The organism is Nocardioides sp. OK12 (assembly GCF_024341885.1).
Lineage (GTDB): Bacteria > Actinomycetota > Actinomycetes > Propionibacteriales > Nocardioidaceae > Nocardioides > Nocardioides marinisabuli.
The window spans coordinates 456,228-513,357 of sequence record NZ_BNET01000004.1 but is presented as its reverse complement, the minus strand read 5'-3'; the positions used below and the strand labels follow the sequence as shown (position 1 = coordinate 513,357).

Below are 57,130 nucleotides of genomic sequence, written 5' to 3'. Positions count from 1 at the left end.
CGCGTGGTCGACCGGCCCGCCGTGCTCCTGGGTCAGCACCTGCACCACCCGCGGTGCGGGGCGGGTCCCCGCCACCCTCAGTCCTCCGGGTCCGGCTCGTCGGGCTCGTCGACCAGGAGCACCGCACCGAGTGCGACCAGCAGCCACAGCGGCAGGAAGAACTGCTCGCTGAGGAAGCACGCCGCGGTCGTCGTCGCGACCAGCGCAGCGAGCACCGCCGAGGCCAGCGCCGAGCCGTCGCGGCGCCAGGCGCGCCAGGCGCCCCGCACCCCGGCCGCCAGCATCGCCACGAAGGCGGCCAGGCCGACGAGGCCGACCTCGGCGGCGACCTCGAGGTAGGTCTGGTGGGCCACGTCGAGGTCGCTGGTCGCGCTCACGGGCAGCTCCTCGAGCCAGCGCTGGTGCTCGACCCCGAAGGCTCCCGGCCCCTGCCCCAGCACCGGGGCGTCGAGCACCATCTCCCCCGCCGCCTCCCACAGCTGCAGCCGCTCGGCGACGTTCTGGTCGGCCACCGCGTCCTTGGCGGTGAGGCTCTCGGTGACCAGGTCGGGGAACAGCGCGACCACGAGGGCGGCCAGCACCAGCAGGGCGCCCAGCGCACCGGTCAGCTGCTGCAGGCTGACCTGGCGGAGCAGGACCGCCACCAGCAGCATCACCACCAGGCCGATCAGCGCGCCGCGGGAGAAGGTGCCGAGCAGGGCGAGCGCGATCAGCACCGTGGCGACGTCCCAGACGCCCGGACGCCAGCCGGGGCGGCGCACGGCCAGGGAGAGCGGCAGCGCGGCGAGCAGGAAGAACGCGAAGTCGTTGGGGTCGCCGATCGGGCCACCCACCCGCCGGTCGAGGCCCAGCGTGTAGGAGACGATGCCGGCCGCCGCGGCGAGCGCCGAGGCGCCGACGTAGACCCGGGCCAGGCTCGCCGGGGCCAGGCGACCGGCCCGCATGGTGTCGACCAGCACCAGAAGCAGGGCCAGGAAGCCGCCCCAGCGCAGCAGGGCGGTCCCGCCGTCGGGGGCGCCGTTGACGAGGGTGGAGGCGAGCAGCGCCACCGCGAGGACCGCCGCCGCCCCCAGGGCCTTGGTCCGTGGCCCGCGGTGCAGGCGCCCGCGCGCACGGCGTACGAGCCACGAGCCGATGGCCAGCGCCCCCAGCACCTTGAGGGCCCGGGGGTCGAGGGCGGCGAGGTAGTCCTCGAAGACGGAGGCCGCCACCACCAGGCCCAGCGCGACCTCGAGCCGGGTCAGCATCACCACCAGCGCGAGCAGACCGACCAGGACCGGGCCGGCGAGCGCCGGGGCCATGCCCACGGCCACGCCGCCCAGCACCGCCAGCAGGGCCGGCCCGACGACCAGCCACGGCTGGCGGGCGGCGCCGCGCTCGGGCGCCGAGGCGGGGGCGGCGGGCGAGCCCGGCCCGGCCGGGTCGTGGCCCGTGGTCGGCGGGACGGTGCCGCTCATGCCAGCACCTCCGGACGGCTCAGCAGGGCGCGTGCCGAGCGCCACGTCTGCGGGCCCACCGTGCGCAGCACGACCAAGAAGACGCCGACGGCGGCGACGGCGAGGAGGGCGACGGCCCAGACCCCGGCGGCGGCGTCGAGCCCGAGCGACCGCAGCGCCACCACCGCCAGCGCCATCGCGGCGGTGGCGACCAGGGCCGGGCGCACGTCGGCGAGGAGGCGGGCCGCGGAGGTGCCCGGCACCGAGCGCCGCGCCAGCCACAGCGCGGGCACGCCCACGGCGGCGACGGCCACGACCTGGCCCAGGGCGACGGCGGCGATGCCGGCCTCGACCACGGCCAGCAGCACCAGCGCGAGCACGAGCAGGTGCAGCAGCCGCACCCCCAGGGCGTGCCCGGGGCGTCCGGCCGCGTTGAGGACGGTGAGGCCGACCTGCAGCACCGCCAGCAGCAGCGCGTAGCCGGCCAGCAGGACCAGCACGGGCGCGGCCGGTGCCCACTCAGGGCCCAGCAGCACCAGGTCGTCGGCCACCAGGGCCAGCAGCACGCAGGCGGGCAGCATCAGCGACACGGTCACGGCGAGCGCGACCTCGACGCCCCGGGCGCGCAGCGGGCCCTGGGCGCGGCACAGGTAGGGGAAGGCGGCCCCGGTCACCACGACCGCCACCATCAGGTAGGGCATGTTGGCGACCCGGTAGGACAGCGAGTAGTGCCCCAGCGCGAGCGCCCCGAGGACCCGCGCCACGAGCAGGTAGTCGAGGTTGAGCTGCACGACCTCGAGCAGGTGGGCCCCGGAGAACGGCAGCCCGAACGAGACCAGGGCCCGGGCGTCGGCGCGGTCCCAGCCGGGGAGCACGGGCGGGTGCACGGCCCAGGCCAGCACCATCATCAGCAGGGCCTGCACGACCTGGCCGGCGACCAGCGCCATCACCCCGACGCCCTGGGCGACGAGCAGCACCGCGACGACCGCGCCGACCACCGCCGAGACGGTGTCGGGCACGATGCGGCGCGCGAAGGCCAGCCGCCGGCGCAGCAGCTCGGTGGTCACCGCGGCGACGGCCAGGCAGGGCAGCACCACGGTCAGGCCGCGGATCACCGCGGCTCCCCCGGCCTCGGCGCGCAGGGCGGAGGCGAGGCTCGGCGCCGCCACCCACAGTCCCGCCGCGAGGAGGGTGCTGGTGACCAGGCCCAGGGTGAGCGCGGTGCGTGCGGCCCGCTGGGCGTCGGCGTCGCTGCCCGGCAGGTGCACCAGCGCGCTGGCCGTGCCGAGGCCGCCGAGGATCGCCGCCACGGTGGCCACCAGGGTGCCCAGGGCCACCAGGCCCAGGGCCGAGGGTGTCAGGGCGGCCGCGAGGGCGAGGAGCACGACCGTGTGGGCGCCCTTGACCACGATGCCGTTGGTGGCCAGCCACAGCGCGCCGCGAGCGGTGCTACGAGCGGCGTCGGGGTGCGCACGCACCACTGTCACCTGACACCCCCCGGTCGTCGTCGTGCAGCAGGATCACCCCGCGGCATCCTGCTTACGTTACCCACAGAGTTTCGGACTACACATGTACGGTCATACTCTCGCCAGGCGGCGCCGTGACCTGGACGGCGCGTCTCGTCCGGGACAGGGGGATCGTGTGCGCCAGCTCGTCGTGGGAGCCGTTGCTCTCGTGCTGACCGGTCTGCTGACCTCGGGGTGCAGCACCATCCGGGCCCAGGTCGACGGGTCCACCCGGGCCGGCGAGGCCCCCGTCGAGGTGCCGCCCGTGCTCGAGACCGCCGAGTGGGCGGTCAACGACGGGCTCGTCTCGGTGGTGGTGCGCAACGACGACGTGCGCGTGCTGCGCACCGCGTCCGTCGCCCTGCGGGGCGTCGACGAGGACGGCGTGCTCGTCGGGGTGTGGGACACCGACTCGATGGCCGGGGAGAGCGTCTGCTGCACCGTGCTCGACCTCGAGCCCGACGAGGAGTTCGGGCTCTACTTCGCCATCGGCGAGGACGCCGAGCGGATCGACGAGGTCGACCTCTCCTTCAGCCAGATCTCGTGGGCCCAGGCCGGCGACCCCGCCGCCGAGCCGGTCGCCTCGGCGCTCCCGCAGGACACGGTGCTGGGTCCCGACCGCACGGTGGTCACCGCCCGCGTCGAGACCGGCGAGCAGGACGTGCCCCGGGCCCTGGTCCAGGCCGTGCTGCGCGGACGCTCGGGCCGGCTGATCGCGGTGGTCACCGGTCGCTGGAGCTGCTTCGAGGCCGGCGAGGTCCGGCGCATCCGCATGGAGCTCTTCCAGCGGGTGCCGGTCGGCACCGCCGTCGACACCGTCACCGTCGACCGGCTCGACAGCGGTCCCCAGCCCGACTGCTCCTGACGACCAGCCGCTCAGTGGCCGCTCAGTGGCCGCGGAAGAGCCAGCCCAGCGGCCGCGGGTCGCTCGGCGCCTCCTCGAGGTCGTCGGGGGTCGTGCTCCGCTCCCCCTCGACGCTCGGCTCCGGCTCGCGGTCGCGCTCCACCGAGCCGTGCAGCGCCGTGACGGCGTAGAGCGAGTCGCGCTGCTCGACGACCGGCTCGCGGTCCTCCGCGGGCTCCGACGCGACCGGCTCGGGCTCCGGCTCGGGCTCCGGCTCGACCTCGGGCTCCGGCGCGGGCTCCCGCTCGGGCTCGACGGCCACCGGGACAGTGGGCGCGGTGGCCTCGTCGAGCTCGGACCCGGCCAGCGTCAGGCCCTCGGCGGTGCGCTGGACCTGCTCGACCGTGGACCGGGCCCCCGACAGCAGCGAACCCAGGTCGCCCAGGCTCCCACCGATGTCGCCGAGCAGCCGCTCGACCCGCTCCCGCAGCTCGGCGGTCTCCGCACGCACCTCCGCGGCCACCTCCTCGCGGCCGCGTCGACGCTCCTCGTCGAGGCCGCTGCGCAGCTGCTCGGCCTCGGCGCGGGCCGCCGCGAGCGTCGCCTCGGCGCTCCGGCGCGCGTCCTCGACGAGCGAGGCGGCCAGCGCCTCGGCCTCGGCGACCATCGACTCGGCCTCGGCCGCCGCCTGCTCGCTCATCCGGTTCGCCTCGGCGACGATCTCGGAGGCCTCACGTCGGGCCGACAGCTCGGCGCGCAGCCGTGAGGTCTGCTCACCGGCCTGCGAGTCGCCGTGCTGCGCACCTGCGGGCGCGTCCTGGTTCGTGTCCGTCACTGGCCCCCCTAGCTGAGAGTCCGCCCGGTGGCGGACTCGACGGTCGACACGAGCGTACCCGCCGCGGGCGCAGTCACACCTGTTCACCGACCTCTTGTCCGGCCGGGGTCCTGCCCGGCGTCACTCCTGCACCGCCTTGGCCACGCTGAGCATCCGGGTGACCACCGCCCGGTCGGCCGCGTCGAGCGCCGAGCCGCGCTCGACGGCGTCCTGCACCACCCACAGCACCGCGAGCACCTGGCGCACGACGGTCCAGGCGACCGCCCGGTCCTCGTCGAGGCCGGCGGCGTCGACGACGGCGTGGAAGCGGCGGCGGATCCCGCCCCGCACGTCGCCCGCCAGCTCCTCCCACCGGTTCCACAGCAGCGGGGCCGGCTCCCAAGGCGGGTCGCCGCTCAGCGGCTCGGGGTCGATGGCCACCCAGTCGGTGGGGTGGTCCGGGCCCGCGGCCAGCACGTTGGCGTAGTGCAGGTCGCCGTGCACCAGCACCCCGTCACTGCGCTCGTCCCCGGCCAGGTCGCCGATCAGGGAGAGGCACTGCTCGACCATCCGGCGCGGCAGCGGCGCGGCGGGCGGCAGCGCCCGCAACGGCTCGACGTAGCGGCCGACGTGGTCGGTGAGCCGGCGCAGCCGGGGCGGGGCCGGCACGTGCAGCCGCCCGTAGAGCGCACCCACCTCCTCGCAGGCCTGCACGTCCCACAGGTCGGCGAGGTCGGTGCGCTCGAGGCGCTCGAGCAGCAGCGCCCGGCGCCGCGGGTCGGCGCGCTGGAGCCGCACCGCCCCGTGACCACCCCAGCGCTGCAGGGCCAGCGCCTCGTGCTCGGTCTCGTCGTCGGGGAAGGCGACCTTGAGCACCGCCGGCGACCCGTCGGCGTCGCGCACCGGGAGCACCACCGCGGTGTGGCCCCACCAGGTCTCGCCGGCCGCCTCGAGCGACCACTCCCCCAGCAGGTCGCCCAGCAGCCCCGGCAGCGCGTCGACGTACGCCGCCCAGGCGGGGCCGCGGTCGGCGAACGCGAGCACCGGCTCGGGGAGGGCGGGCACGCCCACGGGCTACTTCTTGGGCTTCTCGGGGGCCGGGGCGTTGGAGAGCGCGGCGACGAACGCCTCCTGGGGGACCTCGACGCGGCCGACCATCTTCATCCGCTTCTTGCCCTCCTTCTGCTTCTCCAGCAGCTTGCGCTTGCGGCTGATGTCGCCGCCGTAGCACTTGGCCAGGACGTCCTTGCGGATGGCGCGGATGTTCTCGCGGGCGATCACCCGGGCGCCGATCGCGGCCTGGATCGGCACCTCGAACTGCTGGCGCGGGATCAGGTCCTTGAGCTTGCCGGCCATCATCACGCCATAGGAGTAGGCGCTGTCGCGGTGCACGATCGCCGAGAAGGCGTCGACCGGCTCGCCCTGCAGCAGGATGTCGACCTTGACCAGGTCGGCGGCCTGCTCGCCCGAGCGCTCGTAGTCGAGCGAGGCGTAGCCCTTGGTCTTCGACTTCAGCTGGTCGAAGAAGTCGAAGACGATCTCGCCCATCGGCAGCGTGTAGCGCATCTCGACGCGGTCCTCGGAGAGGTAGTCCATCCCCTGCAGGGTGCCGCGCTTGGTCTGGCACAGCTCCATGATCGCGCCGATGTGGTCGCTGGGGCTGAGGATCGTGGCCTTGACGACCGGCTCGCGGACCTCGGCGATCTTGCCCTCGGGGAACTCGCTGGGGTTGGTCACCTCCGACTCCGAGCCGTCCTCCATCACCACGTCGTACACGACGTTGGGGGCCGTGGAGATCAGGTCGAGGTCGAACTCGCGCTCGAGGCGGTCGCGGGTGATCTCCATGTGCAGCAGGCCCAGGAAGCCGATGCGGAACCCGAAGCCCAGCGCGCCGGAGGTCTCCGGCTCGAAGGTCAGCGCCGCGTCGTTGAGCTGCAGCTTCTCCAGCGCCTCGCGCAGGTCGCCGAACTGGTCGCCGTCGATCGGGTACAGCCCGGCGTAGACCATCGGGTTGGGGTGCTTGTAGCCGCCCAGCGCCTCGGTGGCGCCGTGGTGCAGCGTGGTGACGGTGTCACCCACCCGCGACTGGCGCACGTCCTTCACACCGGTGATCAGGTAGCCGACCTCGCCCACGCCGAGCTCGCCGGCCTTGACCTGCTCGGGGCTGATCACGCCCACCTCGAGCATCTCGTGGGTCGCGCCGGTCGACATCATCTTGATCCGGTCGCGGTGGTTGAGCTTGCCGTCGACGACGCGGACGTAGGTGATGACGCCGCGGTAGGTGTCGTAGACCGAGTCGAAGATCAGCGCACGGGCCGGCTTGTCGGCGGCGCCGACCGGCGGCGGGGTCTGCTTGACGATCTCGTTGAGCAGCGCCTCGACGCCCAGGCCCGTCTTGGCGCTGACCCGCAGCACGTCCTCGGGCTCGCAGCCGACGAGGCCGGCCAGCTCGGCGGCGTACTTGTCGGGGTTGGCGCTGGGCAGGTCGATCTTGTTGAGCACCGGGATGATGTGCAGGTCGGCGCCCATCGCCAGGTAGAGGTTCGCCAGCGTCTGGGCCTCGATGCCCTGCGCGGCGTCGACCAGCAGCACGGCGGTCTCGCAGGCCTCCAGCGAGCGCGAGACCTCGTAGGTGAAGTCGACGTGCCCGGGGGTGTCGATCATGTTGAGCACGTAGGTGCCGGCCTCGGCGCCCTCGTCGTTGCCCTCCTCGACGCCCCACGGCATCCGCACGGCCTGGCTCTTGATCGTGATGCCGCGCTCGCGCTCGATGTCCATCCGGTCGAGGTACTGCGCCCGCGCCGCCCGCGCGTCGACCACGCCGGTCAGCTGCAGCATCCGGTCGGCCAGCGTCGACTTGCCGTGGTCGATGTGGGCGATGATGCAGAAGTTGCGCAGCATCGCCGGGTCGGTCTGCCCGGGGACGGGCCAGGACTTGGCAGGAACAGCAGGCACGGGGTCTCGGAGATCTCTCGGACGACGGGGCACGGGCGGCCCCATCCTTCCACGGGTGCGGTCGATCACCCGCCTCCTGGGGCCTCACTCCGGGCTGACGGCCATCTCCTTGACCTTGGCGATCGCGAAGCCCCAGCCCTGCTCCAGCGTGGGCTTGGAGGGCACCGCGATCTCGTCGGGGTTGGTGACCACGTCGAGCAGCACCGGGCCCGGGTGCGCGAGCGCACGACGTACGGCGTCGTCGAGGTCGTGGGGGTCCTCGACCCGGATGCCGTGCACCCCGACCGCCTCGGCGACCGCCGCCAGGTCGGGGTTGTGCAGGACGGTGCCGAACTCGGCCATCCCGACTTGCTCCATCTCGAGCTTGACCATGCCCAGGCGCCCGTTGTCGAAGACCACGAGCTTGACCGGCAGCTCGTGGGTCGCCGCGGTGATCAGGTCGCCCAGGAGCATCGTCAGCCCGCCGTCGCCGCAGAACGCCACGACCTGGCGCTCGGGGTCGAGGGCCTGGGCGCCCAGCGCCTGGGGCATCGCGTTGGCCATCGAGCCCAGGTTGAAGGAGCCCAGCAGGCGCCGGTCGCGGTCGATGCGCACGAAGCGCGATAGCCACGTCGTGGCCATGCCGGTGTCGGCGGTGAAGACGGCGTCGGGCGCGGCGTGCCGGTCGACCAGCCCGGCGAGCAGCTCGGGGCGGATGCGGCGGTCGGGGTTGTCGACCTTGCGCCGCAGGAAGCCGGCCGGCTTCTTCTCGTAGTCGGGGTCGACGAAGTGCTGCTGCAGGCCCTGCCAGGTCTCGTACGCCGACCGGGCGCGGTCGAGGTGGCCGCGGTCCTCGCGCCGCGCCACGTGAGGCAGCAGGGCGCCCACGGCGAGCCGGGCGTCGCCGACCACCGCGTGGTCGACCGGGTGCCGGCGCCCGATGTGGGTGCCGTCGCTGTCGACCTGCACCACGGTGACGCCGGAGGGGTAGAACTCCTTGTAGGGGAAGTCGGTGCCGATCATCAGCAGCAGGTCGCAGGTCTCGAGCGCCAGCGTGGTCGCGGGGTTGCCCAGCAGCCCCGACTGGCCGATCTCGTAGGGGTTGTCGTGGTCGAAGCCCTCCTTGCCCTTGAGCGCCACCACCATCGGCGCCCCGAGCCGGTCGGCCAGCTCGAGCACCTCGTCGCGGGCGCCCCGGGCGCCCTGGCCGACGAGCAGGGTCACGTGGTCGGCGGCCTCGATGGCCCCGGCCGCGGCCCGCACCGCCTCCGGGACCGGTGCCGCGGCGGGGAGGTCGGCGACGAAGCGGGGTGCGCTCGTGCCCTTGGCCACCTCGAGCTCCCCGACGTCGCCGGGGATGGTCAGCACCGCCACGCCACGCTGCTGCAGCGCCGCGTTGCCGGCCTGCTCGAGCAGGGTCGGCAGCTGGGCGGGGTCGGTGACGGTCGCGGTGAAGACGGCCACGTCGGCGAAGAGCACGTCGTTGTCGACCTCCTGGAAGAAGTCGCTGCCGATCTCGGGGCGGGGCACCTGGCCGCAGATCGCCAGCACCGGCGAGTGCGACTTCTTGGCGTCGTACAGGCCGTTGAGCAGGTGGATGGCGCCGGGCCCGACGGTGCCCATGCACACCCCGAGGCGTCCGGTGAGCTGGGCCTGGGCCCCGGCCGCGAAGGCCGCCACCTCCTCGTGGCGCACCCCCATCCAGCGCAGCCGGTCCTCACGCCTGATCGCGTCGGTGACCGGGTTGAGCGCGTCGCCGACGACGCCCCAGACCTCGGTGGTGCCGTGCTCGGCGACGGACTCGATGATCAGCTCAGCGACGGTGGTCATGGCTCCCACGCTCGCCGACCCGCTCCCGCGGCGTCAGGTCCGCCCGGGTGAGACACGCGGCCCTGGTGCGGGGTGTCTGCCGCGACCGGCGGCGGGCCTGGCGCAGGATGACCGGGTGGACGAGCCGCTCGACGACCTGCCCCACGGCCTCACCGCGCGCCGCCTCGAGTGGGTGCACCTGCCACCGCACGTGCGCCGGCTCGTCGAGCAGCGCTGCGGCACCGCCGTCGTCGACGCCCGCTCGTGCACCGGCGGCTTCACCCCGGGCTTCGCCTCGGTGCTGCGCGGCGCCGACGGCTCGCGCCACTACGTCAAGGCCGCCTCGGTGACCGCCCAGCGGGCCTCCGCGCTGACCTACGCGGCCGAGGCCGCCTCGCTGGCCGCGCTCGACGCAGCGTCGCTGCCCGCGCCCCGGCTGCTGTGGAGCCACGGCACCGAGCCCGGGCGGCGCCACCGCGCCGACGACTGGGTGGTCGTCGGCATCGAGCACGTCGCCGCCCGGGCCCCGCACCGGCCGTGGCGCGCGACCGACCTCGCTGCGGTGCTGGGCACGCTCGACCGGCTGGCCGTCTCCTCCGCCGCCACCGGCGTCGACCTCACCACCGTCGCCGAGGACCTCGCCGACTGGCCGGCCCGCTGGGCCGACGTCGCCGCCGCCCGCCCCGACCTCGACCGCGCCCACGTCCGCGAGGCCACCGGGCTCGCCGCAGCGCTGCCGACCGCGGTCGCCGGGCACTCGCTCGTGCACGGCGACGTCACCGACGACAACGTGCTGATGACCGAGGACGGACGGGTGCTGCTGTGCGGCTGGGCCTGGCCCGCGTTCGGCGCGCCCTGGCTCGACAGCCTGTGGGCGCTGGTGGGCCCGCGCTCCGACGGGGTCGACGTCGAGGCCGTGCTGCGCAGCACGCCCCTGCTGGCCGCGGCCCCGGCGGAGCACGTCGACACGGTCCTGGCCGCGACGGCGGCGTACTTCCTGTCCTCGGCGCAGGGGCGCTCGCCCGCGTGGTCGCCGTACCTGCGGTTGGCCCAGCGCCGCCAGGGTGAGGCATGCTGGGCCTGGCTCGGCGAACGGCGCGGGTGGTGGTCAGGCACGACCCCCCGCAGCGGCGCCGGCTCCAGGTCGGAGGATTTGGGCGGGCTCGTGCGCCGCTGATAATCTCCGATGTCGCGTGTGTGGCGCCCGTGTGCCCACCCGCGCCCCGACTCAGCACCAGACCATTCGTTCTCAACACCAGCAAAGGCATGGCCCGTGGCGAACATCAAGTCCCAGATCAAGCGCAACAAGCAGAACGAGAAGGCGCACGAGCGCAACAAGGCCGTCAAGACCGGCCTGAAGTCCGCCGTCCGCAAGTTCCGCGCTGCCGCGGAGGCCGGTGACAAGGAGACCGCTCTGGTCGCCGGTCGCGAGGCCGCCAAGAAGCTCGACAAGGCCGCCTCCAAGGGCGTCATCCACAAGAATCAGGCCGCGAACCGCAAGTCCGCGATCGCCAAGCAGGCCGCTGCTCTCTGATTCCGCGTCTCCGCCCAGCGCGGAGACCGTCTGGTCCTGAGCCGACCCGCCCGACCTCGTCGGGCGGGTCATCGGCATTTCACGACCCGTGCGGGTCTGCGCCGGGTCGGCGCGAGATCTGCGCCGGGTCAGCGCGAGATATGCGCCGGGTCAGCGCGAGATGTGCGCCGGGTCAGCGCTCGCGGAGCTCGGTGATCGTCAGGACCAGCCGCTCCATCGTGTACGACGCGTCGCTCGCGGCGCCCTTGATGTCGGCGTCGGCGCGGGCCACGGCCCGCACGGCCTCCCCCAGCGCGGCATTGGACCAGCCGCGGGCCTGCTCGCGCACCGAGCGCACCTTCCACGGCGGGACGCCGATCTCGCGGGCCAGGTCGCCCTCGCTGCGTGAGCGCGCCCCCTTGAAGCGGGCCAGGCCGCGCACGCCCCCGGCGAACGCCGAGGTGATGAGCACCGCGGGTGTGCCGCCGTCGAGGGCCCAGCGCAGCTCCTCGAGCGCCTCGAGGCGCCGCCCGGAGAAGGCCGCGTCGGCGACGGCGAAGGACTTGGCCTCGGCGCGGCCGCCGAAGTAGCGCTTGACCCGCTCCTCGGTGAGCGTCTCGCCGGGGAAGTCGTTGGTCAGCTGGTGGGCCGCGGCCGAGAGCGAGCGCAGGTCCTGGCCCACGGCCTGGACCAGGGTGGTCGCGGCCTGCTGGTCCATCCGCGCCCCCATGCTGCGCGCCTCGTTGATGACGAACGAGGGGTACTCCGACGCCTTCAGCTCGGCGGACTTCACCTCGGTGACCGGGGCGAGCTTGCGCAGCTTGGTGAGCACCCCGCTGCCCTTCTGCCCGCCGCTGTGCACGAGCACCAGCGCGACGTCCTCGGCCGGCGCCGTGCAGTAGCCGAGCAGGCCGGCCACCGACTCCTCGGGCAGGTCCTCGAGCTTGCGCACCACGACGCAGCGGGTGCTGGAGAACAGCGAGGGCGCCGAGAGCTCGCCCAGGGTCGCCAGGCTCAGCTCGGCCGCCGCGGCCTCCGAGACCTCGGCCTCGGCGTCGTGGGCGCGCACCGCCCCGCGCACCGCGGCCACGGTGCGCTCGCCGAAGAACTCCTCCTTGCCCGTCACGAGCGTGACGCGGCCCAGCACGTCGGTGGCGGAGGGGGCGCGGGGGGCGGCGGAGCGGGGCGCTGGCATGGTGCGCGCAAGCCTGCCACAGCCGACCGACACCCCCGACGGCCGCGTCAGCGCCGACTCACGCCTGTCGGCGCCCCGTCGCGCACCACCACCGCCAGGGCCCCGTCGGTGTCGGTGCGCAGCACCTGCGCGCCAGCCACCTCGAGGGCCGCGAGCAGCCCCGGGTCGGGATGCCCGTAGTCGTTGTCGGCGCCGACCGGCACCAGCGCCAGGTCGGCACCCAGCGAGGTGAGCAGGTCGAGGTCCTGGTGGCGGCTGCCGTGGTGGGGCACCTTGAGCACGTCGACGTCGAGGGCGGGCAGCGCCCGGCCCAGCGCCGCCTGGCCCGGTGGCTCGAGGTCGCCGGGCAGCAGCACCCGCACCCCGCCGACCTCCGCGAGCAGCACCACGCTCTGGTCGTTGGCGGTGCTGCCGTCGCCGGGTCCACGGCGCGGGGTGCCCGTGGTGGGCCACAGGGTCTGCAGGGTCACCTGCCCCACGCGCTCGGTCGCGGCGTACGACGCCACGCCGGCCTCGGCGCCGGCCGCCGCGGCCAGCCCCGCCACGGTCTCGACGGCCTCGGGAGGGTCCAGCAGCGGGCTGGTGACGACGCGGTCGACCCGTCGCCCCGCCAGCACCCCCTCGAGCCCGTCGACGTGGTCGGCGTGGAAGTGGGTGAGCACCACCAGCGGCACGTGCTCGACGCCCAGGTCGTCGAGGCACGTGTCGACGGCGACCGGGTCGGGCCCGACGTCGACGACCACGGCGCTGCCCTCCCCCGCCCTGAGCACCACCGCGTCGCCCTGGCCGACGTCGCAGACGACCACCACCCAGCCGGCCGGCGCGAAGGCCGCCGAGGGCGGGCGCACCACCACGACGAGCCCCGTCACCAGGCACAGCAGCAGCGTCGGCACCGGCCGCGACAGCAGCCGCGGCGCCAGCACGGCCACGAGCAGGCTGAGCGCGCTCAGCAGCGCGAGCGCGACCACGCCGGTGCCCCAGTCGACCGCCGCGGCCGGCAGCGCGGCGCCCCGCTCGGCGACCGCCACGATCCAGCCCACGCACCAGGTCGCCACCGTGCCGAGCACCCGGCCCAGGGCCGGCACGACGAGTCCCATGAGGCCACCGGCCAGCCCGACGACGGTGGCCGGGCCGACCACAGGGGCGGCCAGCAGGTTGGCGGCCACGGCGACCAGGCTCACCTGGCCGGAGAGGCCGGCCACGACCGGGGTGCAGGCCAGCTGGGCGGCGGCGGGCACGGCGACCGCCTCGGCGAGCCAGCGCGGCAGCCACCGGGCCAGCGCGTCGCGCCACCCGGGCGCGAGCAGCATGATGCCCGCGGTGGCCAGCACCGACAGGGCGAACCCGGCCGAGACCGCCAGCCCGGGCTGCACCAGCAGCAGCCCGGTCACCGCCACCCCGAGGGTGCGGGGGCCGCGCCGGGCCCCGTCGGTGCCCAGCGCCACCAGCGCCACCGCGCCCATCACCGCGGCCCGCAGGACGCTGGGCTCGGTGCGTGCCAGGAGCACGAAGCCGACGATGCCCGCGGCCCCGACCAGCAGCAGCCAGCGCCCCCGCACCCCGGCCCCGCGCGCCAGCCACAGCAAGCTGCCCACCACCAGGGTCAGGTTGGTCCCGCTCACCGCCAGCAGGTGGGTCAGCCCGGTGGCGCGGAAGTCGTCGGCGACGGCCAGGTCGAGCCCGACGTCGTCGCCGTCGACCAGCGCCGGCACCAGCACCCGCTCGGGCGCGGGCCGGTGGGCCACCGAGTCGCGCAGCGACTGCCGCACCGCGCCGGCCCCGCGCCACCAGAGGTCGGGCGGGTCGCGGACCTGCGGTGCGCCGGTCGCGTGCAGCAGGGCGGCCAGGTCGTCGCCGTCGGCGACGCCCAGGCGCCCGTCGGCGACGACGGTGGCGCCCAGCGGCACCTCGCCCCACTCGGGTGGGGCGAGCACCAGCACCGGCGCGCGGAGCGTGTGGGCGCTGCCCCGGCCCTCGACCTCCCGCACGCTCGCCCGCAGCCACACGCCGTCGGCGTACGGCCCGGTGAGCGGGCGGGGGTCGCCGGTGATCGTGGCGACGACCCGCACCACCGCGCGCTCGGCGGCCAGGTCGGCGAGGGGGCCGTGGCCCACCTGCTCGTCGCGCAGGCTCGCACCCAGCCCGACCGCGAGCAGCACCACCAGCAGCAGCGCGCCGGTCAGCGACGCCCCGCGCCGCGCCCGCCGGTGCAGCAGCCCGACGCCGGCCCCGCCGACGAGCGCGGTCAGCGCGAGCACCGTGGCGGGGGCCAGCGAGCCCAGCAGCCCTCCGGCCCAGGCGGCGGCGCCCACCAGCGTCATCCGCAGGTCGGCGCCCGGCGCCGTGGGTTCCTCCGCGTTGGCGGACGGCCGCCCGAGGATCACACCGTCACGAGCGGGGCGAGCTGGGCGAGGGTGGCCTCGCCGATGCCGTCGACCTCGAGCAGCTCCTCGACGGCCGAGAAGGCGCCGTGCTCGGTGCGCCAGGCGAGGATCGCGCCGGCGGTCACCGGCCCGACCTGCGGCAGCGTCTCGAGCAGCGCCTGGTCGGCGGTGTTGAGGTCGACCAGGGGCGCCCCCGGGGTCCCCGGAGCGGGCGCGGCGACCCCGGGTGCGACCGGCGCCGCGGCACCGCCGGGGACCCCGACCAGCACCTGCTCGCCGTCCACCAGCACCCGCGCCAGGTTGAGCCCGGCCAGGTCCACCCCCGGTCGGGCTCCCCCGGCGGCCTCCAGCGCGTCGACCACCCGTGAGCCGGCCGGCAGCACCGCGATGCCGGGTCGCCGCACCTTGCCGGCCACGTCGACGGTGACCTGCCCCTCGGGGCTGCCGGCCTCGACGTCGGGCTCCTCCTTGGGCGGCACCAGGTCGACCAGCGGCTCCGCGACCTCGGCGACCTCGGCGACGGTGGTGAGGCGGGTGCCGCTCGGCTCGGGGTCGGAGCGCACCACCCACCACGAGGTGACCGCCAGCCCGGCCGCGACCAGCAGCGCCACCACGCCCAGGTGCGCCGACGACAGCAGCGCGCGACCACGCACCGTCGGGGGCACCAGGTCGTGCGCCGCCCCCAGGACCGCCGGGCGCGGTCGCACCCGCCGCGCCGCGTGCCGCCCCGGCACGGGCACCGGCTGCGACACCGGCGCCTGCGGGAGCGGCTCCGGTGCCGGCGCACCGCCGGGCGGGGCCACGACCGGGCGGATCCGCGTGTGCGGCGCCCACCAGTCGTCGTCGGCGTCCAGCTCGTCGTCCGCGGCGGGGGCCGGCGCCGGTCGTACGGCGTCGAGCTCGGCGCCGAGCTGGGCCAGGCGGCGAGCCACCGCCTCCTGGTGCTCCGGGTTGGGTCGTCGGCTGCGCATGCGGGCAACCTAGGCAGCGCGGACCGACCCCCTCGGCGACCGGCACCGCGCTGTGCACGAGCCCCCGCGAGGCCGTCCCTGTGCACGCCTCGTGGCCCGCCGCACGCCGACCCGGCCCGTTCGAACCGGCCGGCTCGCGGTCAGGGGTGGAGCGGGGCGACGCAGACGGCGATCATGCCGGGCCCGACGTGCGCGCCCAGGACCGCGCCGAGCTCGCCGCACCACAGCTCGCGCCCGCCGAGGTTGTCGGCGAGGCGCTCGCGCAGGTGGTCGGCGAGCGCACCGGCCCGCTCGGGGTTGGCCAGGTGGGCGACGTAGACGTCGACCTGCTCCTCCCCCGCGGCCTCCACGGCCAGCTCCTCCAGGCGCGCCAGGGCCCGGGCCGAGGTGCGCACCCGCTCCAGCGAGGCGACCCGGCCGTCCTCGATGCGCAGCAGCGGCTTGACCGCCAGGGCCCCGCCGAGCAGCGCCGCGGCCGCTCCGATCCGCCCACCCCGGCGCAGGTACTCCAGGGTGTCGACGTAGAACAGCGAGGCGGTCGCGGCGGCGCGGTCACGAGCCGCCTGGGCCGCCTCCTCGGCCGTGCCCCCGGCGGCCGCGACCCGAGCGGCGGCGAGGGCGGCGTAGCCGGTGCCGATGCCGACCTGGCGGGTGTCGACGCAGGTCACCGGCAGCGGCGCCTCGCGGGCCGCGAGCTGCGCGGACTCGAAGGTGCCGCTCATCTCGCCCGACAGGTGCACCGAGACGACCGCCGACGCGCCCTCGGCGTGGGCGCGCTCGTAGGCCTCCAGCATCACCGCGGGCGAGGGCCGCGACGTCGAGACCGGCGTGTACTCGCGCAGCGCCTGCGCGACCCGGTCGGGGGTGGCGCCCTCGGCCCCCTCGTCGAGGACCTGCGCACCGATGACCACCTGCAGGGGCACCACGACGACACCGTGCTCCACCACCGCCTGCTCGGGCAGGCTGGCGGTGGAGTCGGTGACGACGACGACCGGGCCCGTGCCGGCGCTGGTCCCGGGGGTGGAGGTGCTCACGGGCACAGGGTCTCAGACGACGATGTTGACCAGCTTGGGCGCGCGCACGATGACCTTGCGCACGACCGCCCCGTCGAGGGCGCGCTGCACGTCGGCGTCGCCCATCGCCAGCTGCTCGAGGTCGGCCTCGGAGATCTCCGGGGAGACCTCGAGGCGCGCCTTGACCTTGCCCTTGACCTGCACGACCGCGGTGACGGTCTCCTGCACCAGCAGCGACTCGTCGACGACCGGCCAACCGGCGCGGGCGACCGTGGGCTCGTGGCCCAGGCGCTCCCACATCTCCTCGGCGACGTACGGCGCCACCAGCGACAGCAGCACCGCGACGGCCTCGACGGCCTCGCGCACCGCGGGGTCGGCGCCGCCGGGGCCCGAGTCGATGGCCTTGCGGGTGGTGTTGACCAGCTCCATGGTGCGCGCGACCAGCACGTTGAAGCGCTGGGTCTCGACCAGCTCGGTGGCCTCGGCGACGGTGCGGTGGACGGCCTGGCGCAGCGCGGTGTCGCCGCCCTCCGGCGCGGTGCCGGGCTCGCTGGTGACGTCGCCGGAGAGCCGCCAGGCGCGCTGCAGGAACTTCAGCGAGCCGCCGGGCGACATGTCGGCCCAGTCGATGTCGGCCTCGGGCGGGCCGGCGAAGACCATGGTCAGGCGGATCGCGTCGACGCCGAAGGCGTCGATCATCTCGCCCAGGTCGACGCCGTTGCCCAGCGACTTCGACATGCCGCGGCCCTCGTTGATGACCTCGCCCTGGTTGAGCAGGGCGCTGAAGGGCTCGGTGAAGTCGATCATGCCCATGTCGTGCAGCACCTTGGTGAAGAAGCGGCTGTAGAGCAGGTGCAGGATCGCGTGCTCGACGCCGCCGACGTACTGCGCGGCCGGCATCCAGTCGCGCACCGCCTGCGGGTCGAAGGGCCCGTCGGTGAACTGCGGGGAGCAGTAGCGGAAGAAGTACCACGACGAGTCGACGAAGGTGTCCATCGTGTCGCTGTCGCGCTTGGCGTCGCCGCCGCAGGTCGGGCAGGCGACGTTGACCCAGTCCTCGGCCGCGGCCAGCGGCGAGACGCCCTTGGGCTTGAGGTCGGAGCCCTTGAGGTCGGGCAGCTCGACGGGCAGCTGGTCCTCGGGGACGGGCACCTCGCCGCACTGCTCGCAGTGGATGATCGGGATCGGGGCGCCCCAGTAGCGCTGGCGGCTCAGCAGCCAGTCGCGCAGGCGGAAGTTGACGGTGCCGGTGCCGGTGCCGCGCTCCTCCAGCTGCTCGATGATCCGCGCGATCCCGGCGGTCTTGTCGCCCAGCCCGTCGAGCGGGCCGCTGTTGACGTAGGTGCCGTCGCCGGTGGTGGCCTCGTAGGTCTCCTCCGGGTTCGGCTCGCCGGTGTCGACGACGCGGCGCACCGGCAGCCCGAACTCCTTCGCGAAGTCGAGGTCGCGCTGGTCGTGCGCCGGCACCGCCATGATCGCGCCGGTGCCGTAGTCGGCCAGCACGTAGTCGGCCGCCCACACCGCGATCTGCTCGCCGGTGACCGGGTTGGTGGCGGTGACGCCCAGGTCGACGCCGGTCTTGGGCCGGTCGGTGGCCAGGCGGTCGATGTCGGAGGAGCGCCGCACCTCGTCGACGTACGCCGTCAGCGCCTCGGCGCGCTCGGGCGCGACGATCTCGGCGGCCAGCTTGGCGTCGGCGGCCACGACCATGAAGGTCGCGCCGTGCAGGGTGTCGGGGCGGGTGGTGAAGACCGTGACGGTGCGGGTCTCCCCCGAGGCCAGCGTGATGTCGAAGTCGACGTGCGCGCCCTCGGAGCGACCGATCCAGTTGCGCTGCATGGCCAGCACCTTGGAGGGCCAGGTGGCCTCCAGCGGCTCCATGTCGTCGAGCAGGCGCTGGGCGTAGTCGGTGATCTTGAAGTACCACTGCGACAGCTCGCGCTTGGTGACCACGGCGCCGCAGCGCTCGCAGGCACCGTTGACGACCTGCTCGTTGGCCAGCACGGTCTGGTCGTTGGGGCACCAGTTGACCGGCGAGAACTTGCGGTAGGCCAGCCCCCGCTCGCGGAACTTCAGGAACAGCCACTGGGTCCAGCGGTAGTACTCGGGGTCAGAGGTGTTGAGCCGGCGCGACCAGTCGAAGCTGATCGCGTAGCGCTTGAACGACTCGGCCTGGGTCTCGATGTTGGCGTAGGTGAAGACGGCCGGGTTCTCGTCGCGCTTGATCGCGGCGTTCTCGGCGGGCAGGCCGAAGGAGTCCCAGCCGATCGGGTTCAGCACGTCGTGGCCCTGCTGCCACCAGTAGCGCGCCACGACGTCGTGCAGCGCCATCACCTCGGCGTGACCCATGTGCAGGTCGCCGGAGGGGTAGGGGAACATCGTCAGCGCGTAGCGCTTCTCGGCGCCGGGCGCCGCGGAGCCGGCGCGGAACGGGTCGAGCTCGTCCCAGACCTTGCGCCACTTGTCCTGCACCGCGACGACGTCGTACGTCGCCGCCTCGGGGGCGCCGTCGTCGTTCCGGTCGGTGGGTCGCTCGCTCATCTGGGTCTCTCTTCACGTCTGGTGGCCGGCGTGTGGGCCGCCGCTGGTCCGGGCACAAAAAAACCCCTCGGGGCGAGGGGCAGCCGCGTCGAGGTCGTCGACGCGGCTAGGCAAGGAGCAGGGCGTGCTGCATGGGCCCACTCTAGCGCCCGTCGCCCGGCAGGCGGAACCAGCCGGGCGACGGGCGTCGTGCAGGTGCTGCGGGCTCAGCGGTCCCGGAAGGCGACGACGACCGAGGGCCGCGGGAAGTCGTCGCTGTGCGGCCAGGTGGAGGCCTGCTTCTCGAAGGTGGCCCCGTCGACCTCGCCCGGGTGCTGCACGGCGACCCACAGCGAGCGGTTGTCGTCGGTGACGAGCGGCCCACAGGCCTCCGCACCCCGCGGCACCGTCAGGAACTGGGTCACCCGGCCGCGCTCCGCGCCGGCGACCGGCACCCGGAAGACGCCGTCGTTGGAGCCCAGCGCGTTGCCGTCGGTGGAGATCCACAGGTTGCCGCGGTCGTCGAAGGCCACGTTGTCGGGGCAGGAGATCGGGCTGACCTGCGACTTGTCGAAGCCCGCGAAGTAGGTCTCGGGCGCCTCCGGGTCGCCGCAGACCAGCATCAGGTCCCAGGTGAAGGCGAGGGCCGCGTGGTCACCGCCGGCGGGGGTCAGCTCGAGCACGTAGCCGTTGCGGTTGCCGGAGGCCTGGGTGAGCGGGGCCCCGATCGAGGAGCGCACCATCGAGGAGGTCAGCGGGTTCGCCTCGTCGGGCGGGAAGGTGCTGCCGCGCTGGGAGTTGTTGGTCAGCGCGACGTAGACCCGGCCGTTGACGGGGTTGGGCTCGACGTCCTCGGGCCGGTCCATGCGGGTGGGCGCGACCTGGTCGGCGGCCAGGCGGGTCCACAGCAGCACGTCGGCGACGCTCATGCCGGGCACGAACGAGGTGGTCTCGTCGCAGAGCGGGATCCACTCGCCGGTGCCGTCGTGCTGCCCGTCCTCGGTGCCGTCGCCGACGAGCTTGGCCACGGACAGGGTGCCGGCGGTGAGCAGCGTCTTGTTGTGTCGGCGCGCCTTCGCCGAGGGCCCCCTCCGCATCGCGTCGCGGGAGACGAACCGGTAGAGGTAGTCGCCGCGCTCGTCGTCGCCCATGTAGGCCACCACGTGCCCGTCGTCGGTCAGCGCGACGTTGGCGCCCTCGTGCTTGAAGCGGCCCAGCATCGTGTGCTTGACCGGCGCCTCGTCGGGCTCGTAGGGGTCGAGCTCGACGATCCACCCGAAGCGGTGCGGCTCGTGCGGGTCGGCGGCGAGGTCGAAGCGGTCGTCGACGGCGCTCCAGCCGCGCCCCGACCCGGTGATGCCGTAGCGGGCGTAGGCCTCGGTGTAGCGCGGGTCGAGGCTCTGGCCCTCGGGCAGGTCGAAGTACTGGTTGAAGTTCTCCTCACCCGACAGCACGGTGCCCCACGGGGTGTGGCCGCCGGCGCAGTTGTTCAGCGTGCCGAGCACGGTGGTGCCGCTCGGGTCGGCGCTGGTGCGCAGCCGCTCGTCGCCGGCCGCGGGACCGGTCAGCGTGAACGGGGTGTCGATGTGGACCCGGCGGTTGTAGCGGGCCTTCTTGAGGCTCTTGACCCGGCGCCAGGAGCCGGCGCGCGAGCCGCGGCGGATCTCGACGACCGACATGCCGTGGTTGGCCATCGCGATCGCGGCGACCTCGGTGTCGCTGTAGAGGCCCGTGGGGAACATCAGGGCCTCGTCGGTGTACTCGTGGTTGACCACGAGCAGCGAGCGGTCCTTGCGGTCGCGCTTGGCGTCGCGCAGCGGCAGCACGCCGACGTAGTCGCAGTTGTAGCCGAACTGCTGCTTGGCGGCCTCGGGGGTCTGGCGGCGCACGTCGAAGGCGGGGGCGCCGGCCACGACGCCGTCGCCCCAGCGGATCACCACGTCGTGGGCGAAGCCCGAGGGGGTCACGACCGCGTCGCGCTTGTTCGGCGGCACGGGGGTGAACGCGGCGCGGGCCAGGTCGCCGGAGACCGGGCGGCCCGCGGCGGCGGGCCCGGCGGGCTCCGCGGCGGCCGGGGCCACCGCCGCGGCGGCGAGGGTACCGCCGAGCACCATCACGCCACCGCCGGCGACCGCGCCGCGCAGCACGGCGCGACGGGCGACGGCCTTGGTGATCTCGTCCTGCACGTGCCCGTGGCCGGTGCGGTTGGGCTCGGGGTGGTCGCAGGCGTTGCCGCAGCGGTACTGGCAGGTCATGAAGCTCCGGCCGCCGTGGCGCAGGCCGGTGGGGGCGAGCGGCAGCAGCGTCCGGGCGCCCGGGGAGGTGGCCGGGGAGGTGGCCGGTGAGGCGCCCGGGGAGACGGCGGGGCGGGCGGGGGTGCAGGTCATGGCGGGTGGCTCCTGGGTCGTGGGGGTCCTACGCGCCAGCGAACCTAGGGACGCTGCGGGAGCCCGCCGCGACGGTGCGGTGACGCGTCGCCGTCGGCCGGGTGAACGCCGGGTGCCGGGCCGCGGCGCGCCGCGCCGGGTGGGCGCCCGGTCCAGCGGCGGTGGGCGTGCACGAGCGCCGCGGGCTCGGCGTACCCCAGGCGCGCGGCGACCTCGGCGACCGGCAGGCCGGCGCGGAGCAGGTCGGCGCCCAGCGATCGGCGCACCTCCTCCAGCAGCGCGCGGTACGACGTGCCGCTGGCGGCGAGCTGGCGGCGCAGGGTCCGGTCGGTGCGGCCCAGCGCCGCGGCCACCACCGGCATCGGCGCCCCGTCGGCGAGCCGCTGGGTGATCAGCACCCGCACCTCCTGGGGCAGCCCAGTCGCACTGCGCCGGTCGGCGGCCAGGTCGCGGCACACCGCCTCGGCGAGCTCGCGCCGGTGGGCGTCGCCGCCGGCCAGCGGCCGGTCGAGCTCGGTGGCCGCGAAGCGCAGCACGGCCCGGTCGGGGCCGACCTCGAGGTGGGCGCCCACGCCGCCGGGCACCAGCGAGTCGAGCACGGTGCGCACCGCCGTCGCGTCGCGGGCCACCAGGAAGGCGCGCACGTCGCGGGGCAGCGAGGAACCGTCGAGGACGGCCACGACCTCGTCGTCGACCAGCTCGACCCGCAGCACCACGAACGCGTAGCTGAGGTCGAAGAAGCGCTGCGTCACGTCGGCCACGTCGAGCACGGTGCGGCTGGTCATGAGCGCGAAGCCCAGCGCGCCGAACGAGCCGACGTCGTACGACGCCCCGACGGCCGCGCCGTCGTCGGGGACCCGGTGGCGCAGCGCCCGGACCACGCGCAGCTCCTGCGCCGCGGTCACCTCGCGCACTCCGCCGGGGCCCAGGTCGTCGAGGTGCAGGCCGGTGCCCATCAGCAGCGCGGCCGGGTCGAGGCCCCTGGCCCGCGCGTGCCGCAGCAGGTGGCGCACGCCGTCGGCGGAGCGGGGCACGTCCCAGCCGGCCAGCCGGTCGGGCGACGGCGCGGTCGACGACATGTCCGCGATTATCAAGTCTGTTGCGGCCGATGTCTCCCCCGCCCGCCTCGACCGACCTAGCGTCCAGGGCATGAGCCCGTCCCCCTCCCCGGCCAGCCCGTCCCCCGCCCCCACCGCCCGGTCGCCGCGCGTCGTCGTGGTCGGCGCCGGCTTCGGCGGGCTGGGCGTCGTGCACGCCCTGCACGAGCAGGGCGTCACCGACGTGACCGTGCTCGAGCGGGCCGACGAGGTCGGCGGGGTGTGGCGCGAGAACACCTACCCCAACGCCGCCTGCGACGTGCCCTCCCCGCTCTACTCCTGGTCGTGGTCGCCCAACCTCGCCTGGGGCCGCCGCTACTCCCCGCAGCCGGAGATCCTCGACTACATCCGGCGCACCGCCGCCGAGCACGGCCTGCTCGACGCGGTGGTCACCGGCACCATCGTCACCGGCGCGCGCCACGACGGCGAGGCCTGGCGGGTCTCGACCGAGGTCGCCGGCGCGGCGGGGCCGACGTACGACGCCGACGTGCTGGTGCTGGCCACCGGCCAGCTCTCCGAGCCGGTGGTGCCGGACCTCCCGGGCCGTGACGACTTCGCCGGGCCGGCCTTCCACTCCGCGCAGTGGCGCCACGACGTCGACCTGCGGGGCAGGCGGGTCGCGGTCGTGGGCACCGGCGCCAGCGCGATCCAGTTCGTCCCCGGCATCGCCGACGACGCGGCGGCGATCACGGTCTTCCAGCGCTCGGCGCCGTACGTCGTGCCCAAGCCCGACCAGGCCTACTCGAAGCGCCACCACGCACTCTTCCGGCGCCTGCCCGGCACCCTGGCCGCCGAGCGGCGCGCCGTCTTCTGGCTCACCGAGCAGCTCAACGGCGCCCTGGCCGGCGAGAGCCGGGTGTCGAAGCCGCTGACCCGGGCGCTGGAGGCGGCCTGGCGCGCCCACCTGCGCCTCACCGTCAAGGACGCCGGCCTGCGCGCGCGGCTGGTGCCCGACTACCCGCTGGGCTGCAAGCGCCTGCTCTTCTCGAACCAGTGGTACCGCACCCTGGACCGCGACCACGTCGACGTGGTCACCGGCGCCGTCGAGCGCGTGGAGGCCGGCGGGGTGCGGACAGCCGACGGCACCCTGCACGAGGCCGACGTGCTGATCTGGGGCACCGGGTTCGCGGCCACCGACTTCCTGCGCGGCCTCGACGTGGTGGCCCCCGACGGGCGCAGCCTGGGCGAGGTGTGGGCCGACGGCGCCCGCGCCCACCTGGGCATGGGCGTGCCCGGGTTCCCCAACCTGTTCAGCATCTACGGGCCCAACACCAACCTCGGCGGCAGCTCGATCATCGCGATGATGGAGGCCCAGGCTGGGTACGTCGCGCAGGTCGCGCGCCGCCTGGCCGACGGTGGCGCCCGCGCGCTCGCGCCGCGCCCGGAGGTCTGGGAGGCCTTCGACGCCGAGATGCAGTCGCGCCTGGGCGACAGCGTGTGGGCGGGCTGCACCAGCTGGTACACCGACGGGTCGCGGATCACCACCAACTGGCCGGGCCTGGTGGCCGAGTACCAGCGCCGCACCGCCACCGTCGACTGGTCGGAGCTGGAGGAGGTCGGCTGACCGGCAGCCGAGCGGCCCGCGCACCCGCCGGTCGGGGTTGGTACGGTCCACCTGCCAGTCACGCCTCCCCCGGGAGGCTCAGGGAACCCGGTGCGACTCCGGGACTGACGCGCAGCGGTGTGGGTGACGGGCGGGACACGTGGCACCTCCGGGTGCCGCAGCCACTGGGCTCCGGCCCGGGAAGGCGTCCTGGCCCGGTCGAACCCGAGTCCGAAGACCTGCTGGCCCTCACGGCAGCCGCCGGGAGGTCACCCACGGGCTCCGCGCACGGGCCCCGACCTCGAAGGAACCGATGGTCGACGTCGCCGTCCCCCAGACCCACTCCCCCGCCTCCCCACGCTCGCGAGCAGACCGGTGCCCGGGGGTGTCGCGCCCCTGGCCCGCCGACGACGGCGCCCTGGTGCGGCTGCGCCTGGTGGGCGGGCGCGTGCCCGCCGCCGCGCTGCGGGCGCTGAGCCGGGTCGCCCAGGAGCACGGCGACGGCCGGCTGCACCTGACCGGCCGGGCCAACCTGCAGCTGCGCGCCCTGCCGTCGTACGACGACGGCGCGCGCACGGCGCTGCTGCCCGAGGTCGTCGACGCGATCCGGGCGACCGGTCTGCTGCCGGCCCCCGCCCACGACCTGGTGCGCAACATCGTGGTCTCCCCGCAGACCGGGCTGGCCGGCGGCCGCGCCGACCTGCGCCCCGTGGCCGCGCGCCTCGACACCCTGCTCTGCGCCGACCCGGCCCTGGCCGCGCTGCCGGGGCGGTTCCTGCACGTGCTCGACGACGGGCGCGGCGACGTGGCCGGGCGCGGCTGCGACCTGGGGCTGGTGGCGCTCGACGACCGCACCGCCCAGCTGCGGGTCGGGGACGCGTGGGGCGAGGTGCTGCCCCTCGACGACGCCCCCGCCCGGCTCGTCGACCTGGCCCGCGCGTTCCTCGCCGCCCGCGGCAGCAGCCCCCAGGCGGCCTGGCACGTCAGCGAGCTGGCGCGCCCGCTGGCCCCGCCCAGCCCGCCGGACGAGCGGGCGCTGGTGCGCAGCGCGCCGCCGGCGTACGGCGTGGTGGCCGGCGGGTGGCACCAGGAGGCGGTCGACGGCGTGCTGGGCGCCGCCGACGTCGACGCCCTGGTCGACCGCGCGGGCGGTCCCGACGGCGAGCTGGTCGTCACCCCGTGGCGCGGCGTGCTGGTGCCGGAGGTCGCGCGATGAGCCGGCTGGTCGCGCCGCCGCGGCGCTACGACTACATCAGCGACGGCCCGGCGATCTACGTCGACTCCTTCGCCACGATCCGTCGCGAGGCGGACCTGTCGGGCGTGCCGGCCGACGCGGAGAAGCTGGCCGTGCGGATGGTGCACGGCAGCGGCCAGGTCGACCTGGTGCCCGACCTGGTCATCCACCCCGGCCTGGTCGCGGCCGCCCGGGACGCGCTGGCCGCGGGCGCCCCGGTGCTGTGCGACGCGCGGATGGTGGCGATGGGCGTCACCGCGAGCCGGCTGCCGGCCGGCAACGAGGTGCTGTGCCACCTCACCGACCCCGAGGTGCCCGACCTGGCGCGCCGGTGGGGCACGACCCGCACCGCCGCGGCCGTCTCCCTGTGGGAGCCGCGGCTGGAGGGGGCGGTGGTCGCGATCGGCAACGCCCCGACCGCGCTGTTCCACCTGCTCGAGATGATCCTCGACGGTGGTCCGCGGCCGGCCGCCGTCATCGGCTGCCCGGTGGGCTTCATCGGCGCCCGGGAGTCGAAGGAGGCACTGGCCGTCTTCGGCGACGAGCACGGCATCGACCTGCCGTTCGTGACGGTCCGCGGCCGCCGTGGCGGCTCGGCGATGGCCTCCTCGGCCGTCAACGCGCTGGCCCAGGAGCAGGAGTGAGCGGGCGGCTGTACGGCGTCGGGCTGGGGCCCGGCGACCCGGAGCTGGTGACGCTGAAGGCGGCCCGGCTGATCGGGGCGGCCGACGTGGTCGCCTACCACGCGGGGGTCGGCAAGCAGTCCAACGCGCGGCGCATCGCCGCCGACCTGATCCCGGCGGGCGCGGTCGAGGAGGAGCTGCGCTACCCCGTCACGACCGGCGCGACGAGCCACCCGGGCGGGTACGCCGGCGCGCTGGCCGACTTCTACGCCGAGTGCGGCGAGAGGCTGGCCGCCCACCTGGAGGCCGGGCGCGACGTGGTGGTGCTCGCCGAGGGCGACCCGTTGTTCTACGGGTCGTTCATGTACCTGCACGACCAGCTCTCGGAGCGCTTCGAGACCGAGATCGTGCCGGGGGTGCCGGCGTTCGCGGCCGCTACCGCGGCCACGGCCACGCCGCTGGTGCGCCAGACCGACGTCCTCACGGTGCTGCCGGGAACGCTGCCGAAGCCCGAGCTGGCGCGCCGGCTCGCCGACACCGACGCCGCGGTGATCATGAAGCTCGGGCGCACCTTCCCGGCCGTGCGCGAGGCGCTCGCCGAGGCCGGGCGCCTCGACCACGCCCTGTACGTCGAGCGCGCGGCGATGCCCGAGCAGCGCTGGCTGCCGGTCGCCGACGTCGACCCCGCGACCGTGCCGTACTTCTCGCTCGTGGTGGTGCCCGGCGACTCGCTGTCGGGTCAGGGGCGCCGGGCGCCGCGGGTGGCGTCGGAGGTCGTGGCTGACCGTGCGGCGCCGGCTGCCGAGCTGCTGGTCGTGGGGCTGGGGCCGGGGCCGGGGCGGTGGCTGACCCCGGAGGTCGAGTCGGCGCTCGCGGAGGTCGACCACGTGGTCGGCTACGCGCCGTACGTCGCCCGGGTGCCGCAGCGCCCCGGCCTGACCCGGCACGCCTCGGGCAACACCGTGGAGGTCGACCGGGCCAGGTTGGCGCTCGAGCTGGCCTGCCGCGGGGAGCGGGTGGCGGTGGTCTCGGGAGGTGACGCGGGGGTCTTCGGGATGGCCTCGGCGGTCTTCGAGGCGGTCGACGCCGACCCGGCGCTGGCCGACGTGCCGGTCAGGGTGCTGCCCGGTGTCTCGGCGGTGCAGGCGGTGGCGGCCCGCGCCGGGGCTCCGGTGGGCGCCGACTTCGCGGTCGTGAGCCTGTCGGACCGGCTCAAGCCCTGGTCAGTGGTCGAGAAGCGGCTGCGCGCGATCGCGGAAGCCGACCTGGTCCTCGCTGTCTACAACCCCGCCAGTCGATCGCGCACCGAGCAGGTGGTGACGATGCAGAAGGTGCTCCTCGAGCACCGCTCACCCGACACCGTCGTGGTCGTCGGGCGCGACGTGGGCCGCGCCGAGGAGTCGCTCGAGGTGACCACCCTGAGTGCGCTCGACCCCGAGAGCATCGACATGAAGTGCCTGCTGCTCGTCGGGGCGACCTCGACCCGCGTGGGCGCCGGCGGCGCGGTCTGGACGCCCCGGTACGTCGACGATCAGGCGGCGGGCGTGTAGTCGTCGTCGAGGACGATCTGCAGGCGGGGGTGGAGGACGTCGACCCTTGGTCGTGAGGGTTCGGGTGTGACTGGTGGGTCGCCGGGTGGGAGGTCGGGTGCCCTCGAGCGGACCTGGTGGCCGGTGGGGGTCGTGGTGATCACGGCACCGTCGTGGGTGGTGGCGGTGAAGCCGGGTGCTTCCTTGGCCTGGTTGCAGGCCTCGCACAGCCCTTGGCCGTTGGTGGCGCTGGTGGGGCCGCCGGCGTGGTCGGGGACCACGTGGTCGTGGTGCCGGATCGGGGCGTCGCACCACGGGGTGCGGCACGACTGGTCGCGCAGGTCGATGAAGAGCCCCAGGCTGGCGGGGAAGGTGCGTGCCCGGGAGTCCATCGCGACCAGGGCCCCAGCGCTGGTCGTGTAGAGCCTGCGCAGCGTCGCCTGCGCGTCGGCGATCGCGGTGGCGACCAGCTCGCGGGCGAACCCGGCCGGCACCGGCCCGTAGCCGGCCACCCAACCCGGCTGGTGGCCACCACCGAGGAGGGTGGCGTCGGAGATCGTCAGGTTCACCGCCACCGGGACCGCCGGCGGGCCGGAAGCTGGCGCCGGCTCGGCGGACCGGGTGAGCACGGAGGCGACCAGGGTGTCGGCCATGACCTGCCCGCGAGAGCGCTCGTCGCCACTCGCACGGGCGGAGTCGGCGGCCCGGGTCAGCGCCGCGTACGCAGCGACCCCTTGGGCGACCGGGAGCAGCGCGGTCAGGTAGGTCATCGTGTCGGGGGCCGGTCGCAGGGACACGTACCGCTCGCCCTCGGCCTTGCGGGAGCGCTTCAGCGCGGCGTGCGGGTCGAGCTCGTAGGCACGGGCCCGGGCAGCAGCGACCAGCCGCTTGTCACCCCAGCCGTCGGTGGTCTCGGGGTCGGCCATCAGCTCCGCGTCGACCCGGCGCCGGTCCTCCAGCGTCAGGCACGCGGTCTCGCGGGCCAGCAGGGTCGCACGCCACTCGCCGCACCAACCCGCGCGCATCGCAGCCAACGTGTGCGGCATCTCCGCCACCAGGATCTTCGCCAACCCCAAGTGGCGAGCACCCCGGTTCGGCGACTCGCGCCGCGCCAGCCCGACCTGCGAAGCCACCCCGACACCCTGCCGGTCCTCACCCAGACCGGCCGCGGCGTGCCGGCGACGTACGACCTCGTCGAGACGAGCCGTCAGCTCCACCTGCAGCGCGTCGAGCCGGCACTTCTGCTCCTCCGCCGCCCGCAGCGCCTCGACCAGCTCGACCTCAGTGAGGTCGGCCGGGTCGAGACCGGGAGCCGGAATGGAAAGCATGTCGACACCTTAGTCGAACACATGTTCGATAGCAAGAGGCGCGGCACAGATGGATGGGCTCCTCCCGCCGCTTCTGGCCCGCGTGACTGACGGACACACGCGCGCCGTACAGGACCACCACCCCGACACCCTGTGGCTCGGGACCGCTTCTACGGGGCCGGGACATCTTGGCCCTTACTTGGCGTGTCCTGTTTTCCAGTCATCGAGGCCCGCGAGAAACGCACTCTCATCAGCGTGAGGCGTTCTGCGTCAACTGCTGGGGCGGGTCCCTGGATCGTCGTCGGTCCCTGCATAGCGGTAACGGAGCTAGGGCTCGGCAGCGTGTGATCGGGTTGTGGCGACGACGAGCCGGGGCGGCCTGTGATGAGCGACGAGATACCTCGAGGGTTCTCAATGCCGCAGAAGGCTCGCCCCGACCCAGCTAGTGGACGCACGACGCGTCAGTTCAGGCAGCCACCTCCGTGAGCATCGTGGACTTGCGTCGGGTGCCGTGCGTGGCGATGTCGGGATCCCAGGCCTGGCCAGTAACGATCACGGCGTGGAGCTGACGCAGGATCGCGCCGGCGAGGACCGTCTGGGCCTGAGTGGGCTTGAGCTTGTTGTTCTCGCGGGTGGTGAGGTGTCGATAGCGGTCGGCATAGACGGGGTTGCTCTTCACCGCACCCCAGACCGCTCGCCAGGCTGCGGTCCGTAGGTGCGGTCGGCCGGCCCCGCTCAGGTGGCTGCGTCCGGCGAAGGTCCCAGACATGCGTTGGCGCGGTGCGAGTCCGGCGTGCTTGACCACGGCGCGGGAACTGATGAAACGGCGCAGGTCGCCTGTCTCGGCGAGGATCGCGGCAGCCCCGACCGGGGAGAGACCCTTGATGGAGCAGGCCAGCTCGGTCAGCTGCAGGTCGTCGAGTATCGCGACCATCCGGGCTTCGGTGTCGGCCAGCTTGACCCGGGCGGTGTCCCAGTCCTCGATGATCCAGGCGATCCGCTCGAAGGCGCCCAGGCGGTGCTCGATCACGCCGGCGGGGTCGGTCAGGGCGGCATAGAGCTTGCGCAGGATCCGTAGGCAGGGCCGGAGTTTCCCGCGGCGGGTCAGCTCCTTGCGGACCGCGTGCTCGAACCGGGCCGGGCCCAGTCGTCGGGTGCGGGCGAAGTCGCCGCCGTCGCGGGTCATGATCACGTGCATGGCGCAGAGCCACGTGGCCGACTTGAACGGCTGCTGGGCGGTGGCGACGGCGGCGGGCCAGACGCACTCGAGCAGGTCGCGGATCTGCTGGACGCAGGCGACGTGTTCATCGAGGAGCTGCTCGCGGCGCACTCCGAGATGGCGCAGTCGCCCCCAGGTCTCATCGACCGGTTCGGGCAGGTAGCAGCGCAGCTGCGCAGTCAGCCGGGCGATCAGCACCGCGTCCTTCTCGTCGGTCTTGTCGGGGGTGAGGTCCTCGCTCTTGCGGGCCCCCGAGGTCAGCATCGGCTGCACGCAGACGAAGGACATTCCCCGCTCGGCAGCCAGCTGGCCCAGTACCCGCCACCGGTGCCCGGTGGGTTCGCTAGCCACCGTGACCCCGGCATAGCCGGCCCGGGTGCTGCGCTCAGCGGCCCAGTCCAGCGCCGCGCCGGGATCCCAGGCCTTGCACCGGAACGTACGCCGGGCCAGGACCTTGGAGTCGTGGTCGGTCACGACCACCATCTGCTTGCGTTCGGCCAGATCGATCCCGACGATCGCGTTCGTCACCGGTACCGCTGCCCGCAACTTCTCGAGCCGTGCGTTCCGGTTGCGATCGCCCCTCGACACGCCACTACCGTGGTTCATGAACGTCCTCCTGTCTGTGATGGGACACCAAGCCCGACAAGCGCATCAGGGGGACGTTCCCTACGCCAGACCGAAGACGCTCAACGTCTCCCTATGCCGCGAAGCGCTCGGCCGTGCCGAGATCCGGGCGTCTGGTCTCGTGAGTCAGGAACGCGTCTTGAACAGCCGAGAAAGGCCCACAGCGAGAGCACCCACGAGCAGCCCAACCACTGCGACGACAGCGAAGACGATCAGCACATTCCCGACGAACGCCACCGCCGACACGTCCGTTGGGTGTTCCCATGGCGAGGACAGGCCCAGCCGGTACGGCAAGGGTGAGTCCAGCGAACTCTGGTTCTGGTGAATCCAATCGAACGGCCAACCCAGATCGACGCTCCGCTGGCCCACTCGCGTAGCGACAAGGTCCGTGTCACGAAGCGCTGCCACGAGGACGACACCGAGTGAGACCGCGAAGGCGGGGATCGCCCCGAACGCCGTCGCCATGACCGCCCAACGTCGACGGCCACTAGGAGTCGCGTCCGAGACGTCGCTAGACGAAGTCACCAGTTGCTGCACCCACGAAGTAAACCACCCGGTTCTGCCGCTAGTGGTGCGCCCTCGTAGCGAGATACGTGCGTTCCTACGCGGGCGCACGAACCTCGACCGTCGAACCTGGCTGACGTTAGTTCGTGGATCACGATCACGGGCGATACTCCGGGCATGAGCATCTCGGAACGGTCCACTATCGACGAGACGCATGCGTCCGGGACCAGGGCAGAATGGACAACTCGACGCGTCGTTCTCGCTGCCGTTCTCGCACTGCTCCTCGTATCGCTCGGCTACGTCGGCGGTGCTCGTTCGCCGTGGATGGCTCACCACCCTTCAGTCGTCAGCGGCACCGCGAAAAGGGTTCCAGCGAACGTTCCCTACGCCTACTTCCAGCCGGACGACGGTGACAAGATCGCCTTCCGACTCGACGACGTCGCGTGGGAATCCGGGGACAGGGTCGGCTCTGGGAACATCCCGCCCTGCCTGCGAGAAACGGGTGAAAGCGTGCCCGTACACGCGGGGGTCATCGAGGTGGCCCGCCCCTATGGTTCCGGTTCCTATCGGCAGGTCCTGTCAGTAACGTGCCTCGACTGACCGACTCCGCCGCGATTCGCTGGACGGATGCAGGAGGCACGCAGCCGACCCGGCGTGGGACCGCTCGCTCAGTCGCGGGCCGCCCGGTAGCCCCACTCGAGGGCGCTCTCGCGCGAGCGCGCCCGACCACGCAGCCGGATGGTCGCCCGCGGCCCGCCCTTCGTACCGCCCCCGGCGGCCCGACGGGCGCCGGCGACGACGTGCACGCGCTGCGCGAAGACCACGTAGCGAGCGTCCTCCTCGGGGCTCCCCGCCGGGGTCACGTCCACCGCGAGCCACAGCCCGTCCGGCTCGAAGCCGACGACGGCCTTGCCCGTGCCGGGGCGCTCCCTGCTCACGGCGGAGGAGGTGAGCTGGAGGTCGAACTCGACCGCTCGGGCGTGCGCCCCACGGGTCCTGCGCAGCAGCTGCGTCGCCTCGACGAACGCCCGCTCCTCCGAGGAGATGACGCCGGCTGCGATCCACGGCGCCCGTGGGCCCGCGGCGTCTATCCCGGGTCGGACCTTGTCCCCGTTGACCCAGACGTCTCCCCAGCTCATCCACGCATCCTCCCACTGGCCCCGGCCCGGTCCGGAGGAGGTGCCGATCCGTCGACGGGGCCGCTCCGGGACCCCGGCCGGTGGCTCGACACCAGTCCACCCAGCCACGTGGTCGTGATGGGCCGCGTGGAGGACCAAGCCGCGCAGATGACGCAGAGTGTGGAGCCCCGGCTGAACCTGGTTCAGCCGGACCTCCACACTTCCGCCCGCCCCACTCAGGACGCGAGCGGCGCCTACGACGTCGTCCGCTCCCGCGCCGCGTCGTAGAGGTAGGACTCCCCGCCGTCGCGCGCCAGCGCCCGCCCGACCAGGATCACCGCGGCCTGGCGCAGCCCGGCCTCCTCGACCCGGTCGGCGATGTCGCCGACCGTGCCGCGCAGCAGCAGCTCGTCGGGCTGGCTGGCCCGGTGCACCACGACGACCGGGCAGTCGCTGCCGTAGTGCCCCGCGACCTCGGCCATCAGCTCGCGGGTGCGCGTGATCGCCAGGTGCAGCACCAGCGTGGCGCCGGTGGCGGCGTACGCCGCCAGCGACTCGCCCTCGGGCATGGCGGTCGAGCGTGCCTGGGTGCGGGTCAGCACCACCGACTGCGCGACCAGCGGCACCGTCAGCTCGCGCCCGGCCAGCGCGGCGGCGGCGGCGTACGCCGGGACGCCGGGGGTGACGTCCCACGCCACGCCGGCCGCGTCGAGACGCCGCGACTGCTCGGCCACCGCGGAGTAGAGCGACGGGTCGCCCGAGGTCAGGCGCACCACGTCGAGGCCGTCGCGGGTGGCGGCCACCATCTCGGCGACCATCGTGTCGAGGTCGAGGTGCTGGGTGTCGACCAGGCGCGCGCCGTCGCGGGCGTGGGAGAGCACGGCGGCGTCGAGGTAGGTGCCGGGGTAGAGCACCACGTCGGCCGCGCCGATCAGCGCCGCGGCGCGCAGGGTGATCAGGTCGGCGGCGCCGGGTCCGGCGCCCACGAAGTGCACGGTCACGATGGCTCCTGGCTGGTCGGGAGGGGCTTGGTCCACGCCCACTGGGTCACGGCCCGGGCGGGGGTCCAACCGGTGAACGAGCCGAGCGCAGCGGCGTGCTCGACCGAGGTGCGGGTCAGCTCACCGCCGTGCGCGGCGTACGCCGCCGCGAGCACCTGCTCGCTCTCGAGCGTCACGCCGTGCACCACCAGCCGCCCACCCGGGCGCAGCCGGTCGCGGCACAGGTCGAGCAGGCCCCGCGCAGTGGCACCGCCACCGACGAAGACCGCGTGCGGGTCGGGGAGGTCGGCCAGCGCGTCGGGGGCCCGCCCCGGCACCACCTCGAGCCCGGGGACGCCCAGCCGCGCGGCGTTGCGCGCCACGCGCTCGGCACGGGCGCCGTCGGCCTCGACCGCGAGCGTGCGGCAGGTGGGGTGGGCGCGCATCCACTCGATGCCCACCGACCCCGCGCCCGCACCGACGTCCCACAGCAGCTGGCCGGGCTGGGGCGCCAGCCGCGCCAGGGCAGCCGCCCGCAGGTCGCGCTTGGTGAGCTGGCCGTCGTGCTCGAAGGCGTCATCGGGCAGCCCCGTGGCCCACGAGCCGACCACGGGCCCGCGCAGGTCGAGGGCGACGACGTTGAGGGCCGGGACGTCCGGCGGATCGGCGGCCCAGGCCCCGACCGTGGCGTCGACCCGCGCCTCACGCTCCCCACCGAGGTGGCTCAGCACGCTGATCGCCGAGCCGGCGTACCCCCGCTCGACCAGCAGCCGCGCCAGCACCGACGGCGTGGTGGCGTCGGAGGAGAGCACCAGCAGCCGGCGGCCGGGCGCGAGCTGGCGCAGGACGGTCTCGGGCCGGCGGCCCACCACGGAGACGACCTCGACCGTCTCGGCCGGCCACCGCATCCGGGCCCGCGCCAGCGCCACCGACGACACGGCCGGGTGCACCTCGACCGCCTCGGCGCCGAGCAGGCCGACCAGGGTGCCGGCGATGCCGGAGACGAACGGGTCGCCGGAGGCCAGCGCGACGACGCGGCGCCCGTCGTGCTGCCACAGCAGCGCAGGCAGCCCGTCGCGCAGCGGCGAGGGCCAGGCCACCCGCAGCTGGTCGACGTCGGTGGGCAGCATCGCCAGGTGGCGCTGCCCGCCCAGCACCACGTCGGCCTCCAGCACGGTGCGCCGCTGCGGCTCGGGGAGCCCCTCCCAGCCGTCGTCGCCGACGCCGATCACGACGACGGTGGACGGGCTGGGTGGACTCACGGGCGCTGACGCTATCGTGACGCCGAAGCCACGAGGTGCCCCGAGGCCCGGTCGAGACAAGCCGACGCGGAGGGGAGAATCTGGGAAGCCGGTGAAAGTCCGGCACAGGCCCGCTGCGGTGACCTGGAGGGTGCGAGAGCACCGGTCCAGGAAGTCCGAAGACCGGCCTCGAGGCGCCTATCCGATGGCGGACGAGCGGGAGCCTCCCATGCCACAGCAGTACCCCTTCTGCGCCGTTGTCGGCGCTGACGACCCCGACGGTCCCTTCGGCGAGATGGCCCTCGCCCTCCTCCTCACCACGATCTCCCCCGAGGTCGGCGGCGTGCTGGTGCGCGGCGAGAAGGGCACCGCCAAGTCCACGATCGTGCGGGCGCTGGCCGAGGTGCTGCCCCGCATCGACGTCGTCGCCGGCGACCGCTTCTCCAGCGACCCGCGCGACGACACCCACCTCTCCCCCGACGGCCCCTTCGCCGCCGACGCGCCCGTCGAGTCGCGCCCGGTGCGCCTGGTCGAGCTGCCGGTCGGCGCCACCGAGGACCGGGTGCTCGGCTCGCTGCACCTCGAGCGCGCCCTCTCCGAGGGCCGCACGGAGTACGAGCCCGGCCTGCTGGCCCGCGCCCACCGCGGGCTGCTGTACGTCGACGAGGTCAACCTCCTGCACGACCACCTCGTCGACGTGCTCCTCGACGCCGCCGCGATGGGGCGCGCCACCGTGGAGCGCGACGGCGTCTCGCTGACCCACGCCGCGCGCTTCGTGCTGGTCGGGACGATGAACCCCGAGGAGGGCGAGCTGCGCCCGCAGCTGCTCGACCGCTTCGGGCTCAGCGTCGAGGTCGCCGCGCCCCGCGACCCGGCCGTGCGCGCCGAGGTGGTGCGGCGCCGGATGGCCTTCGACGCCGACCCGGCCGGGTTCACCACGTCGTACGCCGCCGCCCAGGCCGCGCTGACCGAGCGGGTGCGCACCGCCCAGGAGCTGGTGGCCCACGTCGAGCTCACCGACGCCGGGCTGCTGAAGATCGCCGAGGTCTGCGCCGCCTTCGACGTCGACGGGCTGCGCGCCGACATCGTCACCGCCCGCACCGCCGTCGCGCACGCCGCCTGGCAGGGCCGCGACCGGGTCGTCCTCGACGACATCCGGGCCGCGGCCCGCCTGGCGCTGCCGCACCGGCGCCGCCGCAACCCCTTCGACGCGCCCGGCATGGACGACGACCTGCTCGACCAGGTGCTCGGCGACGACCTCCCCGAGCCGCCCGAGCCGCCCGAGCCCGAGCCGGACCCCGAGCCGGACCCCGACGGCCCCGGCGACCCCGGCAGCCCCGGCAGCCCCGACAGCCCCGGCAGCCCCGACAGCCCCGGCGGCCCCGACGGGACGTCATCCGCTGGGGACGAGGGGACGTCCCGCCCGGATGACGTCCCGCAGGACCCCGCGCCCGTCGGCGACTCCCAGGCCGCCGCCGGCTCCACCGTGGCCTCGGGCCAGCCCTACCGCACCCGCCTGCTCACCGCCCGCGGCACCGGGGCGGGCGAGGCCGGGCGTCGCAGCCGGGCCACGACCGAGCGCGGGCGCCGGGTCGGCTCCTCGGCCACCGGCAGCGGGTCGGTGCACCTGCTGGAGACCCTGCGCGCCGCCGCGCCCCACCAGGCGGCCCGGGGCCGCGACGGCGGCCGGCTGCTGCTGCGCCCGCCCGACCTGCGCTTCGCGACGCGGGAGGGCAAGGAGTCCAACCTGGTGCTCTTCTGCGTCGACGCGTCGGGCTCGATGGCCGCGCGCCGCCGGATGGAGGAGGTCAAGACAGCGATCCTCTCGCTGCTCCTCGACGCCTACCGCCGCCGCGACAAGGTGGGGCTGGTGACCTTCCGCGGTGCCGCCGCCGAGCTGGCGCTGCCGCCCACGCACTCCGTCGACGTCGCCGCCCGGCGCCTGGAGGAGCTGCCCGCCGGCGGACGGACCCCGCTGGCCGAGGGACTCCTCGAGGCCGGCCGGGTGCTCGCCGTCGAGCGGCTGCGCGACCCGCGGCGCCGGCCGCTGCTCGTGCTGGTCACCGACGGCCGCGCCACCAGCGGCCCCGACGCCGTCGACCGCTCGCGCCGGGCCGCCGACCTGCTCGCCGCCCAGGGGCTCTCGAGCGTGGTCGTCGACTGCGAGAGCGGGGCGATGCGCCTGGGCCTGGCGGGCGTGCTGGCCGGCCACCTGGGTGCCGAGCACCTGCCGGTGGGCGAGGTGAGCGCCGAGGCGCTCGCCGACGTCGCGCGCGCCGCGTGATGGCGGCGCCCGAGCCCTCCCCGATGTCGCTCTACGAGGCGATCGAGCGACGCCGCGACGTGCGGGCCGAGTTCACCGGGGAGCCGCCCGACAACGAGACGCTGACCCGCGTGCTGGGCGCCGCGCACCGCGCCCCCAGCGTGGGGATGAGCCAGCCCTGGGACTTCATCGTGGTCCGCGACCTCGCCACCCGCGAGCGCTTCGCGGCCCACGTCGCCGACGAGCGGGCGTCGTACGCCGCCGGGCTCGACGCCGAGCGCGCCGCGACCTTCGCCGGGATCAAGGTCGAGGGCATCCGCGAGGCCGGCCTCGGCGTGGTCGTCACCCACGACCCCGACCGCGGCGGGCCGCAGGTGCTCGGCCGGGCCACCATCGACGACACCGGCCTCTACTCGACCTGCCTGGCCGTCCAGAACCTCTGGCTGGCCGCCACCGCCGAGGGGCTGGGCGTCGGCTGGGTCTCCTTCTACCGCGAGCAGCACCTGCGCGACCTGCTGGGCATCCCGCCCCGGGTGCGCCCGGTCGCCTGGCTCTGCGTCGGCCGCGTCAGCGGCCTGCACGACGTCCCCGACCTCGAACGCCACCGGTGGCGCAGCCGCCGCCCGCTGGCCGAGGCCGTCCACCACGAGAGATACCGGAGCTAGACATGCCGCAGGGCCGACCCACGACCGTCCCCGACGACGGGCTCACCACCGCACAGCGCCGCTCGCTGCCGCTGCTGATGGTGCACACCGGCGACGGCAAGGGGAAGTCGACCGCCGCGTTCGGCGTCGCGCTGCGCGCCTGGAACCAGGGCTGGGACGTCGGCGTCTTCCAGTTCGTGAAGTCCGCCAAGTGGCGCATCGGCGAGCAGACCGTCCTCGAGCGCCTCGGCGAGCTGCACGAGCAGACCGGCGAGGGCGGGCCGGTGACCTGGCACAAGATGGGCGCCGGCTGGTCGTGGAGCCGCAAGGAGGGCTCGACCGAGGACCACGCCGCCGACGCTGCCGAGGGCTGGGCCGAGGTGAAGCGGGCGATCGCCGAGGAGCGCCACGACCTCTACGTGCTCGACGAGTTCACCTACCCGATGGAGTGGGGCTGGGTCGACGTCGACGACGTCGTGACCACGCTGCGCGACCGCCCGGGGCGCCAGTACGTCGTGGTGACCGGGCGCCGCGCGCACCCGGCGCTGGTCGAGGCCGCCGACCTGGTCACCGAGATGACCAAGGTCAAGCACCAGATGGACCGCGGCCAGAAGGGCCAGCGGGGCATCGAGTGGTGAACGAGCCCGCCTCCTCGCGCCTCCCCCGCGTCGTGGTCGCCGCCCCCGCCACCGGGGCCGGCAAGACCACGGTCGCGACCGGGCTGATGGCCGCGCTGGCCCGGGCCGGTCACGAGGTCTCGGGCCACAAGGTCGGCCCCGACTACATCGACCCCGGCTACCACGCGCTGGCCTGCGGGCGGCCCGGCCGCAACCTCGACCCGCACCTGGTCGGCGAGGACCTGCTCGCGCCGCTGCTCCTGCACGGCGCCCGGGGCGCCGACGTGGCGGTGGTCGAGGGCGTGATGGGCCTGTACGACGGCCGGGTCGGCACCGACGGCTTCGCCTCCACCGCGCACGTCGCGGGGCTGACCCGCTCCCCCATCGTGCTCGTCGTCGACATCTCGCGCTCCTCGCGCTCGATCGGGGCGGTGGTGCACGGGATGGCGACCTACGACCCGGGCGTGCAGGTGGCCGGGGTCGTCCTCAACAAGGCCGGCTCCCCGCGGCACGCCCGCGAGGTCGTCGACTCGATCGCGCCGACCGGCATCCCGGTGCTCGGCACCATCGGCCGCGACCAGGCCGTCGAGGCGCCCTCGCGCCACCTCGGTCTGGTGCCGGCGGCCGAGCGGGGCCTGGCTGCCGAGTCGCTGGACCGCCTGGCCGCCCAGGTAGCCGAGCAGGTCGACCTCGAGGCGGTGCTCGCGATCGCGCGCAGCGCCCCCGACCTGGCGGCCGCGCCCTGGGACCCTGCCGAGCAGGTCCGGCCCCCCGCGGGCGCCACGCCCACCGGTCGACCGGTCGTGGCCGTGGCCGGCGGGCGCTCGTTCACCTTTCGCTACACCGAGACCGACGAGCTGCTGCGCGCCGGCGGCTGCGAGGTGGTCACCTTCGACCCCGCCACCGACACCGCGCTGCCGGCCGGCACCCGCGGCCTCTACCTGGGCGGCGGCTTCCCCGAGGTGCACGCCACCGCCCTGGGTGACAACGCCGCCCTGCGCGCCGAGGTCGCGGCCGCCGTGGCCGCCGGGGTGCCGACGGTGGCGGAGTGCGCCGGGCTGCTCTACCTGTGCGAGAGCCTCGACGACGTGCCGATGGTCGGCGCGGTGCCGGCAGCCGCGTCCATGACCGAGCGGCTGACGCTGGCCTACCCCGAGATGACCGCCGCCTCCGACTCGCTGCTGACCCGCGCCGGCGAGCGGGTCACCGGCCACGAGTTCCACCGCACCCACGTCGAGCCGGCCGCCGGGCCCGCGCCGGCGTGGAGCGGCGAGGGGCACACCGTCGGCTTCACCAGCCCCAGCCTGCACGCGGCGTACCTGCACGTGCACTGGGCCGGGCACCCGCACCTCGCGCAGCGCTTCGTGGACGCGGTGCACCGTGGCTGAGGCCCCGCCCACCGATCCGCTGCGCCACCACGGCGACGTGGAGGTGCGCGGCAGCGACCTGCTCGACCTGGCCGTCAACGTCTACCCCGGCCCGCGGCCGGGGTGGCTCGACGCCGCGCTGCGCGCCAGCCTCGACGACGTCGGCGCCTACCCCGACCCGACCCGCGCCGAGCGGGCCGTGGCGGCCCGGCACGGCCGCCCGGCCTCAGAGGTGCTGGCCACCGCGGGCGCCGCCGAGGCGTTCTCGCTGGTGGCCCGGCTGCGGCCCTGGCGTCGCCCGGTGGTGGTGCACCCCCAGTTCACCGAGCCGCACGCAGCGCTCGAGCAGGCCGGCCACCGGGTCACCAGCGTGCTCACCCGGGCCGCCGACGGGTTCGCCCTCGACCCCGCAGCGGTGCCGGACGACGCCGACCTCGTCGTGGTCGGCAACCCCACCAACCCGACCGGGCGGCTGCACCCGGTCGACGACCTGCTCGCCCTGCGGCGCCCGGGCCGGCTGGTGCTCGTCGACGAGGCGTTCATCGACACCGTGCCCGACGAGGCCGGGACCCTGGCCGGGGCACCGGCCGAGGGCCTCGTGGTGCTGCGCAGCCTGACCAAGCACTGGTCGATCCCGGGCGTGCGGGCCGGGTACCTCCTCGGCACGCCCGACGTGGTGGCCGCGCTGCGCCGCGAGCAGGTGCCGTGGTCGGTCTCCACCACCGCCGCGGCCGCGATCGAGGCCTGCTGCACGCCGCTCGCGCTGGCCGAGGCGGAGCGTCGAGCCCGCACGATCGCGGGCTGGCGGACCCACCTGGTCGACTCGCTCACCGCCCTGGGCACCACCACCCTGCCCTCGCGGACGTCGTTCCTGCTCGCCCGCCTCGGCGAGGGCGGGCGCGAGCGGCTGCGCGCGCAGGGTGTCGCCGTACGCCGCTGCGACACCTTCCCCGGCCTCGACGCCGGGTGGGCGCGCGTCGCGGTGCGGCCCCCCGACGTCACCGACCGGCTCGTCGCCGCCCTGCGCGCCGGCCCCGCCGCTCCAGCCCCCAGTCCAGCCCCCAATCCAGCCCTCAGCCCAGCCCCGAGTCCAGGAGGACCCGTGACCGCTTCCCTGCCCGTCCCCGCGCCGCACGCCCCGAGCGCCCGGGCCGCCGCCGAGCGGCTGGCCGGGCTGGCCGTCCCGGCCGGCGCCCTGGGCCGCCTCGGCGAGCTCGGCGCCTGGCTGAGCGCCGTGCAGGGCCAGGTGCCGCCGCGCCCGCTCGACGACGTGCGCCTGGTGATCTTCGCCGGTGACCACGGCGTCGCCCGGCACGGCGTCTCGGCGTACCCGCCCGAGATCACCGCCGCGATGGTGCGCACCTTCGTGGCCGGGCGCGCCGGCGTCAACGCCCTGGCCGGCGCCCACGGGGTGCGGGTGCGGGTGCTCGACCTCGGCGTCGACGACGACCTCGACGGGCTGCCCCCGGAGGTCGGCGAGCACAAGGTCCGCCGCGGCAGCGGCGCCATCCACCTCGAGGACGCCCTCACCGCCGCCGAGACCGCGCAGGCGCTGGCCGTGGGGCGACGGGTCGCCGCCCGCGAGGTCGCCGACGGGGCCCAGCTGCTGCTGAGCGGCGACATGGGCATCGGCAACACCACCCCCGCTGCGGCGCTGGTGGCGGCCGGCCTGGGGCTCGGGGCGGGCGACGTGGCCGAGGTCGCGGGCCGGGGCACCGGCGTCGACGACGCGGGCCTGGCCCGCAAGCGCGAGGTGCTGGGTGCCGCGCTCGAGCGGGCCGGGGAGCGGGCCGCCGACCCGGTCGAGACGCTCACCGCGCTCGGCAGCGCCGACCTGGCCGCGACCGTGGGCTACGTCCTGGGCGCCGCCGAGGCCGGGGTGCCCGTGCTGCTGGACGGACTGATGTCGGTGTCCTGCGCGCTCACCGCCGAGCGGATCGCCCCCGGCACCGCCGCCTGGTGCGTCGCCGGGCACCGCTCCCCCGAGCCGGCGCAGACGCTGGCGCTGGCCAGCCTGGGGCTCGACCCGCTGCTCGACCTCGGGATGCGGCTGGGCGAGGGCAGCGGCGCGGTCGCGGCGGTGCCGCTGCTGCGCAGCGCCGTCGCGCTGCTGCGAGAGGTCGCGCTGCTGAGCGACCTGGGCGACCTGGTGCCCACGGATGCCTGACTCCTGGCGCCTGGCGCTCGGCACCCTGACCGTGCTCCGGGTGCCGGCGCCGCGCGCCGTGACCCCCGTGGTCGCCGGTCGGGCGATGCTGCTGGCTCCCCTGGCGGTCCTCCCGCTGGGCCTCGTCGTCGCCGTGGTCGGCCTGGTCGGAGCCCGCCTCGCGCTGCCTCCGCTCGTCGTCGCGCTGGTCGCGGTGGGCGCGCTCGCCGCCGGCAGCCGGGCCCTGCACTGGGACGGGCTCTCCGACGTGGTCGACGGGCTCACCGCCTCCTACGACCCCGCGCGCTCCCTCGCGGTCATGAAGTCGGGCACCTCAGGGCCGGCCGGCGTGGTGGCGACGGTGGTGGTGCTGGGCGTGCAGGCCGCTGCGCTGGCGCCGCTGCTCACCACCGCCCGCGGGGCGCTGGTCGCCGGGCTGCTGGTCTGTGTCTCCCGGGCCGCGCTCGGCTGGTGCTGCCTGCGCGGGGTCCCGGGCGCGCGCCCCGACGGTCTCGGGGCGGCGTACGTCGGCACGGTCGGGCCGCTGCCCGCCGCCGCCGTGTGGCTGGTCGCGGCCCTCCTCCTGACGCTCGCCGCGGGCTGGTCGGGCCTGGTGGCCGGGGTCCTGGCGGCGCTGGTGGTCGCGGCGCTGCTGCACCGCGTCGTGCGCCGGCTCGGCGGAGTGACCGGCGACGTGCTCGGCGCCGCCGTCGAGCTCTGCCTGGCCACCCTGCTCGTGGGCGTGCTCGTCGGAGGGCCGCCGAGCGGAGGTGTCGGGTGAGCCCCTCAGAGCCGCAGCACCCGGCCGGCCACCACCAGGTGCACCTCGTCGCAGGCCTCGGCGACGCGCTGGTTGGCGAGGCCGAGCAGGTCGCGGAAGAGCCGGCCCGACCGGTGCGCGGGCACCACGCCCAGCCCCACCTCGTTGGTCACCAGCACCACGTCGTGGGGGCAGTCGCGCAGCGCCGCCACGACCGCGGCCAGCCGGGCCTCGACCAGCGCGACGACGTCGTCGGAGGAGCGCTCCCACGCCTGCTCCTCGTCGAGCAGGCCGGTCACCCAGGTGCCCAGGCAGTCGACGAGCAGCGCGCGGTCGGCGCGGGTCAGCGCGCCGGCCAGGTCGCGGGTCTCGAGCGTGGTCCACGACGCGGGTCGGCGCTCCCGGTGCCTCGCGACCCGCGCCGCCCAGTCGGGGTCGTCGTCCTCGGGCGCCGGGCCCGGCGCGACGTAGGTGACGGGGGCGGTGCCCACGAGCGACCCCACGAGCGACTCGGCGTGACGGGACTTGCCCGAGCGCACGCCGCCGGTGACCAGGACCTTCACGGGAGCCTCCAGTGCTGAGCAGATCGGTGGGGATGGTGCTGGGGGTCGGCCTCGACCGCGTGCTGGCCGACCCCGCACGATGGCACCCGGTGGCCGGCTTCGGCACCCTGGCCGCCCGCCTCGAGCAGACGACGTACGCCGACCGGCGCGCGGCGGGCGCCGCCCACGTGCTGGTGCTGGTCGGGGGCTGCGTAGCGCTGGGGGCCGTCGCCGAGCGGGCCACCCGCGACCGGCCGGTGCCGCACGCGCTGGTCACCGCGGCCGCGACCTGGACGGTGCTGGGCGGCACCACCCTGGGCCGGGAGGCCGCCGAGGTGGCGCGGCTGCTGGAGGCCGGGCGGCTCGACGACGCCCGCACCCAGGTGGCGCGGCTGGTGGGCCGTGACACCCGCACGCTGGAGGCCACCGACGTGGCCCGGGCCGCGCTCGAGTCGCTGGCCGAGAACACCTCCGACGCGGTGGTGGCCCCGCTGGTGCTGGGCGCGGTGGCCGGGGTGCCGGGGCTGCTCGGCTACCGGGCCGCCAACACCCTCGACGCGATGGTCGGGCACCGCAGCGCCCGCTACGCCCGCTTCGGCTGGGCGGCGGCGCGCCTCGACGACGTGCTCAACCTGCCCGGCTCGCGGCTCACCGCGGCCCTGGCCACCGTGCTCGGCGCCGACCCGGCGGCGAGCGTGCGGGCCTGGCGGCGCGACGCCGGCGCCCACCCCAGCCCCAACGCCGGCCCGGTCGAGGCCGCCTTCGCGGGCGCGCTGGGGGTGCGGCTGGGCGGGCGCACCGTCTACGGCACCGGCGCCGAGGCCCGGGTCGAGCTGCGTCCGGTGCTGGGCGCCGGGCGCGCCCCGGCCGCTCACGACGTGGCCCGGGGGCGCCGGCTGGCCGACCGGGTCGGGGTCGGTGCGCTCATCGTGACGGCAGCCGTCGCAGCCAGGCCAGCGCGCCGTCGACGTCGCTGACCGTCGGCACGCCCGGCGGCGGCGCCGGGCGGCGCACGACGACGGTGGCGACCCCGAGGTCGGCGGCGGCCCGCATCTTGGGCCAGGTCAGCGCCCCGCCGGAGTCCTTGGTGACCAGCACGTCGGCACGGTGCTCGCGCAGCAGGTCACGCTCCCCCGCCTCCTCGTAGGGGCCACGGCTGCGCAGCAGCGTCCAGGTCGGCGGCAGCGGCACCTCGGGCTCGTCGACCACCCGGGCCAGCACCGCGTGCTCGGCCAGCGGACCGGTGAAGGCGCCGAGCTGCTGGCGCCCGACGGTCAGCACCGGGCGCTGCCCGAGCCGGGCGGCCGTGGCGGCCGCCTCGTCGTGGCCGTCGACCCAGTGCCAGCGCCCGGTCGGGTCGCTCCAGCCGGGGCGCTGCAGCCGCAGCAGCGGCACGTCGACCGCGGCGGCGTGCGTCGAGATGGTGGCGGCGAAGGGGTGCGTCGCGTCGACCACGGCGTCGTACGCCGCGGCGTACGCGCGCAGCGCCTCGGCGCCCCCGAAGCCGCCGATGCGCACCCGGCCCACGGGCAGGCGCGGCCGCACCACCCGCCCGGCCAGCGACGACTCGACGTCGACGCCGGCCTCGACCAGGGCGGCGGCCAGGGCCCGCGCCTCGCCGGTGCCGCCGAGCAGCAGCACCCTCACGGCTGGGCTCCCGGCGCTCCCGGCGGCAGGAACGGCAGCCCGGCGGGCGCCCCGTCGAGGGCCAGCGCGAGCAGCGCGTCGACGTCGAGGTGGGTCTCGACGAGCTCGCCGAGCAGGTCGAGCCGGCGCTCGCGGGCGGCGGGGAAGGACGCCGTCGACGCCACGCCGAGTGCCCGGCGCAGGTAGGCGGCGCGGTGCGCGTCGTCCTCCAGGGCACCGTGCACCATCGTGGCCGTCACCGCCCCGAGCTCGCGCTGGCCCTCCAGGCGCCCGTGGTGGATCTCGTAGCCGGCGGGCTCGTGGCGGCGCAGCACCTTCTCGGGGGTGAAGGCGGTGACGGCGTCGAGCAGCCCCAGCCCCTCGACGTCGGCGCCCGCGGGCCCCTCGACCCCGTGCGGGTCGCGGATCCGCCGGCCGAGCATCTGGGCGCCGCCGCAGATGCCGAGCAGCGGGCGACCCGCCGCGACGTGGGCGTGCAGGGCGGTGTCGAGGCCGCGCCCGCGCAGCCACGCCAGGTCGGCGAGGGTGGCGCGGGTGCCGGGCAGCACCACCAGGTCGGCGTCGGAGAGCGCCTGCGGGGTGGAGGCGAAGACCACGTCGAGGCCGGGCTCGAGGCCGAGCGCGTCGACGTCGGTGAGGTTGGAGATCCGCGGCAGCCGCACCACGACCACCCGGGCGGTCGGCTCCCCCGCGCCGGCGCCGGGGCGGGCCCGGCGCCCCTCCAGGTCGAGGGCGTCCTCGGAGTCGAGCCACAGGTCCGGGCTCCAGGGCAGCACGCCGTAGGTGCGACGACCCGTCGCGGCCTCCAGCTGGGCCAGGCCCGGGCGCAGCAGCTCGAGGTCGCCGCGGAACTTGTTGACCACGAAGCCCGCCAGCAGCGCCTGGTCCTCCGGTGCGAGCAGCGCGACCGTGCCGAGGAACGCGGCGAAGACCCCGCCCCGGTCGATGTCGCCGACGACGACCGTGGGCAGGTCGGCGTGCCGGGCCAGGCCCATGTTGACGTAGTCGCCCGCGCGCAGGTTGACCTCCGCCGGGCTGCCGGCCCCCTCGGCGACCACGACGTCGTGGCGCCCGGCCAGGTCGTCGTACGCCGCCTGGGCGGCGCGGGCCAGGTGGGCGCGCCCGGTGGTCCAGTCGCGCGAGGACACCTCGCCGGCGGGCCGGCCCAGCACCACCACGTGGCTGCGCCGGTCGCTGCCGGGCTTGAGCAGCACCGGGTTCATCGCCGGTTCCGGCTCGACCCGCGCGGCCAGCGCCTGCACCCACTGGGCGCGCCCGATCTCTGCGGTGCCCCCGTCGAGGTGCGCCACGACCATCGAGTTGTTCGACATGTTCTGCGCCTTGTACGGCGCCACGGCCACCCCGCGGCGGGCCAGGGCGCGGCAGAGCCCCGTGGTGACCACGCTCTTGCCGGCGTCGGAGGTGGTGCCGGCGACCAGCAGGCCGCCCATCAGGCGACCGCCTCGGCGGCGAGGGGGAAGGAGTGCAGCAGCCGGCACCCGTCGGCCTGCCACCACTGCAGGTCGACCCGGTCGACCCGGGTGCGCACCGGCAGGCGCCCCGCGAGGTCACCGGCCACGGAGCCGACGGTGACCCGCTGGCCGACCTGCTGGCCGACCCGGGTGGGGCCGGGCCCGACCTGGTCGAGGCTGAGGTGCGGCTCGACCGCGCCGTACCTGCCCTCGTAGGGCGGGTGCTGGGGGTAGGCCTCGGCGAGCAGGCCGGTCAGCGCGGCGAACCGCCCGTGCGGCTCGGGGCGCAGGTGCACCAACCCGTTCGGGAAGACGTCGACCTCGCCCAGCCGGGCCTCGAAGGTCGGCACCGCGGCGAGCAGGGCCGCGACCCGCCCGAGGTCGGCGTCGTCGGGCGCCGGCACCCACGGCGCCAGCACGGTGACGTGGGCGTGCACGAACGTCGGGTCGCTCGAGACCCACGCCGGGTCGTACTCGTGGGTGCGGGCCCGCACCCAGTCGTCGAGCGCGGGCACCGGCACGGCGAGCACGGTGTGACCGCCGGTGGGCTGCCCGCTCACGGGGCGTCCCCGGCCGGCGCCCGCAGCAGGTGCAGGTCGAGCACCCAGCCGTCGTGGGCGCGGGCCCGCTCGCGGGCGGCCTCGATGTCGGCGAGCACCTCACCGACCCGCCCGGCGACCAGCTGCTCGCCGGGCGCGCCGAGGTTGGCCCCCCACCAGATCGACCAGTCGGCGAGCGCGGGGTCGGCCAGCGCGTCGAGGCGACGGTTGAGCACGACGACGACGTTGCGCTGCCCCTGGGCGAGCGCCTCGGCGAACCGGCGGGCGGTGGTGACGTGCAGCGGGGCGCCGACGTCGTGCAGCACCAGGCGGTGCCGGGCGGCGAGCAGCTGGAGGCTGCTGATGCCGGGCACCACCTCGACGGCCAGCGGCAACCGCTCCTGGAGCCGGTCCAGCAGCCGCAGCGTGGAGTCGTAGAGGCTCGGGTCGCCCCACACCAGCAGCCCCACGTCGCCGGGGTGCGTGGCCAGGGCGGCCTCCCACGCCTCGGCCCGCGCGGCGTGCCAGGCGTCGACCGCCGCGTCGTAGTCGACGTCGTCGTGCCGCGCGCGCGGCGGGTCGTCGAGCACGACCAGCTCGACGCCGTGCAGGTCGCAGACCTCGCGGCGCACCGCGAGCAGCGGGTCGTCGGCGGACTTCACGAAGGCGAGCACCACGTCGACGGTGTCGATCGCGGCCGCGGCCTCGACGGTCACGTGCTGCGGACCCATCCCGATGCCGACGACGACCACCCGGCGGGCCGCCGTGGCGGTCCCGCCCGGCGCCTTAGCCACCGGCGCGGTCCTCCAGGTCGCCCTCGAGGTCGAGGTAGACCGCCTGCATCCGCGCCAGCGTGTCGGCGTCGGGCGACTCCCACAGCCCGCGGTCGGCGGCCTCGTGCAGCTTCTCCACGATGCCGCGCAGCGCCCACGGGTTGGAGCGGCGCATGAACTCCTGGTTGGTCTCGTCGAGCACGTACTCCTGGGCCAGCGACTCGTACATCCAGTCGTGCACGACCCCGGCGGTGGCGTCGAAGCCGAAGAGGTAGTCGACGGTGGCGGCGAGCTCGAAGGCGCCCTTGTAGCCGTGGCGCTGCATGGCGGTGATCCAGCGCGGGTTGACCACCCGGGCGCGGAAGACCCGGTTGGTCTCCTCCTGCAGGGTGCGGGTGCGCACCGCGTCGGGGCTGGTGGAGTCGCCGACGTAGGCCTTCGGGTCGGAGCCGGTGAGCGCGCGGACGGTGGCGACCATCCCGCCGTGGTACTGGAAGTAGTCGTCGGAGTCGGCGATGTCGTGCTCGCGGGTGTCGATGTTCTTGGCCGCGACCTGGATGCGGCGGTAGGCCGTGCGCATGTCGTCGGCGGCCGGGGCACCGTCGAGGCCGCGGCCGTAGGCGAAGCCGCCCCAGGCGGTGTAGACCTCGGCCAGGTCCTTGTCGTCGCGCCAGGAGCCGGACTCGACGACCTGCAGGATGCCGGCGCCGTACGAGCCCGGCTTGGAGCCGAAGACCCGGGTGGTGGCCCGGCGCCGGTCGCCGTGCTCGGCCAGGTCGGTCTCGACGTGGGCGCGCACGAAGTTCTGGTCGGCCGGCTCGTCGAGGTCGGCGACCAGCTGCACGGCGTCGTCGAGCATCGCCACGACGTGCGGGAAGGCGTCGCGGAAGAAGCCCGAGATCCGCACGGTGACGTCGATGCGGGGTCGGCCGAGGTCCTCCAGGGGGACGACCTGCAGCTCGGAGACGCGGCGCGAGGCCTCGTCCCAGACCGGGCGCACGCCCAGCAGCGCGAGCACCTCGGCCACGTCGTCGCCGGAGGTGCGCATCGCGCTGGTGCCCCACACCGACAGGCCCACCGAGGTCGGGTAGGCGCCGGTGTCGTCGAGGTGGCGCTGGAGCAGCGAGTCGGCCATCGCGACGCCGGTCTGCCAGGCCAGCCGGCTGGGCACGGCGCGCGGGTCGACGGTGTAGAAGTTGCGCCCGGTGGGCAGCACGTTGACCAGCCCGCGCAGCGGGGAGCCGGAGGGGCCGGCCGGCACGAAGCCGCCGTCGAGGGCGTGCAGCACCGCGTCGAGCTCGTCGGTGGTGCAGGCCAGCCGGGGCACGACCTGCTCGGCCGCGAAGCACAGCACCCGGCGCACCTCGGGGTCGTCGTGCAGTGCTGCGACCGCGGCCGGGTCCCACCCGGACTCCTCCATGGCCAGCACCAGGGCACGGGCCTGCTGCTCGGCGGCGTCGACGGCGCCGGTGTCCTCGTGACCCTCCTTCAGCCCCAGGGCGACTCGCAGGCCGGGCACCGCCGCGGACTCGCCTCCCCACACCTGGGAGGCGCGCAGGATCGCGAGCACCAGGTTGACCCGGGCCTCCCCGTCGGGCGCCTGGCCCAGCACGTGCAGGCCGTCGCGGATCTGGGCGTCCTTGATCTCGCAGAGCCACCCGTCGACGTGCAGCAGGAAGTCGTCGAACTCCTCGTCGTCGGGGCGCTCCTCGAGGCCGAGGTCGCGGTGCATCTCCGCGGCGTGCATCAGCTGCCAGATCTCGCCCCGCACCGCCGGCAGCTTGGCCGGGTCCATCGCGGCGATGTTGGCGTGCTCGTCGAGCAGCTGCTCGAGGCGCGCGATGTCGCCGTAGGTCTCGGCGCGCGCCATCGGCGGGATCAGGTGGTCGACGATGGTGGCGTGGGCGCGCCGCTTGGCCTGCGCGCCCTCCCCCGGGTCGTTGACCAGGAACGGGTAGACCAGCGGCAGGTTGCCGATCGCGGCGTCGGTCGCGCAGGAGGCCGAGAGGGCCGCGTTCTTGCCGGGCAGCCACTCCATCGACCCGTGCTTGCCCAGGTGCACGACCGCGTGCGCGCCGAACCCGCCGGACTCCGGCGACGCCTCCAGCCAGCGGTACGCCGCCAGGTAGTGGTGGCTGGGGGCCAGGTCGGGGTCGTGGTAGATCGCGACCGGGTTCTCCCCGAAGCCGCGGGGCGGCTGGATGAGCAGCACCACGTTGCCGGCGGTGATGGTGGCCAGCACGATCTCGCCGGCGGCGTTGGTGAAGAGGGTGCCGGGCGCCGCGCCCCACGCGTCGGTGATCTGCGCGCGCAGGTCGGCGGGCAGGTCGGCGGTCCACGCGTCGTACTGCGCCGGGGTGATCCGCACGTGCGCGTCGCTGAGCTGGGCGTGGGTCAGCCACTCCTCGTCCTGCCCGCCGGCCGCGATCAGGGCGTGGATCAGGGCGTCGCCGGCCTCGGTGTCGTCGCCGAGCTCGAGACCCGGGATCTCGCCCGGCGCCCCGAGGTCGTAGCCGGCCTCGCGCATCCGGCGCAGCAGGCGGATCGTGGAGACCGGCGTGTCCAGGCCCACCGCGTTGCCGACCCGGGAGTGCTTGGTCGGGTAGGCCGAGAGCATCAGCGCGACCTTGCGCTCCGCGGGCGGCGTACGCCGCAGCCGGGCGTGGTTGACCGCGATCCGGGCCACCCGGGCGCAGCGCTCGGCGTCGGCGACGTAGCGCGGCAGCCCGTCGGCGTCGACCTCCTTGAAGGAGAACGGCGCGGTGATGATCCGCCCGTCGAACTCGGGGATCGCGATCTGGGTGGCGGAGTCGAGCGGGGTGACCCCGTCGTCGCTGGCCTCCCACTCCGCGCGGCTGCTGGTCAGGCACAGGCCCTGGAGGACGGGGATGTCGAGGGCGGCCATCCGCTCCACGTCCCAGGCCTCGTCGTGCTCGCCGGCGCTGGCCGAGGCCGGGGTGCTGCCGCCGGCGGCGAGCACGGTGACCACGAGGGCGTCCAGGGTGCCCAGCGCGTCGTAGAGCGCGTCGGGCGCCGCGCGCAGCGAGCCCGCGAAGACCGGGACGCCGACCGCGAGCCCGGTCGCGTCGACGGCGTCGGCCAGCGCGTGGGCGAAGGCGGTGTTCCCGCTCGCCTCGTGGGCGCGGTAGTAGAGGATGCCGACCCGCGGCAGGTCGCTGTCGACGTGCGGGCGGGCCCACCCCCACTGCGGCAGCGCGACCGGGGGCTCGAAGCCCTCGCCGGTGAGCAGCACGGTGTCGGAGAGGAACGCGTGCAGCTGGGCCAGGTTGGCGGGGCCGCCCTCGGCGAGGTAGCGGTGTGCCTCGGCGGCCACGCCCATCGGCACCGAGGAGAGCTCCATCAGCTCGGCGCTGGGCTGCTGCTCCCCACCCAGCACGACGGTCGGCACGCCGGTCGCTGCCACGCGGGTGAAGCCCGAGCAGAGGTCCTGGGGCGAGCCCAGGACGCGCCCGACGACCAGGTCGCAGCCCTCGATGGTCTCGGCCATCGACTGGTGGCCCGGCCGGGCCGGGTTGGCCACGACGTAGTCCGCACCGCTGGCGCTGGCCGAGAGGAGGTCGGTGTCGGAGGTGGAGAGCAGCGCGATGCGCGCGCGTCGGTTCATCGTGTTTCTCCTCGGGGTTCTCGCCCCTGGTCGGCGGAGGTCCCGTGGCCAGTGTCTGGCTTCGCCCGCTGCTCCCGCAGCGGGCTCACAGTGGCGGAACCGCCCCGGACTTCGGCATCGCTGCCGGCACCGGGTTCCTGGTCACCACGAGACGTGTGCGGCCACCCTAGTCCCCTCGACGGGCCACGGCGGCGCGGCAGCCGCTGCTCGGTCACGGGCGCGCCCGCGACGAGGTGGTGCGCGACGACCAGGGCCGCCGCGGCGTCGTCCACGCGGCCGTACCAGACGTCGTCGGGCTGCACCGCGACCACCGGGGCGTGGTTGCAGGGGAACAGGCAGCCGGTCTGGGTGACCAGCACGTCGTCGTCGCCCTGCCCGTGCTCGACCAGCGCCCGCGACAGCGCGGCGGCGGTGGCCTCGGAGCCGCGCGCGGTGCACCGCGGGCCGCGGCACACCAGGACCTGGTGGCGGTGGCCGGGCACGTCCTGCCAGGCCGCGGAGGCCAGGTCCGCCTCCCGGCCGGTGACCGGGCGGACCGCTCGCCCCAGCACCGTGGGCAGCTCGCCGTCATGACGCAGCAGCTGGGCGGCCACGGTGATCGCGGGCCGGTGCCCCGACCGCTCGCGCCACCAGTGCCCGGCGACCCGGCGCAGCCACGACGCGCCGGGGCCGCTCGCGCCCAGCCGCACCCCGACCAGCACCACCCGCTCGGCGCCGAGGTCGGCCAGGCGGGTCAGCTCGCGCGAGAGCGACGGATCGCCCACCTGGAGGAACGCCACGGTGGCGGGCCGGTCACCGGCCAGTGCCGCGACCCGGTCGGCCAGGGCGACCTCGTGGGCCGACATGCCCACCAGCACCAGGTGCTCGGCCCCTTCGTCCGCGCTCACCGGGCCTCCTCCACGGGTCGGGCGGCCCCGAGCACGCCGTTCCACCGCACGTGCGGGGCCGGGCGGCGGGGGTGGTCCTCGACGTCGACGTCGACCCCGTAGACGTCGGCGACCAGGTCGGGCGTGAGCACCTCGGAGACCGGCCCGGCGGCCCGCACCCGCCCGTCGTCGAGCACCACGACGTCGTCGCAGTAGGCCGCGGCCATCTCGAGGTCGTGCAGCGCAGCCACCGTGGTCAGGCCGCTCGCGCGCACCCGCTCCAGGAAGTCGAGCTGGTGGCCCAGGTCGAGGTGGTTGGTCGGCTCGTCGAGCAGCAGCAGCGACGGCTCCTGGGCCAGGGCCCGGGCCAGCTGGGTGCGCTGCCGCTCACCGCCGGAGAGCCGGTCCCACCCGCGCTCGGCGAGGTGCTCGACCCGCACCGTCCGCATCGCCCGCTCGACCGCGTCGGCGTCGGCGCCGCGCAGCGGCCCCGCGCCCCACCGGGAGCGGTACGGCGTCCGCCCGAGGCCCACGACCTGGCGCACCGTCAGCGACAGGGCGGTCTCGGCGTGCTGCTCGACCAGGGCGATCCGGCGGGCCCGGAGCCGCGCGGGCATCCGGTGCACGTCGACGCCGTCGAGGCGCACCAGCCCGTCGTCGGGACGGCGCAGCCCCGCGACCATGTGCAGCAGCGTCGTCTTGCCCGAGCCGTTGGGGCCCAGGAGGCCGGTCACCCGGCCCGGTCGGCAGCGCAGGTCGACGGCGTCGAGCACCGGCGCCCCGCGCCCCGGCACGCGCAGGCCCACGCCGAGCGCCTCGAGCGCCGGCGCGCTCACGCCGCCACCCGGGTGCGCCGCAGCAGGTAGGCGAAGAAGGGGGCGCCGACCAGCGCCGTCACGACCCCGATCGGGATCTCCTGACCCTGCACCAGCGAGCGGGCCAGCGTGTCGGCCCACACGAGCAGCACCGCGCCGAGCAGCGCCGCGAGCGGCAGCAGGAGCCGGTGCTGCGGCCCGGTCACGAAGCGCACCACGTGCGGCACCACCAGGCCCACGAAGCCGATCGCGCCCGAGAAGGCGACCAGGCAGGCCGTCACCAGGGCGGTGACGACCATCAGCACCCAGCGCAGGCGCTCCACCTCGATGCCCAGCGAGCGGGCCGAGGACTCACCGAAGGCCAGGGCGTCGAGCTGGCCGGCCATCGCCACGAAGACCACCGTGGAGACGACGGCGACCGCGCCCACGGTCGCCGCGGTGCCCCAGCGCAGGCCGGCCACCGACCCCAGGGTCCAGGTCAGCACACGGCGGGCCGCGTCGGAGTCGCCGGCCAGGATGACGACCATCGAGGTGTAGGCGCCGCACACCTGCGCCGTGGCCACGCCGGCCAGGACGGTGCGTCCGGGCGAGAGGCTGCCGCCGCGACCGGCGGCCAGCACCAGCACCAGCACCAGCGCCCCGAGGGCGCCGGCGAACCCGGCCGCGGCCACGGCGGCCGAGCCCACCAGCCCCACGACCGGGACACCGAGCACGATCACGGTGACCGCCCCGACCGCGGCCCCGCTGGAGATCCCGAGCAGGTAGGGGTCGGCCAGGTCGTTGCGGGTCAGCGCCTGCAGCACCGCGCCGCAGCAGGCCAGCGCCGCCCCGATGGCGGCGGCCCCGAGCACGCGCGGCATCCGCAGCTGCCAGACGATCTGGTCGTCGAGCAGCCGCACGTCGAGGCCGTCCGCGCCCAGCCGGCGCGCCACCACCTCGACGACCGTCGACAGCGGGACCGGGACCGCCCCGATGCCCAGCGCCGCGGCCATGCTCAGCAGCAGCAGGGCCGCCGTGGTCAGCAGCGCGAGGGTCGAGAGGGCCGGTCGGCCCCGTCTCACGAGGCGTCCAGGCCCGCCAGCTGGGCGGCCACCGAGACGGCACCGTCGACCAGCCGCACCCCGGCGGTCGACTCGGAGAACGCGACGGTGACGAAGCGCTGCTCACGCACCGCCCGCAGGGTGCTGAGCACCGGGTCGGCCTCCAGGTAAGCGATCTTCTCCTCCGCGCTGGACCAGGAGGCGTCGGCGAGCACGACGACGTCGGGGTCGGCGGCGACGACCTCCTCCCAGCTGGCCTCGACCCAGCTGCCCGGCTGGTCGGCGAAGACGTTGCTCGCACCCACGGCGTCCAGCACCAGCTGCGGCCCGCCCGCGCCCGCCCCGACGTACGGCGCGCGGTCCCCGGAGTCGTACCAGAGCACCTCGAGCCCGGCCCCCGCCTCCTCGGCGGCGAGCTCGGCCAGCCGCTGCTGCTGCTCGGCGCGCAGCGCCTCGGCCCGGTCGGGCACCCCGAACGCGGCCGCCACGGAGTCGACCTCGTCCCACACCGCCTCGAAGGACGCGTCGGGACGCAGGTCCTGCTCCTCGCAGCCGAACGGCGAGAGGTAGGCGGCGGTGCCGGTGCGCTCCAGCTCGGCCCGGCTCCCGGCCGCACCGGCGTCGAAGGCGCTGGCGTAGGCGCCGTACACGAGGTCGGGCTCCACCGCGAGCAGCTCCTCGCGGGTGGGGTACTCCGGGGACAGCACCGGCACCGCGTCGTACGCCGCCGCCCAGCGCTGCGGCACGGCGTCGTCGAGGTAGGCGGTGCCCGCCAGCCGGTCCTCGACGCCGAGCGCGAGGGCGACCTCGGTGGCACCCTGGTTCATCGTGACCGCCCGGCGCACGGGGCTCGCGATCGTGCTGGTGTGCCCGCAGCTGGTGACCTCCACCGGGAACCCGGTGGCCTCGGCCGCGGCGCTCGCCGGCGGCTGCGGGGCCCCGGCGCACGCGGAGGTCAGCAGGGCCAGCGCGAGCGCGGCCGTGGCCGCCAGCGGGCGCCGGCTCGTCGTGGGGTGGGTGGACACGGACCGGCAGGGCCTCATGGGTTTCTCCTCGGGGTTCTCGCCCCTTGCTCGACGGAGGTCCCGTGGCCAGTGTCTGGCTCGCCCGCGGTGCTGCTGCGGGCTCACAGTGGCGGAACCGCCCCGGACTTCGGCATCGCTGCCGGCACCGGGTTCCTGGTCACCACGAGACGTGTGCGGGCAGCGTAGCGCCGTGGCGCCTAGGCTCGGCGCGGCAGGTCCACGCAGCGGTCGACCTCGACCGTCCGTCCCCCCACGAGGAGAGTCTCTTGATCTTCATCACCGCCCGGTTCCGCATCAAGCCCGAGCACGCCGAGGCCTGGCCCGAGATCTCGCGCGAGTTCACCGAGTCGACCCGCGCCGAGCCGGGCTGCCTGTGGTTCGACTGGGCGCGTGCGCTCGACGACAGCGACGAGTACTTCCTCACCGAGGCCTTCGCCGACGGTGACGCCGGCGCGGCCCACGTGCAGTCCGAGCACTTCCAGAAGGCCACCCGCGAGCTGCCGGCCTACCTCGTCGAGACCCCGCGCATCGTCAGCACCGAGGTCGAGGGCACCGGCTGGTCCGAGCTCGGCGAGATGCGGGTCGGCTGAGGCTCGAGCGGCACCGATGAGCACTCCGTTCGACACGCTCGGTCCCGACCTGGTCACCACCGACCCCGACCTCGTCGCGTCGTACGCACGCGACGAGACGGCCCTCGGGGTGAGCGGCGGGGCCGGGCCGGTCGCCGTCGTGAGCCCCCGCACCACCGCCGACGTCGCGGCGGTGCTCGCCATCGCCCACGAGCACCGGGTGCCGGTGGTGGTGCGCGGCGCCGGCAGCGGCCTGTCCGGCGCCGCCAGCGCACCCGAGGGCTCGGTGGTCCTCTCCACCCGGCGCCTGACGCGGGTGCTCGAGGTCGACCCCGACGAGCGGCTGGCCGTGGTGCAGCCCGGGGTCGTCACCGGCGACCTGCGCGCCGCCGTCGCCGAGGTCGGCCTCTTCTACCCGCCCGACCCCGGGTCGGTGGCCTTCTCCACCATCGGCGGCAACGTCGCGACCAACGCCGGCGGCATGTGCTGCGTGAAGTACGGCGTCACCGGCGACTTCGTGCTCGGCCTCGAGGTGGTGCTGGCCGACGGCACGGTGACCCGCACCGGTCGCCGGACCGCCAAGGGCGTGGCCGGCTACGACCTCACCGCGCTGCTGGTCGGCTCCGAGGGCACCCTCGGCGTCGTCACCGAGATCACCCTGCGGCTGCTGCCGGCGCCGGCGCCCGCCCGCACGCTGGTCGCGACGTTCCCCGGCCTGGCCGCCGCCGGCGCGGCGGTCGCCGCCGTGACCCGGGCCGGGCTCGACCTGTCGATGCTCGAGATCATGGACCGCACCACGCTCGACGCCGTCGACGAGCTGACCGGGATGGGCCTCGGCGCCGACGGCACCCCGGCGGCGATGCTGCTGGCCCAGTGCGACGGCGAGGACGCGCCCGCCGTGCTGGAGCGGATGGCGGCGCTGTGCGAGGACGCCGGCGCCGAGGACGTCGTGGCGGCCGACGACGCCGCCGAGGGCGAGGCGCTGCTCGAGGCGCGGCGCCAGGCGCTGCCGGCGCTGGAGCGGCTCGGCGACTGGGTCCTCGACGACGTCTGCGTGCCGCGCGGACGGGTGGTCGAGCTCCTCGAGGCCGTCGAGCGGGTGGCCGAGCAGGAGGCGCTGACCATCGGCGTCTTCGGGCACGCCGGCGACGGCAACATGCACCCCACGATCGTCCACGACGCCGCCGACCCGGCCTCCGTGGCCGCCGCGACGCGCGCCTTCGACGCGATCACCGCCGCCGCCCTCGAGCTCGGCGGCACCATCACCGGCGAGCACGGCGTGGGCAGGCTCAAGCGCGACTGGCTGGCCCGCGAGCTCGACCCCGGCGCGATGGCGATGTCGCGGGCGGTCAAGGGGGCGCTGGACCCGCTCGGCATCTTGAATCCTGGGGCTGTGCTGGGCTGAGCTCGGCCTGCGGCCGCCTGCCGCTCACGCCTCGCCTCGGGATCGCCGAGTCGTCGCTTCTTCCCGTCCCCCGCTTCGCTCCTCCCGGGAAGGAGCGACGACTCGGCTCCTCTGCACAACGACGAAGACCCCCGGCTCAGCGCTTCCGCGCTGTGCCGGGGGTCTTGCGTCGTTGTGGAGCTGAGGGGACTCGAACCCCTGACCCTCTGCATGCCATGCAGATGCGCTACCAGCTGCGCCACAGCCCCAACTCGTCTGCCTCCCCGTTGCCGGTGAGCGACCTGCGGAACATTAGCCGACGCCCACGACGATGTGAAATCGGGGGTCAGGACACCGTGCGGTTGTAGGCCTCGAGGCGCAGCACGCCGTCGCCGGCGTGCTCGCGGAAGACCACCCAGCCGCAGTTCCCGACTCCCTGGAGGGTCGCGAACTGCTGCTCGGGCCAGCCCAGGAGCGCCCCCGTGGCGACCCGGATCGCCGCCCCGTGCGAGACCGCCAGCGCGGTACCGCCCGCGGGGGTCGCCCGCAGCAGCTCGCCGAGCGCCTCGCCCATCCGCAGGCCCACCTCGGCGGCCTTCTCGGCCCCCGGCACCACGTCGTAGCCACCGGCCCGGAACGCCGAGAACTCCGTCGCGTCGAGCGCGCGGTACTCGTCGTGGGTGAGGCCCTGC

The 57,130-nt window shown here is 75.4% G+C and carries 46 protein-coding genes, 1 tRNA gene, 2 pseudogenes and 4 riboswitches (2 of these 53 only partly in view); of the genes and pseudogenes, 17 read left to right on the top strand and 32 right to left on the bottom strand.

Annotated elements, in window-relative coordinates:
* The 3 genes in view from OCU29_RS12895 to OCU29_RS12885 are tightly spaced (at most 2 nt apart) and all read right to left on the bottom strand, a layout consistent with a single transcriptional unit that may run on beyond the window.
* Positions 1 to 75: the beginning of a glycosyltransferase family 4 protein gene (locus OCU29_RS12895; RefSeq protein ID WP_261820244.1), read on the bottom strand. Its footprint begins 1,068 nt before the window's first position; 75 of the gene's 1,143 nt are visible here — the first part of the coding sequence; the start codon lies at positions 73 to 75; its stop codon lies off the left edge, out of view.
* A 2-nt stretch (positions 76 to 77) separates the two neighbouring features.
* Complete coding sequence (locus tag OCU29_RS12890) at positions 78 to 1,457, bottom strand: O-antigen ligase (protein WP_261820243.1); 1,380 nt, start codon at positions 1,455 to 1,457, stop codon at positions 78 to 80.
* Positions 1,454 to 2,914, bottom strand: coding sequence for an oligosaccharide flippase family protein (locus tag OCU29_RS12885; RefSeq protein ID WP_261820242.1), 1,461 nt, complete (start codon positions 2,912 to 2,914; stop codon positions 1,454 to 1,456). Before OCU29_RS12885 ends, OCU29_RS12890 begins: the two co-directional genes overlap by 4 nt.
* A 163-nt stretch (positions 2,915 to 3,077) precedes the next feature.
* Between OCU29_RS12885 and OCU29_RS12880 the strand changes: the two genes are divergently transcribed.
* Entirely contained in the window at positions 3,078 to 3,806 is a 729-nt protein-coding gene (locus OCU29_RS12880) for a hypothetical protein (protein ID WP_261820241.1), read from the top strand.
* Positions 3,807 to 3,828: 22 nt separating this feature from the next.
* On the opposite strand, the gene OCU29_RS12875 is transcribed toward OCU29_RS12880, so the two are convergent.
* The 4 genes from OCU29_RS12875 to OCU29_RS12860 all read right to left on the bottom strand — a co-directional run bounded on the left by OCU29_RS12875 (position 3,829) and on the right by OCU29_RS12860 (position 9,363).
* Positions 3,829 to 4,620, bottom strand: a complete 792-nt coding sequence (locus OCU29_RS12875) for a hypothetical protein (RefSeq protein WP_261820240.1) — start codon at positions 4,618 to 4,620, stop codon at positions 3,829 to 3,831.
* 120 nt (positions 4,621 to 4,740) lie between these two features.
* Entirely contained in the window at positions 4,741 to 5,664 is a 924-nt protein-coding gene (locus tag OCU29_RS12870) for an aminoglycoside phosphotransferase family protein (protein WP_261820239.1), read from the bottom strand.
* Between the two features lie 9 nt (positions 5,665 to 5,673).
* Positions 5,674 to 7,500 carry a translation elongation factor 4 gene (lepA, locus tag OCU29_RS12865; protein ID WP_179617577.1) on the bottom strand — a complete coding sequence of 609 codons (1,827 nt, stop codon included), beginning with the start codon at positions 7,498 to 7,500 and terminating at the stop codon, positions 5,674 to 5,676.
* A 138-nt stretch (positions 7,501 to 7,638) separates the two neighbouring features.
* Positions 7,639 to 9,363: a thiamine pyrophosphate-dependent enzyme gene (locus OCU29_RS12860; protein WP_261820238.1), complete on the bottom strand. Its 1,725-nt coding sequence runs from the start codon at positions 9,361 to 9,363 to the stop codon at positions 7,639 to 7,641.
* A 115-nt stretch (positions 9,364 to 9,478) separates the two neighbouring features.
* Between OCU29_RS12860 and OCU29_RS12855 the strand changes: the two genes are divergently transcribed.
* Together OCU29_RS12855 and rpsT are read left to right on the top strand one after the other, a co-directional pair.
* Complete coding sequence (locus OCU29_RS12855) at positions 9,479 to 10,519, top strand: phosphotransferase family protein (RefSeq protein ID WP_261820237.1); 1,041 nt, start codon at positions 9,479 to 9,481, stop codon at positions 10,517 to 10,519.
* Between the two features lie 96 nt (positions 10,520 to 10,615).
* Positions 10,616 to 10,876 (top strand): 30S ribosomal protein S20, encoded by a 261-nt coding sequence (gene rpsT, locus OCU29_RS12850; protein ID WP_179616959.1) that lies wholly within the window; start codon positions 10,616 to 10,618, stop codon positions 10,874 to 10,876.
* Positions 10,877 to 11,048: 172 nt separating this feature from the next.
* Here rpsT and holA read toward each other — a convergent pair whose 3' ends face one another.
* From holA to OCU29_RS12815, 7 genes are all read right to left on the bottom strand, one after another.
* On the bottom strand, positions 11,049 to 12,050 hold the full coding sequence (gene holA, locus OCU29_RS12845; protein WP_261820236.1) for a DNA polymerase III subunit delta: 1,002 nt from the start codon (positions 12,048 to 12,050) through the stop codon (positions 11,049 to 11,051).
* A 47-nt stretch (positions 12,051 to 12,097) separates the two neighbouring features.
* Positions 12,098 to 14,434 carry a ComEC/Rec2 family competence protein gene (locus tag OCU29_RS12840; RefSeq protein WP_261820235.1) on the bottom strand — a complete coding sequence of 779 codons (2,337 nt, stop codon included), beginning with the start codon at positions 14,432 to 14,434 and terminating at the stop codon, positions 12,098 to 12,100.
* Positions 14,431 to 15,405, bottom strand: a complete 975-nt coding sequence (locus tag OCU29_RS12835; RefSeq protein ID WP_261820234.1) for a ComEA family DNA-binding protein — start codon at positions 15,403 to 15,405, stop codon at positions 14,431 to 14,433. Before OCU29_RS12835 ends, OCU29_RS12840 begins: the two co-directional genes overlap by 4 nt.
* Positions 15,406 to 15,545: 140 nt before the next feature.
* Entirely contained in the window at positions 15,546 to 16,439 is an 894-nt protein-coding gene (locus OCU29_RS12830; protein WP_261820233.1) for a DegV family protein, read from the bottom strand.
* A 12-nt stretch (positions 16,440 to 16,451) separates the two neighbouring features.
* Positions 16,452 to 18,959 (bottom strand): leucine--tRNA ligase, encoded by a 2,508-nt coding sequence (gene leuS, locus OCU29_RS12825; protein ID WP_261820232.1) that lies wholly within the window; start codon positions 18,957 to 18,959, stop codon positions 16,452 to 16,454.
* A 206-nt stretch (positions 18,960 to 19,165) separates the two neighbouring features.
* Positions 19,166 to 21,325, bottom strand: a complete 2,160-nt coding sequence (locus OCU29_RS12820; protein WP_261820231.1) for a PhoX family phosphatase — start codon at positions 21,323 to 21,325, stop codon at positions 19,166 to 19,168.
* Between the two features lie 44 nt (positions 21,326 to 21,369).
* Positions 21,370 to 22,404, bottom strand: coding sequence for an AraC family transcriptional regulator (locus OCU29_RS12815; protein WP_261820230.1), 1,035 nt, complete (start codon positions 22,402 to 22,404; stop codon positions 21,370 to 21,372).
* Between the two features lie 70 nt (positions 22,405 to 22,474).
* On the opposite strand from OCU29_RS12815, the gene OCU29_RS12810 reads away from it, so the two are divergent.
* The 4 genes from OCU29_RS12810 (at position 22,475) to OCU29_RS12795 (ending at position 27,372) form a co-directional block, all read left to right on the top strand.
* A complete protein-coding gene (locus OCU29_RS12810) occupies positions 22,475 to 23,986 on the top strand; it encodes an NAD(P)/FAD-dependent oxidoreductase (protein WP_261820229.1) in 1,512 nt (503 codons plus the stop codon).
* 80 nt (positions 23,987 to 24,066) lie between these two features.
* Positions 24,067 to 24,206: riboswitch (cobalamin riboswitch) on the top strand.
* Between the two features lie 144 nt (positions 24,207 to 24,350).
* A complete protein-coding gene (locus OCU29_RS12805; protein ID WP_261820228.1) occupies positions 24,351 to 25,181 on the top strand; it encodes a nitrite reductase in 831 nt (276 codons plus the stop codon).
* Positions 25,178 to 25,843 carry a precorrin-8X methylmutase gene (locus tag OCU29_RS12800; protein ID WP_261820227.1) on the top strand — a complete coding sequence of 222 codons (666 nt, stop codon included), beginning with the start codon at positions 25,178 to 25,180 and terminating at the stop codon, positions 25,841 to 25,843. The genes OCU29_RS12805 and OCU29_RS12800 overlap by 4 nt, the downstream gene beginning before the upstream one ends.
* Positions 25,840 to 27,372: a precorrin-2 C(20)-methyltransferase gene (locus OCU29_RS12795; RefSeq protein ID WP_261820226.1), complete on the top strand. Its 1,533-nt coding sequence runs from the start codon at positions 25,840 to 25,842 to the stop codon at positions 27,370 to 27,372. The genes OCU29_RS12800 and OCU29_RS12795 overlap by 4 nt, the downstream gene beginning before the upstream one ends.
* Here the strand turns inward: OCU29_RS12795 and OCU29_RS12790 are convergent.
* The 3 genes from OCU29_RS12790 to OCU29_RS12780 form a co-directional block, all read right to left on the bottom strand.
* Entirely contained in the window at positions 27,354 to 28,679 is a 1,326-nt protein-coding gene (locus OCU29_RS12790; RefSeq protein WP_261820225.1) for an HNH endonuclease signature motif containing protein, read from the bottom strand. The genes OCU29_RS12795 and OCU29_RS12790 overlap by 19 nt on opposite strands.
* 445 nt (positions 28,680 to 29,124) lie before the next feature.
* Positions 29,125 to 30,405 (bottom strand): IS110 family transposase, encoded by a 1,281-nt coding sequence (locus tag OCU29_RS12785; RefSeq protein ID WP_261820224.1) that lies wholly within the window; start codon positions 30,403 to 30,405, stop codon positions 29,125 to 29,127.
* A gap of 222 nt (positions 30,406 to 30,627) precedes the next feature.
* On the bottom strand, positions 30,628 to 30,966 hold the full coding sequence (locus tag OCU29_RS12780; protein WP_261820223.1) for a hypothetical protein: 339 nt from the start codon (positions 30,964 to 30,966) through the stop codon (positions 30,628 to 30,630).
* Positions 30,967 to 31,182: 216 nt separating this feature from the next.
* On the opposite strand from OCU29_RS12780, the gene OCU29_RS12775 reads away from it, so the two are divergent.
* Complete coding sequence (locus OCU29_RS12775) at positions 31,183 to 31,605, top strand: hypothetical protein (protein WP_261820222.1); 423 nt, start codon at positions 31,183 to 31,185, stop codon at positions 31,603 to 31,605.
* A 68-nt stretch (positions 31,606 to 31,673) separates the two neighbouring features.
* On the opposite strand, the gene OCU29_RS12770 is transcribed toward OCU29_RS12775, so the two are convergent.
* The 3 genes from OCU29_RS12770 to cbiE form a co-directional block, all read right to left on the bottom strand.
* Positions 31,674 to 32,144, bottom strand: coding sequence for a hypothetical protein (locus OCU29_RS12770; RefSeq protein WP_179616985.1), 471 nt, complete (start codon positions 32,142 to 32,144; stop codon positions 31,674 to 31,676).
* Positions 32,145 to 32,377: 233 nt separating this feature from the next.
* Positions 32,378 to 33,124 (bottom strand): cobalt-precorrin-4/precorrin-4 C(11)-methyltransferase, encoded by a 747-nt coding sequence (locus OCU29_RS12765; RefSeq protein ID WP_261820221.1) that lies wholly within the window; start codon positions 33,122 to 33,124, stop codon positions 32,378 to 32,380.
* Entirely contained in the window at positions 33,121 to 34,365 is a 1,245-nt protein-coding gene (gene cbiE / locus OCU29_RS12760) for a precorrin-6y C5,15-methyltransferase (decarboxylating) subunit CbiE (protein ID WP_261820220.1), read from the bottom strand. The genes OCU29_RS12765 and cbiE overlap by 4 nt, the downstream gene beginning before the upstream one ends.
* A 16-nt stretch (positions 34,366 to 34,381) precedes the next feature.
* Positions 34,382 to 34,551: riboswitch (cobalamin riboswitch) on the top strand.
* A gap of 22 nt (positions 34,552 to 34,573) precedes the next feature.
* Here cbiE and OCU29_RS12755 point away from each other — a divergent pair.
* The 6 genes and pseudogenes from OCU29_RS12755 to OCU29_RS12730 all read left to right on the top strand — a co-directional run bounded on the left by OCU29_RS12755 (position 34,574) and on the right by OCU29_RS12730 (position 42,162).
* Positions 34,574 to 36,628 (top strand): magnesium chelatase subunit D family protein, encoded by a 2,055-nt coding sequence (locus tag OCU29_RS12755; protein ID WP_261820219.1) that lies wholly within the window; start codon positions 34,574 to 34,576, stop codon positions 36,626 to 36,628.
* 23 nt (positions 36,629 to 36,651) lie between these two features.
* Positions 36,652 to 37,272 (top strand): 5,6-dimethylbenzimidazole synthase, encoded by a 621-nt coding sequence (gene bluB / locus OCU29_RS12750; protein WP_261820218.1) that lies wholly within the window; start codon positions 36,652 to 36,654, stop codon positions 37,270 to 37,272.
* A gap of 2 nt (positions 37,273 to 37,274) precedes the next feature.
* A complete protein-coding gene (gene cobO, locus OCU29_RS12745) occupies positions 37,275 to 37,889 on the top strand; it encodes a cob(I)yrinic acid a,c-diamide adenosyltransferase (RefSeq protein ID WP_261820217.1) in 615 nt (204 codons plus the stop codon).
* Positions 37,883 to 40,259 (top strand): annotated as a pseudogene (locus OCU29_RS12740) (cobyrinate a,c-diamide synthase); the annotation flags it as partial. The gene cobO and the pseudogene OCU29_RS12740, both read left to right, overlap by 7 nt.
* 78 nt (positions 40,260 to 40,337) lie before the next feature.
* A complete protein-coding gene (gene cobT, locus OCU29_RS12735) occupies positions 40,338 to 41,402 on the top strand; it encodes a nicotinate-nucleotide--dimethylbenzimidazole phosphoribosyltransferase (protein ID WP_261820291.1) in 1,065 nt (354 codons plus the stop codon).
* Positions 41,395 to 42,162, top strand: a complete 768-nt coding sequence (locus tag OCU29_RS12730; RefSeq protein WP_261820216.1) for an adenosylcobinamide-GDP ribazoletransferase — start codon at positions 41,395 to 41,397, stop codon at positions 42,160 to 42,162. Before cobT ends, OCU29_RS12730 begins: the two co-directional genes overlap by 8 nt.
* 5 nt (positions 42,163 to 42,167) lie before the next feature.
* On the opposite strand, the gene cobU is transcribed toward OCU29_RS12730, so the two are convergent.
* The gene (gene cobU, locus OCU29_RS12725; RefSeq protein ID WP_261820215.1) at positions 42,168 to 42,704 is read right to left on the bottom strand and encodes a bifunctional adenosylcobinamide kinase/adenosylcobinamide-phosphate guanylyltransferase; all 537 of its coding nucleotides are present in this window, start codon (positions 42,702 to 42,704) and stop codon (positions 42,168 to 42,170) included.
* An 11-nt stretch (positions 42,705 to 42,715) separates the two neighbouring features.
* On the opposite strand from cobU, the gene OCU29_RS12720 reads away from it, so the two are divergent.
* A complete protein-coding gene (locus OCU29_RS12720) occupies positions 42,716 to 43,660 on the top strand; it encodes a cobalamin biosynthesis protein (RefSeq protein ID WP_261820214.1) in 945 nt (314 codons plus the stop codon).
* Here the strand turns inward: OCU29_RS12720 and OCU29_RS12715 are convergent.
* The 9 genes and pseudogenes from OCU29_RS12715 to OCU29_RS12680 form a co-directional block, all read right to left on the bottom strand.
* On the bottom strand, positions 43,608 to 44,330 hold the full coding sequence (locus OCU29_RS12715) for a cobalt-precorrin-6A reductase (protein ID WP_261820213.1): 723 nt from the start codon (positions 44,328 to 44,330) through the stop codon (positions 43,608 to 43,610). The two genes, OCU29_RS12720 and OCU29_RS12715, sit on opposite strands and share 53 nt — an antisense overlap.
* On the bottom strand, positions 44,327 to 45,781 hold the full coding sequence (locus OCU29_RS12710; protein ID WP_261820212.1) for a cobyric acid synthase: 1,455 nt from the start codon (positions 45,779 to 45,781) through the stop codon (positions 44,327 to 44,329). The genes OCU29_RS12715 and OCU29_RS12710 overlap by 4 nt, the downstream gene beginning before the upstream one ends.
* Positions 45,781 to 46,362, bottom strand: coding sequence for a 2'-5' RNA ligase family protein (locus OCU29_RS12705; protein ID WP_261820211.1), 582 nt, complete (start codon positions 46,360 to 46,362; stop codon positions 45,781 to 45,783). The genes OCU29_RS12710 and OCU29_RS12705 overlap by 1 nt, the downstream gene beginning before the upstream one ends.
* The gene (cobF, locus tag OCU29_RS12700) at positions 46,359 to 47,135 is read right to left on the bottom strand and encodes a precorrin-6A synthase (deacetylating) (protein ID WP_261820210.1); all 777 of its coding nucleotides are present in this window, start codon (positions 47,133 to 47,135) and stop codon (positions 46,359 to 46,361) included. Before cobF ends, OCU29_RS12705 begins: the two co-directional genes overlap by 4 nt.
* Positions 47,128 to 50,739, bottom strand: coding sequence for a cobaltochelatase subunit CobN (cobN, locus tag OCU29_RS12695; protein ID WP_261820209.1), 3,612 nt, complete (start codon positions 50,737 to 50,739; stop codon positions 47,128 to 47,130). Before cobN ends, cobF begins: the two co-directional genes overlap by 8 nt.
* Positions 50,740 to 50,767: 28 nt before the next feature.
* Positions 50,768 to 50,920: riboswitch (cobalamin riboswitch) on the bottom strand.
* An 82-nt stretch (positions 50,921 to 51,002) separates the two neighbouring features.
* Positions 51,003 to 51,584: pseudogene (locus OCU29_RS19845) on the bottom strand (NAD(P)H-dependent oxidoreductase subunit E); the annotation flags it as partial.
* 38 nt (positions 51,585 to 51,622) lie between these two features.
* Entirely contained in the window at positions 51,623 to 52,441 is an 819-nt protein-coding gene (locus OCU29_RS12690; protein WP_261820208.1) for an ABC transporter ATP-binding protein, read from the bottom strand.
* On the bottom strand, positions 52,438 to 53,481 hold the full coding sequence (locus tag OCU29_RS12685) for an iron ABC transporter permease (RefSeq protein ID WP_261820207.1): 1,044 nt from the start codon (positions 53,479 to 53,481) through the stop codon (positions 52,438 to 52,440). Before OCU29_RS12685 ends, OCU29_RS12690 begins: the two co-directional genes overlap by 4 nt.
* Positions 53,478 to 54,503, bottom strand: coding sequence for an ABC transporter substrate-binding protein (locus OCU29_RS12680; protein WP_261820206.1), 1,026 nt, complete (start codon positions 54,501 to 54,503; stop codon positions 53,478 to 53,480). Before OCU29_RS12680 ends, OCU29_RS12685 begins: the two co-directional genes overlap by 4 nt.
* A 28-nt stretch (positions 54,504 to 54,531) precedes the next feature.
* A riboswitch (cobalamin riboswitch) is annotated at positions 54,532 to 54,665 on the bottom strand.
* Positions 54,666 to 54,751: 86 nt separating this feature from the next.
* Between OCU29_RS12680 and OCU29_RS12675 the strand changes: the two genes are divergently transcribed.
* Together OCU29_RS12675 and OCU29_RS12670 are read left to right on the top strand one after the other, a co-directional pair.
* Positions 54,752 to 55,075 carry a putative quinol monooxygenase gene (locus OCU29_RS12675; protein ID WP_179616999.1) on the top strand — a complete coding sequence of 108 codons (324 nt, stop codon included), beginning with the start codon at positions 54,752 to 54,754 and terminating at the stop codon, positions 55,073 to 55,075.
* A 16-nt stretch (positions 55,076 to 55,091) separates the two neighbouring features.
* Positions 55,092 to 56,459 carry an FAD-binding oxidoreductase gene (locus OCU29_RS12670; protein WP_261820205.1) on the top strand — a complete coding sequence of 456 codons (1,368 nt, stop codon included), beginning with the start codon at positions 55,092 to 55,094 and terminating at the stop codon, positions 56,457 to 56,459.
* 175 nt (positions 56,460 to 56,634) lie between these two features.
* Here OCU29_RS12670 and OCU29_RS12665 read toward each other — a convergent pair.
* Both OCU29_RS12665 and OCU29_RS12660 read right to left on the bottom strand, forming a co-directional pair.
* Positions 56,635 to 56,707, bottom strand: a tRNA-Ala gene (locus OCU29_RS12665).
* Positions 56,708 to 56,784: 77 nt separating this feature from the next.
* Positions 56,785 to 57,130: the 3' portion of a histidine phosphatase family protein gene (locus OCU29_RS12660; protein WP_261820204.1), read on the bottom strand. Its footprint extends 275 nt past the window's final position; only the last 346 of its 621 coding nucleotides appear in the window; the start codon falls outside the window, past its right edge; its stop codon occupies positions 56,785 to 56,787.

What these genes read in the sequence shown, in the direction of transcription:
- OCU29_RS12890 (WP_261820243.1), bottom strand. Translation starts at nt 1,457, where the DNA reads ATGAGCGGCACCGTCCCGCCGACCACGGGCCACGACCCGGCCGGGCCG.
- lepA (WP_179617577.1), bottom strand. Translation starts at nt 7,500, where the DNA reads ATGCTGCGCAACTTCTGCATCATCGCCCACATCGACCACGGCAAGTCG.
- OCU29_RS12860 (WP_261820238.1), bottom strand. Translation starts at nt 9,363, where the DNA reads ATGACCACCGTCGCTGAGCTGATCATCGAGTCCGTCGCCGAGCACGGC.
- holA (WP_261820236.1), bottom strand. Translation starts at nt 12,050, where the DNA reads ATGCCAGCGCCCCGCTCCGCCGCCCCCCGCGCCCCCTCCGCCACCGAC.
- OCU29_RS12835 (WP_261820234.1), bottom strand. Translation starts at nt 15,405, where the DNA reads ATGCGCAGCCGACGACCCAACCCGGAGCACCAGGAGGCGGTGGCTCGC.
- leuS (WP_261820232.1), bottom strand. Translation starts at nt 18,959, where the DNA reads ATGAGCGAGCGACCCACCGACCGGAACGACGACGGCGCCCCCGAGGCG.
- OCU29_RS12820 (WP_261820231.1), bottom strand. Translation starts at nt 21,325, where the DNA reads ATGACCTGCACCCCCGCCCGCCCCGCCGTCTCCCCGGGCGCCTCACCG.
- OCU29_RS12815 (WP_261820230.1), bottom strand. Translation starts at nt 22,404, where the DNA reads ATGTCGTCGACCGCGCCGTCGCCCGACCGGCTGGCCGGCTGGGACGTG.
- OCU29_RS12810 (WP_261820229.1), top strand. Translation starts at nt 22,475, where the DNA reads ATGAGCCCGTCCCCCTCCCCGGCCAGCCCGTCCCCCGCCCCCACCGCC.
- OCU29_RS12800 (WP_261820227.1), top strand. Translation starts at nt 25,178, where the DNA reads ATGAGCCGGCTGGTCGCGCCGCCGCGGCGCTACGACTACATCAGCGAC.
- OCU29_RS12790 (WP_261820225.1), bottom strand. Translation starts at nt 28,679, where the DNA reads ATGCTTTCCATTCCGGCTCCCGGTCTCGACCCGGCCGACCTCACTGAG.
- OCU29_RS12780 (WP_261820223.1), bottom strand. Translation starts at nt 30,966, where the DNA reads ATGGCGACGGCGTTCGGGGCGATCCCCGCCTTCGCGGTCTCACTCGGT.
- OCU29_RS12775 (WP_261820222.1), top strand. Translation starts at nt 31,183, where the DNA reads ATGAGCATCTCGGAACGGTCCACTATCGACGAGACGCATGCGTCCGGG.
- OCU29_RS12770 (WP_179616985.1), bottom strand. Translation starts at nt 32,144, where the DNA reads ATGAGCTGGGGAGACGTCTGGGTCAACGGGGACAAGGTCCGACCCGGG.
- OCU29_RS12755 (WP_261820219.1), top strand. Translation starts at nt 34,574, where the DNA reads ATGCCACAGCAGTACCCCTTCTGCGCCGTTGTCGGCGCTGACGACCCC.
- bluB (WP_261820218.1), top strand. Translation starts at nt 36,652, where the DNA reads ATGTCGCTCTACGAGGCGATCGAGCGACGCCGCGACGTGCGGGCCGAG.
- cobO (WP_261820217.1), top strand. Translation starts at nt 37,275, where the DNA reads ATGCCGCAGGGCCGACCCACGACCGTCCCCGACGACGGGCTCACCACC.
- OCU29_RS12730 (WP_261820216.1), top strand. Translation starts at nt 41,395, where the DNA reads ATGCCTGACTCCTGGCGCCTGGCGCTCGGCACCCTGACCGTGCTCCGG.
- OCU29_RS12710 (WP_261820212.1), bottom strand. Translation starts at nt 45,781, where the DNA reads ATGGGCGGCCTGCTGGTCGCCGGCACCACCTCCGACGCCGGCAAGAGC.
- cobN (WP_261820209.1), bottom strand. Translation starts at nt 50,739, where the DNA reads ATGAACCGACGCGCGCGCATCGCGCTGCTCTCCACCTCCGACACCGAC.
- OCU29_RS12680 (WP_261820206.1), bottom strand. Translation starts at nt 54,503, where the DNA reads ATGAGGCCCTGCCGGTCCGTGTCCACCCACCCCACGACGAGCCGGCGC.
- OCU29_RS12670 (WP_261820205.1), top strand. Translation starts at nt 55,092, where the DNA reads ATGAGCACTCCGTTCGACACGCTCGGTCCCGACCTGGTCACCACCGAC.